This window comes from Pseudomonas sp. LAMO17WK12:I10, assembly GCF_900215185.1.
Taxonomy (GTDB): domain Bacteria; phylum Pseudomonadota; class Gammaproteobacteria; order Pseudomonadales; family Pseudomonadaceae; genus Aquipseudomonas; species Aquipseudomonas chlororaphis.
This window is the reverse complement of the sequence record NZ_OBDX01000008.1, coordinates 1-57671: the sequence shown is the minus strand read 5'-3', so window position 1 is coordinate 57671 and position 57671 is coordinate 1. Positions and strand designations below refer to the sequence as shown.

Genomic DNA, 57671 nt, shown 5'->3' with positions numbered 1-57671 from the left:
GGCTTCACTGTCGACATCTTCCAGCCAGCCGAGTTGTGCCCTTAGTGTCTCGCGTTCGGTTTGCAGTTCCTGGGTGCGCTTGAGGCGGGCCTGTCTCTTTTCCGGGGTTTCCACCGGGCGGCCGAACATCCCGGCGCTATTTCCCGCGGCATACTGGCTGGCGTTCAGGCGATCTTCCTCTTCGCCGATTTCCCGCAGGCGCTGCACATAAGGGCGCGAGATCGACGCCAGCCAGCGGATATACAGGCGCATATGGCCGAGGAAGGGCGCTTGGTCACCCAGGTTGAGGTTTTTCAGCTGGGCGATGCTGGCCTTGGCGGCCGACTGGTACTTCTTGACCAGCCCAAGGGCAGTTTTTCCGTTGATATGGTCGTTGAAGGTGAACAGCTCAGCAGTATCGGCATCCTTTTCGTATAAGTCTTCGAGATGAAGGAAAGGTACTCCTGCCTGGAACGCTGCGCGGTACATGCGGTGTAAGCTGACCAGCGCCAGCTCGGCGCTGGGTTTCTGCTCGCCGGGCAGCAGGCTGCCACCGATATCCTCGCTGACCCCGGGCATCAGTTCTTCGCGCCACTTGGCGTTGCCTTTGCCGAGCAGGCTGGCCCGCCGGTAAAAGCGTCGCTCGTGGGCGGCGACCAGATGCAGGGCCTGCCTGACCTGCTTGGGCAGGACATTGGCGTCCCCCAGCACGTTGCTGGTGGGCACGGGTATATAGTCGTCGATCAGCGGTATATCGCTACGGCTGCGGTCCACCGCGTCGAACAGGCCGGCGAACAGCACGACCAGCTGGGCGCCCTGGTACTTCACTTCCTCGCCATCGATCAGGCAGCGATCCAGCAGGCGATACAGAAAGCCTCGGGCCAGGGTGGCGCCGTAGTCGAAGCCGTATACGGACAGTTCGATACGCTTAAGGGGCGGGCCGCTCAAGGCCTTGACCTTGCTCACTTCGTCGTTCAGGAAATCGATGGCGCCATCGATACGAATATTGGCTCCAGTCTTGGCTATCTCAGCCATGATGGGGTTGTCGCGCAGGGGCGGTACGACTTCAGACACCGCGTCGACCACAGCGCCCTTCAGTACTTTAAGGCCTTTAAGGGGGGCGCTGACCAGATCCTTCAGGTCGCGTTTCAAGCGCTCCCACCAGTCATGACCTTTCAGTACATCCTTGAGGATCTTTTTCCCTTCGTCCTTCGCCACATCCTTGGGCACATCGGCTGCCTTGCTGCCAACGATATCCACTCCGGCATTGGCAGTGGTGGTCAGGTCCGCGAGGTACTCGGCGCCCATGCCCGAGATATAAACCTTGCGATAGGCAAAGTTGGGGTCAGGCTCCTTATTCGGCATATCGATAGGATGGGCCAGGAACATCTTGCCCACGTTGCTAACTCGGCCGGTTTGCATATCTTTCAGCAGATGCCGCCCAAAACCGTCGAAAAAAAATCCGATCCGTAAGGTTCGCTCACAGGTGGTGATATGAGAATTCTTGGTTGGTCCTGCACAACGGGCACTAGCAGCGGCCGCCAGATCAGCATTACGAGTGCTCATTGTGATTTTGCTTCCTGATCCTTGGCATTAGGTACTGGTGGCGCTTCCTTGAGATTTTCATAAGGCGTGTCCAGATTGGTACTCCAGGCCACACGGACTTGGTCTCCGGGAAAGAAGTGCACATGTAAATATCGGTCACTGCGTTGGCGGGGCGGATTAGGGATCTCGATTGATAGAGTTTCCTTTTTAATCCCCTGACGCACTTGTTCACCTGTGCGGCCTTTTATCCAATCCACCTTCAGTGTCTTGCCTTCAATGCGCCAACAGCAGGTTATCCCTCCGTTTCCGCCCCAATTGTCGTTGACGAAATAGCTAAAAATAGGACGATCCGTATGGTTATGGCCATAAAGCGCCGCCCCCGGCATTCGGCTGTACTGCCAGATGAAATAGGCAGCAATCAGCGCTCCCCAAACCAATAAATTGATGAGGGTTTTCTGCAAACCGGACAAAGACTTCCAGCGATTTCTGAGTGATTGAATCGATGTCACAACAAACTCCTTGTTAGTGCGAACCTGTTTCTGCGCACGGTCATGTTCTTTCGCCTGGGGGGCATTTCTGTTACCCAGCTCGCGCTGTTTGCAAGTCTTTCAATAGTGGGCGGCGAAAACCCGTGACTCATTGGAATTGGGCTTCCTGATCCTTGGCATCAGGCACTGCGGGCGCTTCCTTGAGATTTTCATAGGGGGTGTCGAGATTGGCGCTCCAGGCCAGGCGAACCTGGTCGCCGGGGAAGAAGTGCACATGCAAATAGCGGTCACTGCGTTGGCGGGGAGGGTTAGAGATCTCGACTGATAGGGTTTCTTCCCGAGCCCCCTGCTCATACTGTGTTCGGGTCATGCTCTTGATCCAATCCACCTTCAGCATCTTGCCCTCAATGCGCCAGCAACAGGTTGCTCCGCCTCCGCCGTTTGCTGTGGCATTGCCTCCCCAGTTGTCATTGACGAAGTAGCTGAAGATGGGGCGATCCGTTTGGTTATGCACATAGAGCATTGCCCCCGGCATCCGGCTGTACTGCCAGATGAAATAACCGGCGACCAGAACCAACCAGTGGATCAGGGTTTTCTGGCGGCCGGGCAGGCGCTTCCAGCGCTTTGCGAGTGACGGCAACGACATCGCCTCAGGCGCCTTCTTGTGCGGCCAGGGCGTTTTCCAGGGTGTCCCGGTCATCAGTGACCTGACGCAGGATTCCCGCCCATTCGGGGCGCTGGTGCAGTGGGTTGCGGGTGATCAGGCTGTGCAACACGAAGGTCGACTGATCCTCCTGCTGGTCCAGGCCCTGGGCCCTGGCGATCTGCAGTAAGTCTTGCACCTGTTGCAGGCGTTCGCCGTGGCAGTCGCTGGCAAAGGCCTCGGGGGCGACGTTTTCGGTCTGCACCAGCAACTGCTCGGCGTGGGCGTCATGCTGCAGGCTGTGCATCATCGGCTCATCCAGGCGGATCGGGTGGTACTCGGGCACTTCGCTGTGCGCCGGGCCGGCAAGACGCTGCCAGTCTTTTTCGGCCTTGACCCACCAGGTGTCGAGGGGGCCGAACAGCCACTGGTGCCATGGCTGGCCGACTTGCTGGTGGAGCAGGGGCAGTACTTCGGCGCTGTAGCTGCGGATCAGCAGCACCGCATCGTTGGCGTCCTGGCAGACCAGGGCGTCGCCAAGGTGGGTGGCCAGCCGATTGGCTGGCAGGGTGCTGCTCAACCAGCTGGCCAGGTTCGAGCCGAACAGTTCGTGGATCGCCACCAGCCGCTCGAACGGTTGACCGGTCATGTCCAGCAATAGCGGCCCGTCATTGCGCAACTGGGCCAGCTCGGCCTGGTACATCAGGGGCCAGCGGGCGCCTTCCAGTTCACCCAGGGCGTTGCGCTGCGGCGCGCTGAGCAGGGCCTGCTCGACGATTGCCGTGAGGCTCAAGCCCTTGGCCGCGGCGTTGACCCAATCCTGCTGGCCTTGCTGCAAATCGCTCATGGCTGTGCTCCGGACAGAATCGCCTGGCGTTGGCGGATGGCCTTGAGCAGGCACTCGACGCAGATACCCTTGGGCGGCGTCAGGCGCGGTATGGGCGAGTTCAAGCGGCCCAGCAGCAGGCCGCCGGCCTTGTCGGCGTCAGCGAGCTTCAGCAGGCCCGGCAACAGCGGCGCCGCCGGCGTCCCAACCCCCGGCGCTCCCCCGGTATTGATCTTCACTTCGGCCCCACTGATGGTCACGCCGCCAGCATCGAGCTTGACGAAGCTACCGCCGGCCTTGGCGGTCAGTTCCGCGCCGGCCTCGACCACGACCTTCCCACCGGCCTTGTAATGAATCTCCTGGCCGGCTTCGACGAATTGCGCGGTGCCGATATTGGCGTGCTGGGTGACGGCCACGGTCAGGTGGTCGTTGGCGCGGATTTCGCTCTTGCGGTCGAGGTGGGTGATGCGGTGTTCTTCGGCCTTGAGTTCGGTCAGGGTGTTGGCTTCGACTGTGTCGTGGCGTTGGTTGCCGACGCGGATCCGCTGGTCGTGCTCGACGTTCTCGTCCCAGTCGCGCTGGGCGTGCAGGTAGATCTGCTCGGCGCCTTTCTTGTCTTCGATGCGCAGTTCGTTGTAACCCTTGCCGCCCGGCGAGCTGAGGGTCTTGAAGGTGCTGCGGGTCTTGTTCGCCGGCAGGTCGTAGGGGACCACGTTTTCCTTGTGGTACAGGCAGCCGGTGACCAGGGGCTGGTCGGGGTCGCCTTCGAGGAAGGTCACCAGCACTTCCATGCCGATCCGCGGGATGGCGATGCCGCCGTAGGCCTTGCCGGCCCAGCCGCTGGCGACGCGCACCCAGCAGGAGGTGTTGTCGTCGGCCTGGCCGTCGCGGTCCCAGTGGAACTGCACCTTGATCCGACCGTATTGGTCGCAATGGATTTCTTCGCCCTTGGGCCCGGTGACCAGCGCGGTCTGGCTGCCCAGGGACCTGGGTTTCGGGTGTTCCAGCGGCGGGCGGTAGTGGGCGTCCCAGGGCGTGGCGAGGAAGCGGTTGCGGTAGCCCTGGTGGAAGTCGTCCTTGTTGCTGGTGACGTCGCTGGTGATGTTCTCGCCCAGCACCTGGGGCTGCTTGCCTTCGTGGATCACCTCCAGCAGCAGCCACAGGTCGTTCCATTCGCTGCGCGGATGGGCGGCCAGGGTCAGGAAGTGGCCGCTGACCAGGCTCGGCTCGTCGCCTTTGCCTTCGGCCAGCCGGTAGTCGCTGCGATGGCGTTCCAGGGCGCGGGTCGCCAGTTGCTTGCCGCGGGCCTGCTGGGTGAACAGGCCGGGATAGTCGTAGTCCTCCAGGTCCGGCATGAATTCGGACTTGGCCGCACCCTCGGGCAGCAGGCGCGGTTTCTCGAAGTCATAGTCGCGGCGGCTGACGCGGCTGGTGCGGGTTTCCAGGCGCAGGTTGAAGCGCTTGATCACCGGCTGTTCGGCGGCCATGCCCGAGTCCTGCTGGTAGTTCACCGCCGCCAGCTTGCGAAACACCGTCTGGTCGTCGCCGAACACCAGCTTGTGGCCGCTGGCACTGTGCTGGAAGTGGAAGTGGATGCCTTCTTCCTCGCACAAGCGCTGGATGAAGTGCAGGTCGGATTCGTCGTACTGGGTGCAGTAGACCCGCTCCGGGTAGGTGGCGCCCAGCTGGAAACTGTAGGCGTCGGCCAGGATGCCGCGGGCCTCGAGGACCTGGGCGATGATCTTCGGCACGCTGAGGTGCTGGTAGATCTTCTGGTTGAAGTTGTGGCGCAGGTAGTTGAGCTGCGGAGTCAGGCTGATGCTGTAGCGGGTCAGCTTGCGCCCGGAATCACCCTGGGCGATGCGGTACACCAGGCCGTGGATCAGGCCTTTACCGGTCGCGCCAAAGGTCAGGCAAGCCGGCTTGTGCAGGAGTTCTTCGAGCTTGAGGTCGGGACGCGCGCTGACCAGTTCGATATCGAAGCAGAAGGGCTGATTGAGGGCTTCGCGGCCAACGAAACTGAGGACCTGAAGGTCGACCGAGGCGCCTTCGATCGTCAGGGAAATATGGGTAGCGTTAGCATCCAGCATGCCGTGAAATCCATCCATTGAATAAGCAGGGGGCGGATGGTGCAGGAATAAGCCGGTCGATTCAAGCCGAGGCGGGCGCGGCTTTCCGCCCGCCGGAGCATTCAGAAATGTCCGCGATAACCATTACTTCTGCCTGACAACCCATCCGGCTAACGCCCTACGGGCATCAGCGGAGTTGGCTGTAAGGGATACGCCGATGGCCGCTCAGGGATTCCCGTGGCGACGCGGGCCGGCGACGGGCCTTCGAGCAGTGAGCCAGCGCTGCAATCGCCCTCGGCCAGCTGGCCCGCAAGGGCGACACAGGCGTCGCCGGGGCAGGTCGTTGCCGGTCAGGAACGCGGGGGCAGCGGCGGCCGGTAGTAGCTCTGGAACCAATCGACAAAGCGTCCCAGGCCCTCGGCCAGGGGGACCTGCGGGCCGAAGCCGGTGACGTTCTCCAGGGCGCTGGCATCGGCGCAGCTGTTCAGCACGGTGCCGGGCTGCAACGGCAGATACTCGACCTGTGCCTTGCGCCCGAGCAATTGCTCCAGGGTGGCGACGTAGTCCTTGAGCTCCACCGAACGTTGCCCGCCGATATTGAACAGGCGCCAGGGCGCCATGCTGGTGGCGGGGTCGGGGTGTTCGCGGTTCCACAAGGGGTTGCGCACCGGTGGCTTGCCCAGCAGGCGAACCAGGGATTCGACCAGGTCGTCGATATAGGTGAAGTCGCGCTGGTGCATGCCGTAGTTGAACAGCTTCAGCGGACGGCCTTCGCAGATGGCCCGGGCGAACAGCACCGGCGACATGTCCGGGCGTCCCCAGGGGCCATATACGGTAAAGAAGCGCAGGCCGGTGGCCGGCATGTCGAACAGATGGCTGTAGCTATGGGCCATCAGCTCGTTGGCCCTTTTGCTCGCGGCGTACAGCGACAGCGGATGGTCCGCGGTGTCGTTGGTCTTGTGCGGCAGTTGATGGTTGGCGCCGTACACCGAGCTGGACGAGGCGTAAATCAGGTGTTCGGGCGGATAGCGCCGGCACATTTCCAGCAGGTTGAGAAAGCCGCCGAGGTTGTTGTCCAGGTAAGCCTTGGGGTTTTCCTGGGAATAACGTCCCCCGGCCTGGGCCGCCAGGTTGATCACCACCTGCGGGCGAACCTGGGCGAACAGCCGGTCGAGGGCTTCGGTATCGCCGAGGTCGAGGCGGTACAGCGGGAACTGTCCCACCTGCTGCTCCATCCAGCGCACCCGGTCGTGCTTGAGTTGCGGGTCGTAGTAGTCGTTGAAATTATCCAGCCCGGTGACCTGATGCCCATCCTTGAGCAAACGCAGTGCGGTATGGGCGCCGATGAAGCCGGCGGCCCCGGTGATCAGGATATTCATGCGCAGAGCGCCCCCGGTACGCGCCAGGGCAAGCCACTGCCCGGGGGACACAGGCGAGCGATGTCCCGCGCGATGGCGAGGGCGACTGCTTGTACCAGGCCGACATGGCCGGTACCAAAAACGCTGACATCCAAGGGAGGAACCTCATCCGTGATGGGTAATGCGTGAGTTTCATGGCCCACTTTTTAAAGAACTGAATAGGTGCAAGTCCTTTTCGCGTTCTTTTTTTGACACTACCACAGCGTTGAGTCGGTTAATTGGCGTTTTATCGTGTTATATAAATGACGAAGGCATTTTGTATAACCCTATTTAAGAAATAATACCGTTTAAAATCAAATAGATAATCTGAATGAAAGGCTTATGAAAGCCTTCGGGCAATTCCTGGGTAACAAACCCGGCAGGGCAAATTAATCCGACGAGCGGTAGAGGTTTTAACGAAAAAAACGCCATTTCTATCCTGGGTGCAGGCTTTCTTGGATCCAAAACCTCTCGAAGCGCCCAATGAATCGCGCCTTGGCCAAGAGCCTGGAGAAAGGCAAAGAGTGTTGGAAATGATCGCTTTATTCCAGGCGAGAGCAGCGCGTTGAAGGAGGACGCTCAGAGCCAAAGGCTGTAGCCGCTTCAGACTAAAGTCGGGTGGTAGCCCGTCAAAGCCATCTGCCATCATTTGCGATCAACATTGATTTGATCAATTTACCTGGCCAGAAATGATTCGCCAGATGGATTGCTATTGCCTTTCTTTCATCTGCTTTACCGATGCACTGCTGGAGCTTTTCATGCCTTTCCCTTTGCTGCACTCATTCCGACCGCTGCGTTATCCAACGGTGGGCCTCGGCGCCCTGTGCCTGTGCGCGGGTTTTACCGCCCGGGCCGAGGCCGCGGGTTTCTTCGAAGACAGCAGCGCCAAGCTCGAGTCGCGCACCATCTACTTCAACCGTGACTTCCGCGACGGCCATACCGGCAATGATCAGGGTGCCTCCAAGCGCGAAGAGTCGGCGCAAGGGTTCATTCTCAACCTGCAATCGGGCTACACCGAAGGCACCGTCGGCTTTGGTATCGACGCGCTGGGCATGCTCGGTTTCAAGCTCGACTCCAGCCCCGACCGCAGCAACAGCGGCCTGCTGCCGTCCAGCGGCCAGGACCCGCGGGGCTCCAAGGACCAGTACGCCAAGCTCGGCCTGACGGCCAAGGTGCGCCTGTCGCAGAGCGTGCTCAAGTACGGCGCGCTGCTGCCGGACTTGCCGCTGCTCAAGTACAACGACGGGCGCCTGCTGCCGACTATGTTCAACGGCGCCATGCTCACGTCCAAAGAGATCAAGGACCTGACGTTCACGGCCGCGCGGCTGGACAAGTACACCGCCCGGGACTCCACGGACGCCCAGGACATCCGCGTGCACTGCAAGAACAAGCGGTATGCCTGCAACGTCACCGCCGACCATTTCGACATGTACGGCATCGATTACAAGTTCAACGACCGCCTGACCGGCCAGTATCACTACGCCGAGCTGGAGGACATCTACCGCCAGCACTTCATCGGCCTGCTGGCCAACCAGCCACTGGGCCAGGGCGTGCTCAAGGCTGACCTGCGCCTGCTCAAGAGCGCCGACAGCGGCGCTGAGCGCGCTGGCTCCATCGATAACCGCGCCCTGAGCGGCATGCTCGGTTACGCCATCGACGGTCATACCTTCAGCGCTGGCTGGCAGCGCATGAACGGCGACAACTCGATGCCTTACCTCGATGGCAGCAACCCGTACCTGGTCAACTATGTGCAGGTCAACGACTTCGCCGCTGCCCAGGAGCGCTCCTGGCAGTTGCGCTACGACTACGACTTCAAGGCCATCGGCATCAACGGCCTGAGCTTCCTGACCCGCTATGTCAGCGGCGACCATATCAAGGTCCCGGGCAGTGACCAGGAAGGCCGCGAGTGGGAACGCGACAGCGAACTCAAGTACGTGGTGCAGAGCGGCACCTTCAAGGACGTCAGCCTGCGTTTGCGTAACGCCACCTACCGCAGCAACTACGAAAAATACGCCCGGGACGTGGACGAGACGCGGCTGATCGTCAGCTACAACTTCTCGATTCTCTGACGGCGCTGCCAGAACCTGAATCCGCGATCTGTCTGGATAAACGCATTGGCTGGTTTACGACTGCTTCGCAGCCGTTCGCAGGCTGCGCCAGCGGCTACAGGGATCGCGGTGTTTGTGTAGCCGCTGCCGAGCCTGCGAGGCTGTGATCGACTACGCAGTAGTCGCGATCTGCACGCGGTCATCTCAGATAGATCGCGTTGCTGGGTTTTGCGGCTGCCTTGCAGCCGATCGCAGGCTGCGCCAGCGGCTACAGGGATCGCGGTGTTTGTGTAGCCGCTGCCGAGCCTGCGAGGCTGCGATCGACTACGCAGTAGCCGCGATCTGCACGCGGTCATTTCAGATAGATCGCGTTGCTGGGTTTTGCGGCTGCCTTGCAGCCGATCGCAGGCTGCGCCAGCGGCTACAGGGATCGCGGTGTTTGTGTAGCCGCTGCCGAGCCTGCGAGGCTGCGATCGACTACGCAGTAGCCGCGATCTGCACGCGGTCATTTCAGATAGATCGCGTTGCTGGGTTTTGCGGCTGCCTTGCAGCCGATCGCAGGCTGCGCCAGCGGCTACAGGGAGTGCGCAGGCGGGGAGATGTGCGCAAGCGCCGTTCGGGCTGTTACAGCCAATGCCAGAAGCGGCTCCAGAAGCCGCGGTCCAGCTCTTCCCGGCAACTGGCGTATTGCTGGCCGTACAGGCTGGAACGGCTTTGCACTTTCATCGCCACGGTCTGCAGCCAGGGCTTGGCCGTATAGGTCTGCCGGCGGTAGCCGCCCCAGCCTTCGTGGTAGTTCAGATACTGGCGGTAGGCGTCCTGCTTGGTCACGCCGTTGACCCGTGTGGTCTGGTCCATGTACCAGCCGATAAAGTCGGTGGCGTCAGCGAAGTTGGTGCGGCTGGCCCAGTAGTTGTCGCCCTTGCGCTGGTAGTCGCCCCAGACTTCGTCCTTGGCCTGCGGGTAGCCGGCCGCCGTGCTCACCCGGCCCCAGGGAATCACCCACAACAGGTATTTGCGTGGCGGCAAGGCGTCCTGCTTGAAGCTCGATTCCTGGTAGATGATCGACAGCGGCACCTGGATCGGCACCCCCCATTTCTCTTCGGTGGCCTTGGCGGCTTTGTACCAGTCGCTTTTCTCGCGAAAGATCTCGCAGATGTCGTTGGGGTTGGCCGGCGGCGAGGTCGCGCAGCCGGTCAGGATGAGAGGGAAGACTACGGCGGCACAGGCAAAGCGGGTCAAAGGTAAGGCTCTATTCGGGTCGATGGGGGCGCCAATGTGGTACGAATGCGGCGCCCCTGCGATCAGTTCAGTTGGTGGCGATAGGGCAGGTCCGGTCCGGTCTTGCCACAGGTCAGCGCCGCGGCGCGGATGGCGAACCTGAGCATCTGGTCGATCTGGTCCCGGCTCAAGCCCGCCACACCTTCCAACGAATCCAGCTGTCGTTCGGTCAGCCAGGCAATCAAGGCGGCCTGGAAGGTGTCGCCGGCGCCCACGGTGTCGGCCATCTTAATCGGCATGGCCGGCGCCGACCAGCGGCCATGCACCCGGCTGAACACCGTCGCGCCCTCTGCGCCGCGGGTCAGGAACACCAGCTGGCAGTGATGCTGCAGCCAGCCTTCGATCACGTGCTGTGGGTCCTGGTCGGGGTAGAGCAGGTGCAAGTCCTCGTCGCTGACCTTGATCAGGTCGGCCAGCCGGACCAGGGTGTCGATGCGCTGGCGCCACAGCTGGATGTCCGGAGCCGGGTTGAGGCGCACGTTGGGGTCGAGGCTGATCAGGCGCTGCCCGCGCTCGCGACGCACCAGCGCCAGCAGGGTGTCGCCAATCGGCTGCACCACCAGGGAAAACGAGCCGATGTGCAGGCCGCGCACCCGGCTGTCGAGCGGCGGCAGGTCGCTGAGCTGCAACTGGCGGTCGGCGCAGCCTTCGCCACGGAAGCTGTATTGCGGCGAGCCGTGGGCGCCCACCGCGACCATCGCCAGGGTGGTCGGCGCCTCGAGGTGCAGCAGGTAGCCGTCGCCCACGCCTTCGTCGCGCAGCACCTGCAACAGGCGCCGGCCGAGGTAGTCGGTGGACAGCCCGGCGAACAGCGCCGCGTCCACGCCCAGGCGGCGCAGACCGACCGCGACATTGAAGGGCGAACCGCCGGCGATGGCCTGGAAGTTGACCCGCGATGCCCGACCGCTGGCATCGTTTTCGCTGAAAAAATCGAACAGTGCTTCACCACAGACCAGATACATAGTCATTCGCTCTTCAAAAGGGTTGTCACATGCTGTTGGTAACGTTCATAGGCCTGCTGATAGGCCGCGACATTGGCCGCTATCGGCAAGGTTTCGCTGCTTGCATCGAGCCTCACGCAGCGCTGGCACAACTGCGCCAGGCTCTGCGGCCGGTCGCTGCTGCGGGAATGGCACCAGGCCGCCTGGATCGCCGCGCCCAGGGCCGCCGCTTCGCTCTGCTCGGTGCAGACCACCGGGGTGTGCATGATATCGGCGACCATCTGCCGCCACAGCGGGCTTTTCGAACCGCCGCCGATCAGGCGGATGCCCTGGCTTTGCAGGCCGTTGTGGCGCAGCAGGTCCAGACCGTAGCGCAGGCCGAAGGTGGTGCCCTCGACCACCGCGCGGCACAGGTTGGCCCGGGTCAGGTTGTCGGCGGTCAGCCCCAGCAGGCTGCCGCTGGCATGGGGCAGGGCGGGGACCCGCTCGCCGTTGAGGAACGGCAGCATGCACACGCCCTCGGCACCGATCGGCGCCTGCGCCACCAGTCGGTTGAAGGCGTCGATATCCAGCTCGAACAGTTCGCGCACCGCGCCGGTGGCATTGGTCAGGTTCATGGTGCAGATCAGCGGCAGCCAGCCGCCGCTGGAGGAACAGAAGGTCGCCACCGCGGCGTCCGCGCTGACCCGTGGTTGCTCGGCGTAGGCGTACAGGGTGCCGGAGGAACCCAGGCTCATGGTGATCGCCCCGGGCTGGATATTGCCGGTGCCGATGGCCCCGAGCATGTTGTCGCCGCCACCGCTGGACACCAGCGCCCGCGGGTTGAGGCCCAGGTGCCAGGCAAGCTCCGGCAGCAGTGTGCCCACCGGCTGGTCGGCTTCGAGCAGTTCCGGCAAGGCGGCTTCCAGGCGGCCGTCGGGGTCGATGTGCCGGAGCAGTTCCAGGTCCCACTGGCGGCTGCGCACGTTGAAATAGCCGGTACCCGAGGCATCGCCGTATTCGCTGCAGCAGCGGCCGGTCAGCCAGTAATTCAGGTAGTCGTGGGGCAGCAGCACATGGGCGATGCGCTGGAAGATCTGCGGATGCTGTTCCCGGGTCCACAGCAGTTTCGACACCGTGTAGCCGGGGGCAATCGCCACGCCGAGGCGCTCCAGGGAGCCCTGTTCGCCGCCCAGGTAATCCAGCAGGCGCTGGTTCTGCGGGGTGGATTCGGTGTCGCACCAGAGCTTGGCCGGGCGCAGCACCTGGCCCTGCTGGTCGAGCAGGACCAGGCCGTGCTGTTGGCCGGAGACGCCGAGGCCGAGGATGTCCAGGCCGCTGACCCCCGCCGTCAATAACGCGTGGCGGGTGGCCAGGGTGAACGCCTCGCGCCATTGCTCGACGTCCTGTTCACGGCGGCCGTTAGCGCCGCTGATCAGGCTGTGGGGCGCTGCGCCCAGGCCCAGTACTTCACCGCTGGTGGCGTCGAGGACGATGGCCTTGGTGCCCTGGGTGCCGCAGTCGATGCCGAGGAAAAGCTGTTGCGTCGTCATGGATGAACCTGCACAAAATTAATCAAACCCACTGTAGCCGCTGCCGAGCCTGCGAGGCTGCGACCGGTTTGGGCGGCATTCCGACGTAGCAATCGCAAAACCTGAGTCCGCGATTTGCCTGGAGAAACGCGTTGGCAGGATTTGCGTCGGCTACGCCGCCGATCGCAGCCTTCGGCAGCGGCTACAGGTGCGACGGCGGTGTAGCCGCTGCCGAGCCCGCGAGGCTGCGATCGATTGCGTAGCAATCGCAAAACCTGAGTCCGCGATCTGCCTGGATCAACGCACCCGCGACAGGCAAGCATCAGCGGTCCCGGGCCAACACCCGCTCCAGGGTGCGGGTCACGCCGTTGTCGCGCAGGCTGCTGTAGCAGCGTTCGAAGGCTTCGACAAAGGCCGGCGAGTTGGGGATGGCGCTGCCGAAGATCTCCTCGACCGCTAACAATCGCTGGCTGATCAGTGCGTCGTCCGCCACCAGCGCCTGGCAGAACGCGGCGCGCGGGTCGGGAATGCGGTAGGTGTCGCCGTTTTCGTCCACGCCCTTGAGGTACCGGGCCCAGGCGGCGACGACCAGGGCGGCGCGTTCGGTGTCGCGGCCATCGGCGATCAGGCGATTGAGGGTCGGCACGCTGAACTTGGGCAGCTTCGACGAGCCGTCGGAGCAGACCCGCTCCAGCTGGTCGGCAATCGCCCGGTTGGAGAAACGCGCCACCAGGGTGTCCTTGTAGTCGTCCAGGTCGATGCCCGGTACCGGTGCCAGTTGCGGGGTCACGTCCAGGTCCATGTAGGCGCGCATGTACGCCACGAACAGCGGGTCGGCCATAGTCTCGTGGACAAAGCGATAACCCTTGAGGAACCCCAGGTAGGTCAGGGCCAGGTGGCTGCCGTTGAGCAGCTTGATCTTCATCTCCTCATAGGGCGTGACGTCGTCGGTGAATTGCACGCCGACCTTTTCCCAGGCCGGCCGGCCGCTGACGAACTTGTCTTCCAGCACCCATTGCGCAAAGGGCTCGCAGACCACCGGCCAGGCGTCGTCGATGCCGTGCTGGTCGTGCAGTTGCAGGCGGTGGGCGGTGCTGGTCATCGGCGTGATGCGGTCGACCATGGCATTGGGGAAACTGACGTTGGCGGCGATCCAGTCGCGCAGGTCGGCGTCGCGCTGCCCGGCGAAGGCCAGCAGCGCCTTGCGGGTCACCGCGCCGTTGTGCGGCAGGTTATCGCAGGACATCAGGGTAAAGGCCGCGACCCCGGCCGCCCGGCGCTGGGCCAGGGCCGCGCAGAGAAAGCCGAACACGGTCTGCGGCTGCTGCGGGTGGGCCAGGTCGTGCTGGATCTGCGGCAGGTGGGCCATGAACTCGCCGCTGCTGTCGTCGATGCAGTAGCCACCTTCGGTGATGGTCAGCGAGACGATGCGGATCTGCGGGTCGGCCAGTTTGTCGATCAGCGCCCGGGCGCCGTCCTCGGCCAGCAGCATGTCGCTAATGGCGCCGATCACCCGCACTTCGGCGGCGTCGCTGTCGCCCAGCTCGAACAGGGTGAACAGGTAGTCCTGGCCGGCCAGGTCGTCGCGGGCGCGGCGGTCCTCGGCGCGCAGGCCGACCCCGCAGATGCTCCAGTCCAGGCCTTCGCCGGTGTTCATCAGGGCATCGGTGTAGTAGGCCTGGTGCGCCCGGTGGAAACCGCCCACGCCGATATGCACCATGCCTTGCCGGGTCTCGGCCAGGTCGTAGGCGGGCAGGCGGACTTCAGGGGCCAGGCGGTGGAGGTTGTGTCGGTTCAGTTTCATCGTTCGGTTCTCGTTCAGGCGGCGGCGCGCAGCGGCCTGGCCACGGCCACGCCGTCGGCATCGAAGAGGTGGCAGTGCTCGGCGTCCAGGTTCAGGCTCAGCTGCTGGCCATAGGCGCTGGCCAGGTCGCCGCGGATACGCATCGTCAGGGCTTCGCCGGAGGCGGTGACGACGTGGCAGAAGGTGTCGCTGCCCAGGCGTTCGCTGACGTCGGCGGTGACCTGCAGGGTGCAGTCGCCGGGCCGGGCCAGCTCCAGGTGTTCGGGACGAATGCCCAGGGTCACCGGGCTGTCGACGCTCAAGTGGGCGCCGCTCTGCGGCAGCTGGATGCGGGTGCCGGCCTCCAGCAGCACCTCGCAGCCCTGGCCATCGACCCGGCTCAGCCGGCCCTTGAGAAAGCCCATCTTCGGCGTGCCGAGGAAACCGGCGACAAACAGGTTGGCCGGGCTGTGGTACAGCTCCAGCGGCGAGCCCACCTGTTCCACGCGCCCGCCGTTGAGCACCACCACCTTGTCGGCCAGGGTCATGGCTTCGACCTGGTCGTGGGTCACGTAGATCATGGTCGCCTGCAGCTCTTTATGCAGGCGCGCCAGCTCCAGGCGCATCTGCACCCGCAGCGCCGCGTCGAGGTTGGACAGCGGCTCGTCGAACAGGAAGATCTTCGGGTTGCGCACGATGGCCCGGCCAATCGCTACGCGCTGGCGCTGGCCGCCGGACAGCTGCTTGGGCTTGCGCTCGAGCATCGGCCCCAGTTCGAGGATGCGCGCCGCTTCGTCGACCTTCTGTTGCACCTCGGCTTTCGGCACGCCGGCCAGGTCCAGGGCAAAGGACATGTTCTTGCGCACGCTCATGTGCGGGTACAGGGCGTAGGTCTGGAACACCATGGCCAGGTCGCGCTTGGCCGGGCTGACCTCGGTGATGTCGCGGCCATCGAGCTCGATGGTGCCGCCGCTGACTTCCTCCAGGCCGGCGATCAGCCGCAGCAGGGTGGATTTGCCGCAGCCCGAGGGGCCGACGAAGACCACAAACTCCTTGTCGCGCACCTCCAGGTCGATACCCTTGATGATGGAAAAACCTTCGAAGCCTTTTTGCAGGTTGTTGATTTTCAGGTTGGCCATGGAATCTCTCCGGATTTCAGAATTTCGGTGTAGCCGCTGCCGCAGGCTGCGATAAGGCTCGAAGAGCCTTCCCTCGATCTTGAAAAGCACGACCCCTTCGGGGCCGATCGCAGCCTTCGGCAGCGGCTACGGGGTTTTGATCAAGGTTTGGAGCAGCATTGATCAAGGGTGGCGTTCGGTTTATTTCACGGCGCCGAAGGACAGGCCGCGCACCAGTTGTTTCTGGCTGATCCAGCCGAAGATCAGGATCGGCGCGCAGGCCAGGGTCGAGACCGCCGAGAGCTTGGCCCAGAACAGCCCTTCGGGGCTGGAGTAGGAGGCGATCAGCGCGGTCAGCGGCGCGGCGTTGGACGAGGTCAGGTTCAGCGACCAGAACGCCTCGTTCCAGCACAGGATCAGCGACAGCAGCACGGTGGAGGCCAGCCCGCCCTTGGCGATCGGCAGCAGCACCCGGAGCATTTCCTGGCCCAGGGTCGCGCCGTCCAGCCGCGCGGCCTCGAGGATGTCCCGGGGGATGTCCTTGAAGTAGGTGTAAATCATCCAGACCACGATCGGCAGGTTGATCAGGGTGTAGATCGCGATCAGCGCGATGCGTGTGTCCAGCAGGCCAAAGCTCTTGGCCAGCAGGTAGATCGGCATCAGCACGCCCACCGGCGGCAGCATCTTGGTCGACAGCATCCACAGCAGGGTGCGCTTGGTATTGCGGGTCTCGTAAAAGGCCATGGAGTAGGCCGCCGGCACCGCGATCAGCAGGCACAGGGCGGTGGCGCTGAAGGAGATCACCACCGAGTTCCAGGCGAAAGCGAAGTAGTTGCTGCGCTCGTTGATATGCAGGTAGTTCTCCAGCGTCGGCGTGAAGATGAACTGCGGCGGCGTGGCAAAGGCGTCGATTTCGCTCTTGAAGCTGGTCAGCAGCATCCAGAAGATCGGGAAGAAGATCAGGATGGCGATGGCCCAGGCCAGGGTGCCGAGCAGCAGGCTTTGCAGGCGGCGGGATTGTTGCAGGGTCATGGCGCGCACCTCAGGGCTTGTCAGTCAGGTTTTTGCCGAGCATCCGTACCAGGACGATCGCGGCGATATTGGCGATGACCACGGCGATCAGGCCGCCGGCCGAGGCCATGCCGACGTCGAACTGCACCAGCGCCTGGTTGTAGATCAGGTAGGCGAGGTTGGTCGAGGCGTAGCCCGGGCCACCGTTGGTGGTGGTGAATATTTCGGCGAACACCGAGAGCAGGAAGATGGTCTCGATCATCACCACCACTGCGATGGGCCGCGCCAGGTGCGGCAGGGTCAGGTGCCAGAAGATCGCGACGGCCCCGGCGCCATCCAGGCGCGCGGCTTCCTTCTGTTCCTGGTCCAGCGACTGCATGGCGGTCATCAGGATCAGGATGGCGAACGGCAGCCACTGCCACGAGACAATGATGATGATCGACAGCAGCGGGTAATGGGCCAGCCAGTCCACCGGCTGGGCGCCGAACAGCTTCCACACGGCGGCGAGAATCCCCGACACCGGGTGGAAGATCAGGTTCTTCCAGATCAGCGCGCCCACCGTGGGCATGATGAAGAACGGCGAGATCAGCAGCACCCGGACAATGCCGCGGCCGAGGAACTCGCTGGCCTCCAGCAGGGCGCTGATCAGCACCCCGAACACCACGCTGATCAGCAGCACGCTGCCCACCAGCAACAGGGTGTTGGCGGCCCCGGGCAGAAAGCCCGAGTCGCTGAGGAAGTAGCTGAAGTTCTCCAGGCCGACGAACTGGTTCTCGCCGGGGTACAGCAGGTTGTAGCGGATCAGCGAGAAATACAGGGTCATGCCCAGGGGCACGATCATCCACAGCAGCAACAGCGCCACCGAGGGGCTGACCAGGAACCAGCCGGGGTTGAGCAGGCGGCGCTTGCGCGCGACCTGGGGCATTTGCAGATGAGCATTGGCAGTCGAGGTATTCATGGCGATCACAACCGTTCCGGTGCAGATGCGTTCCCTCCCGTAGGAGCGAGCTTGCTCGCGATCACGCCGAAGGCGTGGAAAGCATCGCGAGCAAGCTCGCTCCTACAGGTACAGGGATGGGGGATTACTTGGGGTAGCCGGCGCGTTTCATTTCGCGTTCGGTGGTCTGCTGGGCGGCGGCCAGGGCCTGGTCGACCGTGGTCTGGCCGATCAGCGCGGCGGAGAACAGCTTGCCGACCTGGGTGCCGATGGCCTGGAACTCGGGGATGGTCACCAGCTGGATACCGATGTAGGGCACCGGCTTGAGGGTCGGCCTGGTCGGGTCGGCGACTTTCAGCGACTCCAGGGTCACCCTGGCGAATGGCGCGGCCTGCATATAGGCCTCGCTGTAGGTGGAGGCGCGGGTGCCTGGCGGCACGTTGGCGATGCCGTCTTGCGCGGCGACCAGGGCCCCGTATTCCTTGGAGGTGGCCCAGGTGGCGAAGGTCCGCGCGGCGTCCTTGGCCTTGGAGCTGGTGGGGATCGCCAGCGCCCAGGAGTACATCCAGGCGCTGCCCTTGTCGGTCACCTGCTGCGGCGCGTAGGTAAAGCCGACGTGTTCGCTGACCTTGCTCTGCGACTTGTCGGTGACGAAGGAGCCGGCGACGCTGGCGTCGACCCAGATCGCGCACTTGCCGCTGTTGAACAGCGCCAGGTTCTCGTTGAAACCGTTGCTGGAGGCGCCGGGCGGGCCGGCCTTTTTCATGGTGTCGACGTAGAAGGCCAGGGCGTTTTTCCATTCCGGCCCGGTGAATTCCGGCTGCCACTGCTCATTGAACCAGCGCGCGCCGAAACCGTTGGCCAGGGTGGTGATCAGGGCCATGTTCTCGCCCCAGCCGGCCTTGCCGCGCAGGCAGATGCCGTACTGTTCCTGCTCGGGTTTGTTGAGCTTGCCGGCGAACTCGCCGATCTGTTCCCAGGTCGGGTGTTCGGGCATGACCAGGCCGGCGTCCTTGAACAGGTCGGTGCGGTAGTAGGTCATCGAGCTTTCGGCGTAGAACGGCAGGGCGTACAGCGTGCCCTTGGCCGACAGGCCTTCGCGGACCGAGGGGAAGATGTCCTGCAGGTCATAGGCGGCGGGCAGGTCCTGCATCGGTTGCAGCCAGCCCTTGGCGCCCCACAGCGCGGCTTCGTACATGCCGATGGTCAGCACATCGAACTGCCCGCCCTGGGTGGCGATGTCGGTGGTCAGACGCTGGCGCAGCACGTTCTCTTCGAGCACCACCCAGTTCAGCTTGATGTCCGGATGCTCGCTCTCGAAGGCCTTCGAGAGTTTCTGCATGCGGATCATGTCGCTGTTGTTGACGGTGGCGATGGTCACGGTCTGGGCGCCGAGGCTGACGCCGCTTAAGGTCATGCAGGTGGTGACGAGCAGGGCTTTGATGCAAGGTTTCATCGTGCACTCCTCTTCCGGGCCCGGTGGGCGGCAGAAGGACGGTTATTGTTGTTGTGTCTTCCGGATGCTGGGAAGAATGTGGGGCTGATTACAGCCCTCAACGACCGCGCTGACAAATCATCCCTGACACTCGAATCGATACTTTTTTGCACTGCGATGAAAGCCTTCGCCCGGCGCAAGCCGCCATGGACCAAGGATCAGCGTGTTCCGACCCGGTAAAGCCGCGGAGATTGCGTATTGGTTTTTTTGCCGAAGCGGCCGGCACCAGCGTGTGGGGAGCGCAGCGACGAAGCCCCGGGCAACGAGGCTTCGTACTGAGGGGCAGGGTCAGAACGTATAGGTGGCCGACAGGATCGCCGCGCGGGCGTCGCCGTACTCGATGGCCGAGGAGCGTGTCGTCGAGCCGCTCTGCTGGCGCACCCGTTCCACGTAGTCCTTGTCGAACAGGTTATTGACGTTCAACTGCAGGTCGAGGTTGTGGTTGACCTTGTAGCCGAGCATAGCGTTGTGCACCCAGTAGGCGTCCAGCTTGGCGCGGGTGCTGGAGCTGACGTTGCGCTCGCTGACATAGCGAGTGCCGTAACCCAGGGTCCAGCCGGCCGGCAACTCGTAGGTGGTCCACAGGTTGAGCGAGCGCGGCGGCGTGTTGCCCAGGGCCTGGCCCTTGCGCGCGATGCCCGAGGCGGTGTTCGCCGCGTTGAGGATTTCGCTGTCGAGGAAGGTGTAGTTGGCGAACACATCCCACTGCTCGCTGACATGCCCGGTGACGCCGATTTCCACGCCTTGCACCCGCTGCTTGCCGGCCAGTTGGGTCGAGCCGTCGGCCATGGTTTCCCGGGCGTTGCTCTTCTCTACGCGAAACAGCGCGGCGTCCAGCTCCAGGCGCTTGTCCAGCAGCTCCCACTTGGTGCCCAGTTCCCAGGTTTCGTTCTTCTCCGGCGCCAGGTCCTGGTTGCCCTTGCTCAAGCCGCCGCCGGTGGAGGCCAGGTTCTCGGCGGAAGGGTTGAAGGAGTTGCCCCAGGCGGCATAGATGCGCCCGTTCTCGGTCGGCTTGAACACCAGCCCGGTGCGCGCGCTGGCCTTGTTCGTGTCCGAGGCCAGGCTGTCGTTTTTCACATGGCTGGCCGAGTACTTGTCGACGTCGCCCTTGATCTTGTCGTAGCGCAGGCCGAGGTTGAGGTCCCAGCGCTCGCTCAGGGCGATGGTGTCGAACAGGTAGTACGCCTGGCCCTTGAGGGTGGTCTCGGTGTAGCCGCTGGTGGCCTTGTTGACCGGGCCGTTCCAGCGCCCGGGCGGGCTGCCCAGGGTATAGCCGTTGCGCGGATACAGGGCCGTGCTCAGGCTGTGGTTGTAGGTCTTCAGGTCGAGGGTTTCCCGCGACAGTTCCAGGCCCGCCACCAGGTCGTGGCGCATGCCGGCGAACTCGAAGTCGCCGATCAGGTTGGTCTGGTTGATCCACATTTCGGTGGTGGCGTCGCGCCCGTAGGCCTGGGGCCCGGCCGGGCGGTAGCGACCCGCCGGCACGCCGCTGGTGTTGACATGGGACGCCGAGACCACGGTGTCGCGCGCGGTGCGGCTGTAGCGCGTGAGGTTCTGCAGGCGCAACTGGTCGTTGAAGTCATGCTCGAAGTCGGCGGTGAAGGCGTTCTGTTCGATCTCTTCCTTGTCGAGGTTCTTCCAGCCGAAATAGGCATCGCGCTTGACCCCGGCCAGCTTCTTGCCGTCGAGCGCCGGTACGCCGTAGTCCGGCAGGTTGTCGTCGCTCTGGTGGAAGGCGCTGAGGGTCAGCCGGGTGGCGTCGCTGAAGCCCAGGCGCAACGAGGGCGCGAGGCCCCAGCGCTCGCGGTCGATCTTTTCGCGGCCGGGCACATCGTTCTGATGGCCCATCAGGTTGATCCGCACCGCGCTGTCCTGGCCGACGCCTTCCAGCGGCTGGTTGCTGTCCAGCGTCAGGCGGTAGTAATTGTCGCTGCCGAGGCTGCCGCCGAGGCGGGTGAAGGCCTGGTTCTTCGGTTGCTTGCTGACCACGTTGATGCTGCCGCCGGTGGTGCCGGCGCCGCCGAACACCGAGTTGGGGCCCTTGATGACCTCCACCTGCTCGACGTTGAAGGTGTCGGAACGGTTGGTCTGCGCGCTGTCGCGCAGGCCGTCGATCTGCATGTTGCTGTTGGCCGAGAAGCCGCGGATGTTGATGCTGTCCCCCGAGCCGCCACCGCCTTCGCCGGCATTGAAAGTGATGCCCGACACGTTCGACAGCACCTGGCGCAGGCTCAGCGCCTGCTGTTCCTGGATCAGCTTGGGTGGCACCACGGTGATGGTCTGCGGGGTGTCCAGCAGCGGCGCCACGTACTTGGCGGAGGCCGAGCGTTCGGTGCGGGAACCGGGTTGCTCGGCTTCGACCTTGATGTTGTCCAGTTGCAGGGATTTCTGCCGTTCGCCGGCTTCGGCCGCGCCGGCGCAGGAGGCCAGGGCAAGGCCCAGGGTAGAGGCCAGCAGGCGATGGGGTGGCAAGGCAGATGGGGCTTTCGTTTGCATAAGAAACGCTCTCTTTTTGGTGAGAGTTAATCCTATTTGAGATTGATTGCTAAGAACGGCTGCGAGGGGGCTATTGCGGCTATCCCGCGAAATTTAGGACGTTTCGCAATGGAAGCCAGTAAAAGTCACCACTGGGCATCGGACGTATGCTGCACTTTAGATAAAAGCGCTCTGGCTTTTTACCGGTCACTGCCTAAGATGACCGGCCATTTCTTCATGCAGGAAACCGTTCAGCGCGATGTCGGAAAAAGACACCATCTCCATGCAACTGGTGCGCGAAGCGCTGCTGCAAAGCTGCGCCCCGGGTGCCGCCAGCGAAGAAGTGCTGCTCAAGGCCGGTATCGACCCGGCCCAGCTGGACGTCAGCGCCGCCCGCGTGCCCGCGCTGGCCTATGCCCGGCTGTGGCGCCTGCTGGCCCGGCGCACGGACGACGAGTTTTTCGGCATGGACCCGCGCAAGCTGAAATCCGGCAGCCTGGCGTTTCTCTGTCGCACCGCCATGGCCCGGCAGAACCTGGCCGCGGGCCTGGAATCCGGGCTGGCGTTCCTGTCGCTGATGCTCGAACGGCTGCCGGCCCAACTGGTGCGCCAGCAGAGCCTGGCGGAGATCGTCCTGCTGGAGGATGAGCAGGCGCCGCGCCGCGCCTTCACCTATTTCACCTACTGGATGATCGTCCACGGTGTGGCTTGCTGGCTGGCCGGGCGGCGCATCCCGATCCTGGCCATCGAGCTGCGCTGCCCGGAACCGGATTTCTGCGACGATTACCAGGTGATGTTCTCGCAGAACCTACGCTTCGACCGGCCTCGCACGCGGATGATCATTGCCGCCGACTGCCTGGACCTGCCGATCAAGCGCAGTGACGAGGAGCTCAAGCGCTTCCTGGCCCAGGCGCCGGCCAACATCCTGGTCAAATACCGCGACCCGCAGAGCCTGGCCAGCCGCATCAAGCACGACCTGCGCCAGCTGCCCGCCGCGCAGTGGCCGGAGACCGAGAGCCTGGCCCACAGCCTGTGCATGTCGGCCTCGACCCTGCGCCGCCGCCTGGCGGAAGAAGGGCAGACCTACCAGGGCCTCAAGGACGGGGTGCGCAAGGAGCTGGCGATCGCCTGGCTGGCCGAGCCGCAGATCAGCTTCACGGAAATCGCCAGCCGCCTGGGCTTCGCCGACGCCAGCTCGTTCTACAAGGCCTTTCGCAAATGGTCCGGCTCCAACCCCGGGCACTATCGCAGCCTGATCCTCAACGACCCGACCTGAGCGCCTCCCTGCAGCCGCTGGCGCAGGCTGCGATCAACCGGAACGGTCGCAAAGGCGTGCAGCGCGGTGTCTCTGATGCACCGCGTCAAGGCTGATAGCGAGTCCTGCGGCCTCGATCGCAGCCTGCGGCAGCGGCTACGGGGAACCTGGGTAGCCGCTGCCGAGCAGCGCGAGGCTGCGACCGGCAACGCAGTTGCCGCAAAACCTGGGCCTGCCGTGCGTCAGGCAGAACGCGTCGCCCGGCTTGCGACCGCTGCGCAACCTCGCAGGCTCAGCAGCGGCCACACCGATTCCTGTAGCCGCTGCCGAGCAGCGCGAGGCTGCGATCGGCAACGCAGTTGCCGCGAAACCTGAGCTTGCGGTGCGTCAGGCAAAACGCGTCGCCCGGCTTGCGACCGCTCGCGGTCGAACGCAGCCTCGCAGGCTCGGCAGCGGCTACAGGGGGGTGGTCGCCATGGGATTCTTGGCCAAACCAGTCACGCAACTTGAAAGCTTTGACCATTGTCCCGTCCGGGCCGTGGCGCCAGTATTTGCCCGATGTCTTTGTGGTTCCCATTGGTTCCCATCCTAATAAGAACAGCGAGGGATTCTGGCAATGCGCGATTACCTGTTTGCCACGGCACACTTCAATTATCAGCACACCGTCGACGCGGCCCTGCACGGCTCCTTGTCGGCCCTCAATGCCTGCGTCGAATGCTGTGACCGGCACGCCTTGCCGGGGCGCATCGCGCTGTTCTGGGAGGGCCGCGACGGCAGTAGCGCGACCTATACCTTCAGCGAGTTGCAGGACCAGGCCGCGCGTTTCGCCAACTTCCTGCTGGCCCAGGGCGTGGGCCAGGGCGACAAGGTCGCCGGCCTGCTGCCGCGCAACGTCGAACTGTTGATCGCGGTACTCGCCACCTGGCGCATCGGCGCGGTCTACCAGCCGCTGTTCACCGCCTTCGGCCCCAAGGCCATCGAACACCGCCTGAACAGCTCCGGGGCCAAAGTGGTGGTGACCGACGCGGTCAACCGGCCAAAGCTCAATGAGGTGGCCGACTGCCCGACCATCGTCACGGTCGCGGGCGCCAAGGGCCAGGGCATCGTCCGCGGCGACTTCAGTTTCTGGGCCGAGCTGGGCAATTACCCGGCGCAGTGCGAACCCGTGCTGCTGACCGGCGAAGACCCGTTCCTGCTGATGTTCACCTCCGGCACCACCGGCCCGTCCAAAGCCCTGTACGTGCCGCTCAAGGCCATCGTCGCGTTCCAGAGCTACACCCGCGACGCCGTCGACCTGCGCCCCGAAGACGCGTTCTGGAACGTCGCCGACCCGGGCTGGGCCTATGGCATCTACTTCGGCGTCACCGGCCCGCTGGGCCTGGGCCACCCGATTACCTTCTACGATGGGCCCTTCACCCTGGAAAGCACTTGCCGGGTGATCAACAAATACGGGATCAGCAACCTCACCGGTTCACCGACTGCGTATCGCCTGCTGATCGCCGGCGGCGACGAGTTCGCCCGCTCGATCAAGGGCAAGCTGCGCATTGTCAGCAGCGCCGGCGAGCCGCTGAACCCGGAGGTGATCCGCTGGTTCGCCGACAACCTTGGCGTGGTGATCCACGACCATTACGGCCAGACCGAGCTGGGCATGGTCCTGTGCAACCACCACGGCCTGGAGCACCCGGTGCATGTCGGCGCGGCCGGTTTCGCCTCGCCCGGCCACCGCATCGTGGTGCTCGACGAGCAGCACCAGGAACTGTCGGTGGGCCAACCGGGGATCCTCGCCATCGACCGCAGCCAGTCGCCGATGTGCTGGTTCAACGGCTACCACGGCGTGGTGACCAAGGCCTTCGTCGGCAATTACTACCTCAGCGGCGACACCGTGGAGCTGAACCCGGACGGCAGCATCAGCTTCGTCGGGCGCAGCGACGACGTGATCACCACCTCCGGTTACCGGGTCGGCCCGTTCGACGTGGAAAGCGCGCTGATCGAGCACCCGGCGGTGGTCGAGGCGGCGGTGATCGGCAAGCCCGACCCGGAGCGCACCGAACTGGTCAAGGCCTTCGTCGTGCTCAGCCCGCAGTACCGCGCCGCGCCGGAGCTGGCCGAAGAACTGCGCCAGCATGTGCGCAAACGCCTGGCCGCGCACGCGTATCCCCGTGAAATCGAATTTGTCAGCGAATTGCCGAAAACCCCAAGCGGCAAGTTGCAGCGCTTCATCCTGCGCAACCAGGAAATCGCCAAGGCTCAAGAGGCCGCGGCGCACAAGGCTTCGGCCTGAATTACCCAGGAACTCATGATGCACATCGAAAACAAGGTTTTTCTCGTCAGCGGCGGCGCTTCCGGTCTCGGCGCGGCCACCGCGCAGATGCTGGTCAAGGCCGGCGCCCAGGTGATGCTGGTGGATCTCAACGCCGAGGCCGTCGCGGCCCAGGCGCGCCAGCTCGGCTGCCAGAGCACGGTCGCCGATATCACTGACGAAGCGGCCGCCGAAGCGGCGGTGCAGGCCACGCTCAAGGCGTTCGGCGGCTTGCACGGGCTGGTCAACTGCGCCGGCATCGTGCGCGGCGAGAAGATCCTCGGCAAGCACGGTCCCCATGCCCTGGCCAGCTTCAGCCAGGTGATCAACGTCAACCTGATCGGCAGCTTCAACCTGATGCGCCTGGCCGCGGCGGCGATTGCCGAAGGCGAGCCGAACGCCGACGGCGAGCGCGGGGTGATCATCAACACCGCCTCGGCGGCGGCCTTCGACGGGCAGATCGGCCAGGCCGCCTATGCCGCCTCCAAGGGCGCCATCGCCAGCCTGACCCTGCCGGCCGCCCGCGAACTGGCGCGCTTCGGCATCCGCGTGATGACCATCGCCCCGGGCATTTTCGAAACCCCGATGATGGCCGGCATGAGCGACGAAGTCCGCGCGTCCCTGGCCGCCGGCGTGCCGTTCCCGCCACGCCTGGGCAAGCCGGACGAGTACGCCGCCTTGGTCGGGCATATCATTAGCAACAGCATGCTCAATGGCGAGGTGATCCGTCTCGACGGCGCCTTGCGCATGGCAGCCAAGTAAAGAGGATTGATCATGAACCAGGATCCGATCGTTATCGTCAGCGCCGTCCGCACCCCCATGGGCGGCTTCCAGGGCGAGTTGAAAAGCCTGACCGCGCCGCAGCTCGGCGCCGCCGCTATCCGTGCCGCCGTCGAGCGTGCCGGGGTGGCCAGCGACAGCGTCGATGAAGTGCTGTTCGGCTGTGTGCTACCGGCCGGTCTCGGCCAGGCGCCGGCCCGTCAGGCGGCGCTGGGCGCCGGGCTGGACAAGGCTACCCGCTGCACCACCCTGAACAAGATGTGCGGTTCCGGCATGGCCGCGACCATCGCCGCCCACGACATGCTGCTGGCCGGCAGCGCCGACGTAGTGATCGCCGGCGGCATGGAAAGCATGTCCAACGCGCCTTACCTGCTGGATCGTGCGCGCAGCGGCTATCGCATGGGCCATGGGCGGGTGCTCGACCACATGTTCCTCGACGGCCTCGAAGACGCCTACGACAAGGGCCGCCTGATGGGCACCTTCGCCGAAGACTGCGCCGAGACCAACGGCTTCAGCCGCGAAGCCCAGGATGCCTTCGCCGTGGCCTCGCTGACCCGCGCCCAGCAGGCGATCAAGGACGGCAGCTTCAAGGCGGAAATCGTGCCGCTGCAGGTCACCGTCGGCAAGGAACAGCAGACCATCAGCGACGACGAACAGCCGCCCAAGGCCAGGCTGGACAAGATCGCCACGCTGAAACCGGCGTTCCGCGACGGCGGCACCGTCACCGCGGCCAACTCCAGCTCAATCTCCGACGGCGCCGCGGCCCTGGTGCTGATGCGCCGTTCCGAGGCCGAGCAACGGGGCCTCAAGCCGCTGGCGGTGATCCACGGTCACGCGGCGTTCGCCGACACCCCGGGGCTGTTCCCGGTGGCCCCGGTCGGGGCGATCAAGAAACTGATGAAGAAGACCGGCTGGTCGCTGGATCAGGTCGAGCTGTTCGAAATCAACGAAGCCTTTGCCGTGGTCAGCCTGGTCACCATGCAGAAGCTGGAAATCCCCCACGACAAGGTCAACGTCCACGGCGGCGCCTGTGCCCTGGGCCATCCGATCGGCGCGTCCGGCGCGCGGATCCTGGTGACCCTGCTCTCGGCCCTGCGCCAGCAAGGCCTGAAGCGCGGCGTCGCGGCCATCTGCATCGGCGGCGGCGAAGCCACGGCCATGGCCGTCGAATGCCTGTATTAAGGAATCACCATGCTGCCTAATGACGAACAACAGCAGATCAGCGACGCGGCCCGGCAGTTCGCCCAGGAACGCCTGAAGCCGTTCGCCGCCGAATGGGATCGCGAGCATCGCTTCCCCCGCGAGGCCATCGGCGAGATGGCCGGGTTGGGCTTTTTCGGCATGCTGGTGCCGGAGCAGTGGGGCGGTTGCGACACCGGTTACCTGGCCTACGCCATGGCCCTGGAAGAGATCGCCGCCGGCGACGGTGCCTGCTCAACCATCATGAGCGTGCACAACTCGGTGGGCTGCGTGCCGATCCTCAAGTTCGGCAGCGACGAACAGAAAGAGCGTTTCCTCAAGCCCCTGGCCAGCGGTGCCATGCTCGGCGCCTTCGCCCTGACCGAACCCCAGGCCGGCTCCGACGCCAGCAGCCTGAAAACCCGGGCGCGGCTGGAGGGCGAGCATTACGTGCTCAACGGCTGCAAACAGTTCATCACCTCCGGGCAGAACGCCGGGGTGGTGATCGTGTTCGCGGTGACCGACCCGGCGGCCGGCAAGCGCGGCATCAGCGCCTTTATCGTGCCCACCGACTCGCCGGGCTACAGCGTCGCGCGGGTGGAAGACAAGCTCGGCCAGCACGCCTCCGACACCTGCCAGATTCTCTTCGAGGACGTGAAGGTGCCGCTGGCCAACCGCCTGGGCGAGGAGGGCGAGGGCTACAAGATCGCCCTGGCCAACCTTGAAGGCGGTCGCGTGGGCATCGCTTCGCAATCGGTGGGCATGGCCCGCGCGGCCTTCGAGGCCGCCCGTGATTACGCCCGCGAGCGGCAGAGCTTCGGCAAGCCGATCATCGAGCATCAGGCGGTGGCCTTCCGCCTGGCGGACATGGCCACCCAGATCGCCGTGGCGCGGCAGATGGTGCACTACGCCGCGGCCCTGCGCGACAGCGGCAAGCCAGCGCTGGTGGAGGCGTCGATGGCCAAACTGTTCGCCTCGGAAATGGCCGAGAAGGTCTGTTCCGCCGCCTTGCAAACCCTGGGCGGCTATGGCTACTTGAACGACTTTCCGCTGGAGCGCATCTACCGCGACGTGCGGGTCTGCCAGATCTACGAAGGCACCAGCGACATTCAGCGCATGGTCATTTCGCGCAACCTCTGACTTTTAGCAGGAGCTGATCCATGAGTTACGAAACCATTCTGTTGGAGATCAAGGACCGCGTCGGCCTGATCACCCTCAACCGCCCGCAGGCGCTGAACGCCCTCAACGCGCAGATCGTCAGCGAGCTGAACCAGGCCCTGGACAGCCTGGAAGCCGATCCACGGATCGGCTGTATCGTCCTCACCGGCTCGAAGAAGGCCTTCGCCGCCGGCGCCGACATCAAGGAAATGGCCGAGCTGACCTACCCGCGGATCTACATGGACGACCTGTTCAGCGACAGCGACCGGGTGGCCAACCGGCGCAAGCCGATCATCGCCGCGGTCAACGGTTTTGCCCTGGGCGGCGGCTGCGAGCTGGCGCTGATGTGCGATTTTATCCTGGCCGGCGACAACGCCAAGTTCGGCCAGCCGGAAATCAACCTCGGCGTGCTGCCGGGCATGGGCGGCACCCAGCGCCTGACCCGCGCCGTGGGCAAGGCCAAGGCCATGGAAATGTGCCTGACCGGACGTTTTATCGATGCGGTGGAAGCCGAGCGTTGCGGCATCGTCGCGCGCATCGTGCCGGCCGATGAGCTGTTGGACGAGGCGTTGAAAGTCGCGGCGCTGATCGCCGGCAAATCGCTGCCGGTGAGCATGATGATCAAGGAAAGCGTGAACCGCGCCTTCGAAGTCAGCCTCTCGGAAGGCGTGCGTTTCGAGCGCCGGGTGTTCCATGCGGCCTTCGCCACCGAGGACCAGAAGGAAGGCATGGCGGCGTTTATCGCCAAGCGCGAGGCGCAGTTCAAGGACAAATAGTCCGGGCTGTCGCTACCCATAAAAAATCGCAGCCTTGGCTGCGATTTTTTTTGTGCGGTGTTTGTACGGAAGCTATCGCGGGCAACGCGTGTGCCTGTAACCATTGGCGCAGCCTGCGATCGACCGGTACGGTCGCAAGGCGGGCGACGCGGTTCAATGGATGGGCCGCGTCAGGGCTGACAGCGAGTCCTTCGGCCTCGATCGCAGGCTGCGCCAGCGGCTACATCTCGGCGTGCCCGCGATGCTTTTAGGCGGTCACAACAGATAGTGCTTCAGCTCCCGGGTGATCAGCATGCGCTGGATCTCGCTGGAGCCTTCGTAGATCTGGGTGATCCGTGCGTCCCGGTAGTAACGCTCCACCGGGTAGTCCTCGAGGTAACCGTAGCCGCCGTGGATCTGGATCGCCGAGGAGCAGACCTTCTCGGCCATTTCCGAAGCGAACAGCTTGGCCTGGGAGGCTTCCGACAGGCATGGCAGGCCGGCGCTGCGCAGGCGCGCGGCATGCAGGATCAGCAGGCGCGCGGCGTTGAGGCGAGTGTGCATGTCGGCCAGCAGGTTGGCGATGCTCTGGTGCTCGATGATCGGTTTGTCGAACTGCACCCGTTCGCGGGCGTAGGCCAGCGCCGCCTCGAACGCGGCGCGGGCAATGCCCAGGGCCTGGGCGGCGATGCCGATGCGGCCGCCTTCGAGATTGGACAGGGCGATGGCCAGGCCCTTGCCGCGTTCGCCCAGCAGGTTGGCCTCGGGGACGGTGCACTGGTTGAGGGTCACCGCGCAGGTGTCCGAAGCGCGGATGCCCATCTTGTGTTCGCTGCGATCGACGATAAAACCCGGGGTGTCGGTGGGCACCAGGAACGCCGACAGGCCTTTCTTGCCCAGCTCCGGATCGGTCACCGCGAAGACGATGGCCAGCTTGGCGCGCCGGCCGTTGCTGACGAACTGCTTGGCGCCGTTGATCACCCACTGGCCGTCCTTGAGTTCGGCGCGGGTGCGCAGGTTGTGGGCTTCGGAACCGGCCTGGGGTTCGGTCAGGCAGAAGCAGCCGATCGCCTGGCCGCTGGCCAGGTCCGCCAGCCAGGTCTGTTTCTGCTCCTCGCTGCCGTAGTTGAGGATCGGCCCGCAGCCCACCGAGTTGTGGATGCTCATCAGCGCACCGGTGGCGCCGTCGCCGGCGGAGATTTCTTCCACCGCCAGGGCGTAGGCCACGTAGTCGACGTAGGTGCCGCCCCATTCCTCGGGCACCACCATGCCCAGCAGGCCCAGCTCGCCCATCTTCGCCACCAGGGCGTCGTCGATCCAGCCGGCCTTTTCCCAGGCCTGGGCATGGGGGGCGATTTCACCGCGGGCGAAGTCCCGGGCCATGTCGCGGATCATCACCTGCTCTTCGCTCAATTCAATGTCGTGCATGGCTCAGCTCCGGCTCGGGTCGAAAGCACTGAAGAAACTCGCCACATGCGCGGCGTCCAGCGCCTGCAGGGTCGGTGGGTTCCAGCGTGGGTTCTTGTCTTTGTCGATCAGCAGGGCGCGCACGCCCTCGATCAGGTCGCCGCGCTCGAACCACTGGCGGTCCAGGTGCAGCTCCAGGGCGAAGCAGTGTTCCAGGCTCAGCTGGCGGCCGCGCCGGAGCATTTCCAGGGTCACGGCCATGGCCAGCGGCGAGCGAGTCGAGAGCAGGTCGGCGGTGCTGACAGCCCATTCATGAGTATCGCCCAGGGTCACTTCGCGCAGCTGTTGCACGATGCTCGGTACATCGGCCTGGGCAAAGAAGTGGTCGATGGCCGGGCGCAGCGCCGCCAGTGGCGCGTCCGGCAGTTGCTGCACACCGAGCCTGGCCAGCAGGCCCTGCAGGTCCTTGAGCGGGGTGTCGTGCCATTGCAGGCTGTCGAGGCGCTGGTCCAGCAGGCTCAGCTGGTCGCTCTCCAGGTACCAGTCCGCCAGCCCGCAGTACAGGGCATCGGCGGCGCGAATCTGCACACCGCTGACCCCCAGGTAGATGCCCAGCTCGCCGGGAATACGCGACAGGAAATAACTGCCGCCGACATCCGGGAAATAACCGATGGCCACTTCCGGCATCGCCAGGCGGCTGCGCTCGGTGATCAGGCGCAGGTCGGCGCCCTGGACCAGGCCCATGCCGCCGCCGAGGACAAAACCGTCCATCAGCGCCAGCACCGGCTTGCGGTAACGGTGGATCGCCAGGTCCAGCGCGTATTCCTCGACGAAGAATTCCTCGTGCAGGGTCTGGCCGTTCTGGTAGCTGTCGTACAGGGTGCGGATATCGCCACCGGCGCAGAAGGCTTTTTCGCCGGCGCCGCGCAGGACCACCGCGTGCACCTGCGGATCCTGGGCCCAGGCATCGAGCTGGCGTTGCAGGGTGCGCACCATGCCGAGGGTGATGGCATTGAGGCCGGCGGGGCGGTTGAGGGTCAGGTGACCGATGTGGTTGCGGACTTCGGCCAGTACGTCCTGTTGCGAGGCCTCGACCGACGTGGCGCCGGCGTCTCGCGTGGCCTGGGATGGAACCTGAGCAGTCATCACTAACTCCCTGCTTTTATTGTTCTTTATAGGTGTGTTCGCGCGCGAACGATGAGGGATCGTAACAGTGCAAATTTGCCATGTACAACCCGGATAACTGCAGGTTGGCTGTGCATTTTTGCATGGGGCGCAGCCGCCTTCGACGCTGCTTGTGGTGCAGCCGAAGCCTGCATGGCGGGCCCGTATTTATCCGCCGTCCAGGCGCGCCGGACGACGCGCGCCGCTACAATGGCGCTCGACTTTCGTGATCCCGAGGCAACATGGACATCGACCTGGCCCGCACCTTTTTGCAAATCGTCCGCAGCGGCAGCCTGATCGCCGCGGCCGAGCGCCTGCACCTGACCCAGACCGCGATCAGCGCCCGGGTGCAGAACCTCGAAGGCCAGCTCAACTGCAAGCTGTTCGTGCGCAACCGCGCCGGGGCCCGGCTGACCGCCGACGGCGAAGCGTTCATCGTCTACGCCAACCAGCTGGTGCAGACCTGGGAAGCCGCCCAGCGTGACCTGCCGCTGCTGGCCGGTTATCGCAACGTGCTGCACATCGGCGGTGAAGTCAGCCTGTGCAACCCGCTGATGCTCAACTGGGTAAGGCGCTTGCGCCAGGCGATTCCCAGCCACGCGGTGCGCAGCCAGATCGCCGAAGGCGCGAGCCTGCAACGCCAGCTGGAACTCGGCGTGCTGGACGCCGCGCTGGTGTTCCAGCCGGTGTACGGGCCGGGGTTGCAGGTCGAGCAGTTGCTCGAGGAAAAGCTGATCCTGGTGCGCCTGGCCGGCAACCCCGAGCCTTATGTGTACATCGATTGGGGCGAGGATTTCCGCCGCCAGCACGACGCGGCGCTGCCGGACCAGGCCAAGGCCGCGGTGGGTTTCAACCTCGGGCCGCTGGCCTTGCAGTTCATTCTCGAAGACGGTGGCAGCGGCTACTTCCGCACCCGGGTGGTGCAAAGCTATCTGGACAGCGGCGTGCTGGAACGGGTGGAAAAGGCCCCGGAATTCAATTTCCCGACCTACCTGCTGTACGCCCGCGAACGGGATTCGGCCCAGTTGCAGCAGGCCTTCGAGGTGCTGCGCGAAGTCATCGCCAGCGACACCGACTGGTCGCAGCGTTGGGATCCGATGATCTGAGTCGTAAAACGCGGCGCCTGGTTTACGACCGCTTCGCGGTCGAGCGCAGCCTGCGGCAGCGGCTACAGGGATTGTGGAGCCTGTGTAGCCGCTGCCGAGCCCGCGAGGCTGCGATCGGCAACGCAGTCGCCGTAAAACCTGAGTCCGCGATCTGTCCGGATAACCCCGATCACACCCGCGGCGCCAACACCTCGCCAATACTGCGCCGGCGCGCATGGGCCTCACTGGCGTGGATCAGTTGTTCCAGATCTTGCGGCGTGACGTCGAAGAATTCCTGCATATCATCCAGCGCCAGCTTGAGGTCGGCGGCGGTGATGGCCAGGGTATCGGTGGATAGCTGATCGGCGGGCAGTTGGGGCGCGGGTTCGCTCTGGCCCTTGGGGTAGCGGATGCGGGTCAGGTTGTTGTAGGCCAGGGCGCTGAGCAACAGGCACAGCGCCGCGAGCATCACCGGGCCAAGGGCCTGCCAGTCGAGGGCGATGGTGGCCGGGTCGGCCAGCACCATCGTCAGGGCCACTGCGCCGGCCGGCGGATGCAGGCAGTGCAGCCAGCACATCAGCACCAGGGACATGCCGGCGGCCAGGCAGGCGCTGCCCAGGGTGCGCCCGAGCACATGGGCCACCAGCAACGCCAGGACGGCGGCGCACAGGTAGCCGCCGAGGATCGACCAGGGTTGCGCCAGCGCCCCCGACGACACCGCGAACAGCAGCACCGCCGAAGCCCCCAGCGGCCCGATCAGGTGCAGCGCCACCTCCATGCCGAACACCCGGCCGCACAACCAGACACTGAACAGCGTGCCCAAGGCCATGCCGATCGCGGCGCGGCTCCATTCCGAGGGGCGGGTATTGATGGCGGCGGGTTTCCAGCGAGCGAGCATGACGAAGCGATCCAATTCCGGTTTTGCGGGCAAAAAGAAGGGCTTGTCTGGCGCACCAGAAAGCCCTGAAACGTTCCAACATTTGGGGGGAGGAACCGGCACAGTGTGCCGATCAAACCAAACGCCTACAAATTCATAATAATGCTGTTTAAGTGCATTATTTTTGTACTGTGGCGGCCAGGGCCACCCGCCGTCCGCTCATGAAACACAGCAGGCCGCCCAGGGCGGTCAAGGTGCTCAGGGCATAGAACATGGTCGGTGCCGGGGTATGCACCAGCAGGTAGCCGCAGATCACCGGGCTCAAGGCGCCGCCCAGGGCCGCGAGGTTCTGCGCGCCGTAATAGCTGCCGCGCAGGGCCTCGGGCGCCAGGGTGTCGATGAACAGGAATTCCGCCGGGTAGATGATCATCTCGCCAAGGGTGAAGACGAACATCGCCAGGCACCAGCCCAGCAGGCTGTCGGCCAGGCTGAAGCCGATCAGGCCGAGGATGAACAGGCTGGTGCCGACGGCGATCCAGTAGCGCAGCTGTTCGCGCTTGAGGAAACGACCGATCTGGTACTGCAGCAGGATCACGCTGATGGCGTTGCAGGCCAGCAGGGCGGCCATGGTATCGAGGGCGCTTTTCGTGTCTTCGGTGACCAGCAGGTACTGCGACAGGTACAGGGTGAAGCGCCCATGGACGATGGTGCTGAGCAGGCAGCCGCAGGTGAACATGATCAGCGTGCGGTCGTTTTTCAGGGTCACCAGGGTGTCGAGGAAACTCTGCGGCTTGCTCAGCGAGGGCAGGCCCGGCGTGGCTGGAATGCCGCGCATCAGCAGGGTGCTGAGAAAGGCAATGGCGCCGGCGATCAGGAACGGCGCCAGCGGCAGGTGCCCGGCGATCACCACGCCGAGCATGGGGCCGGTGGCGTAGCCGATATTGGTCAGGGTGTAGCGCAGGGAGAACACCCTGGCCCGCTGACTCACCGGCAGGTTTTCGCTGATGATCGCCTTGGAGCCGATCAGGAACAGCGCCGAGGCGGTTTCGGTGATCACCAGGATCGCGGTGGTCAGGTAGAGGTTGTGGGCGAAGGTCAGCAGCACAAAGCCGGTGCCGCTGGAGAGCATGCTCAGGATCAGCAGCCGGCGCTTGTCCAGGCGATCGAGGATGTAGCCGCCATACAGCGCGAGCAGCGTGGCGATGAACACCGCGACCCCCAGCAGCAGGCCGACGTCCTGCTGGTCGAGGCCGAGTTTTTCGCTGAGGAACAGGGTGAGCAGGGGGCTGGTGATGGCGCGACTGACGACAATGGTCAGCGAGCAGATCATCAGGCGGCGGATAACCAGCGAGTAAGTGGCCACGGTGGTGCACGAGTCCTTGTTGTCTGAGTGGGCTACGGAAGGGCTATGGTTGGAGCCAGCGGTCCAGCACGGCGACGGATTCCATATCCGCCAGCCGCCACAACTGTTGCAGCAATTCGCCGGCCCGTTCGGCTGGCAGCACCCGGGTCGCCAGGCTGAGAAACTTTTCTTGCAGCGCCTGATCGTCGAGCGGGTTGCCCGGCGCGCCCAGCGGCACGTCGACACACCGGCTGGCCTGGCGCCCGTCGCGGGTGCGCAGGGTCACCACGGGCTCACCATCCTCTGACAGTTGCGGATCCACTTCAAGGCGGATCCGTGCCATGGCACCGGCGATCCGTGCTGTTTCGCGGCACTCGCGGTCATAGGCATCCAGCCGCGCATGGCTATGCACCAGGCGCGCCGCCAGGGCGTAGGGCAGGCTCATCTGCGCGGCGGCCAGGGAGCCGAGGTCGCGGCTGCCGCACATGTCGTCGAGGAAGGCGCAGAGGGACACCTGAATGTCCTCCACCTGATCCGCCGTCACTTGCAACTGTTCGAGCAACAGGCCCAGGGCATCGATGGCCGAGTGGGTGCCACGGCAGGAGGCATAGGGCTTGATCGAGCAGCGCGCGAGCTTCCACACCTGGCCCAGCTGTTCGTCCAGGGCCTGGGGGATCGCGTCGCTGCCGGCCAGGGTCTTGAGGAAACCGCCCCAGACCTCCTCGAACAGCTGGCCCGGCCCGGTCACGCCTTGCCGGGCCAGGCGCGCGGCCAGCAGACCGCCTTCGGCCGCCCGGCCGCTGTGCAGTTTCTTGCTGTGCGAACCGTCGTGAATAAAGGCCCAGAGCCCGCCGCTGAAGCTGCCGGCCAGGCCCAGGGCCGAAGCCATCTGCCGGGCATCCAGGCCGAGCACCCGTGCGCAGGCAGCTGCCGCGCCGAACACCCCGCAGGTGGCGGTGGAATGCCAGCCGGCGCCGTTGTGGGCCGAATAACCGCCGCAGGCTTCCAGCACCCGGCGCCCGACTTCATAGCCCATGACCACCGCGGTGATCAGCTCGCGGCCGCTGAGTGGCGTGTCCCGCAGGCTGGCGGCGGCCATCACCGCCGGCAGCACCACGGCCCCGGAATGGTCGCAGCCGCCGGTGTCGTCCAGCTCCAGGGCATGGGCGGCGATGCCGTTGAGCAAGGCCGCCTGGGTGGCACTGCTGCTCAGCGCGGTGCCCCACACCCGGCTGCGGCCGCCTTCGTCGCCGAGGGCCTGGCGCGCCGCCATGGCGACTTCGCTGTGCGCCCCGGCCAGCGCGGCGCCGAAGGTATCGAGGATATGCCGGATGGCCTGGGCCACCAGGGCCGGGGGCAGGTCTTCGAAACGGCTGTCGACGCAGAATTGCGCCAGGTGTTGCAAACGATCGGTCATGGCAGGTAGGCCCGATAGTGACGTTCATAAATCGCCGCGGGGTGATCCTCCGCCAGCGGTTGCGCGCGTTCCGCCCACCACTGGGCGATCTCGCCGGCGCGGGCGATCCAGGCATCCTCGTGCCGCTGGATGCCCTGCAACAGCTCGCGCAGCAGGCCGATGCGCCCCGGGGTGGCGATGATCTCCGGGTGCAGGCGCAGCACGTAGAGCAGGCCGAAACGGTGGAAGGCGGCGAAGTCCAGCTGCAGGTTGCCCAGGGTGTGGCTGTAGGAGGCGATCCGCGATTGCCCCGGCGGCACCGCCGGGCTGAGGTTGAAGGCGAAGTAGGGTTCGTCTTCCAGTTCGTAGTGCAGCGGCAGCTCGATCACTTCCGGCCGGGTCGGATGAGGGAAGGGCAGGTCATCGCCGCGCCAGGACGAAGACCAGCGAATGCCTTGCCCGTGCAGTGCCTCGACGAACCCCGGGGCCCAGTTGCCGGCCGGAATGCGAAAGCCCCTGGGGCGCCGGCCGGTGAGGTCGGCCAGGGCCTGGCAACCGCGTTGCAGTTCCAGCTGCTGTTCGGCCAGGCTCAAGCGGTCGTAGTTGGCATGGTGATAACCGGCGCAGGCGATTTCATGCCCGGCGGCCTGGATCGCCCGCACATGCCCGGGGTTTTCCTCGGCCACAATCCCCGGAACGAACCAGGTGGCCGGCATCCGCAGTTCGTCGAGCAGCGCCAGCAGGCGTTCGACGCCACGCTGGCTGCCATAGCGCCAGACCGACAGGGTCTTGTCGCGCCCGGCCACTTGCGGGGCCTGGGTGAGGATGCCGTGGATGTCGTTGTAGTCGACGGTCACCGCCACGGCGCAGCGGTAGCCCTGGGGCCAGACCCGGTTGTCAGCCATGGTGATGCTCCTTGAGCCACCAGCGGGCGACGTCGCGGCAGGTGGCGAACCATACGTCCTGGCGCTGGCGCATATGTTCGAACAGCCGCTCCAGCAGCAGGATGCGCCCGGGTTTGCCGGTGATCTTGGGGTGGAACAGGGTGGTCAGGCACAGCCCTTCGTCCATGGCGCCGTCGTACTCGCGGCACCAGTTGTCCAGGGTCAGTTCGTAGCTGGCGGTGCGGTCCAGGCCCGCGGGGAAATCGGGGGCGCGGGTGTAGGCGAGGGAGGCGTAGTCGTCCATCTCCCAGCGCCCGGGGATCTCCACCAGCGGCGTGGCATGGCCCGGTACCTGGACCAGGTACGGACGGTCGTCGCCGCGCATGCTGCTGGAATAAGCGACGCCGGCTTCCACCAGCATCGCCGGGGTTTCGGCGCGCCAGTCGCCCGACGGGGTACGGAAACCTTCGGCGCGGATATTCAGGTGCTTCCAGAACACCTCGCGGGATCTGGTCATGACCGCCTTCTGCTGCTCCAGGGGCAGGGCATAGAAGGACTCATGCTGATAACCGTGGTACGCCACCTCGTGCCCGCGCTCGACGATCGCCTGGCATTGCCTGGGCCAGTTCTCCACCACCCAGGCGGGAACGAAGAAGGTGGTCGGGATCCGGAAGGCGTCGAGCAGGTCGAGCAAGCGCGGCAGGGCCCGATAGGGGCCGTAGCCGCCGAAGCCGAAGTATTCCGGCTTGCGCCAGATCGAGCCGTCGAGCATGGCGTCGCCGGTCGGCCCGTCGAGGTCGAAGGCCAGGGCCAGGCACGCCTGGTGCCCGTCCGGCCAGGTGGGTTGGGGTGAGGAGGACATCGATAGCGCTCCAGTCATTGGGGCGGGCCGGTTTGCCCGCCATCCGCTGAGCAACGGCCACCTCCCGCGGACACGAATGGGCTCGCGCCCGCGGGGGGGGGGCTCGGTGGTTATTTACCGGCGTTGAGGGTCACGGTCTTGATCGCGCCCAGCTCCAGGTTCCATTTTTTCAGGATGGCCTGGTAGCTGCCGTCGTCGACCATGCTTTGCAGCGCGGTCTTCAGGGCTTCGGCCAGCTCGGGCTTCTTGTTGCTCACGCCCAGGCCGGTGAACTGCTCGGAGATCGGCAGGCCCAGGGTCTTATAGGTGTCCTTTTCCTGGGTCTTGAGGTACGGCAGGGTCTCGCTGCCTTGCATGGCCGCGTCGATGCGGCTCTGGCGCAGTTGCGCGCGGGCGTCGGCCGAACCTTCGGCGCCGATCACCACCACCGCCGGCTTGCCGTGGGCTTCGCAGTTGGCCTTGCTCCAGGCAGCGATTTCCGCCGGGAAGGTGGTGCGACGGCTGGTGCCGACTTTCTTCCCGCACAGGTCGGTGGGTTCGTTGATCGCGGTGTTTTTCTGCAGGGTGTAGAACTGCGGCCCGCTGGTGAAGTAGTCGACGAAGGTCACGCTCTTCTGCCGTTCGGCGGTGTCGGTCATGCCCGACAGCACCGCATCCACGCGGTCGGTGGTCAGGGCGTTGATCATTTGCTCGAAGCCGGTTTCCTGCCAGGCGATCTTCACCCCCAGGCGCTCGGCCAGGGCGTTGCCCAGGTCGTAGTCGAGGCCGGTGAGCTGGTTGGTGGCCGGGTCCTTGAAGTCCATCGGCGGGTAGTTGGGCATGATCGCGACGACGATCTCGCCCTTGGCCTTGATGCTGGCGGGCAGCTCGGCGGCGAAGGTCAAGCTGCTGGCCATCAGGCTTGCGAGTACTGCTGGAATGACGAAATTCTTCATGGTCGTTCTCTTATGAATGTTGTGAGGTCCGCTCCGTGTTTGCGAGCTCGGGCCTAGGTTCGAACGGCAGAAATGAAGCTTTGGGTGCGCGGGTTTTGTGGGCTTATTAGTATTTCTTCGGGGCTTCCAGCCTCCACGATCTGCCCGCCGTCCATGAACACCATGCGGTTGGAAACCTCCCGGGCGAAGCCCAGTTCATGGGTGACGACGATCATGGTCATGCCGGTCTGCGCCAGGTCGCGCATCACCGACAGCACCTCACCGACCAGTTCCGGGTCGAGTGCCGAAGTGGGTTCATCGAACAGCATCAGCTTGGGCCGCATGGCCAGGGCGCGGGCGATCGCCACCCGCTGCTGCTGGCCGCCGGACAGCTCGATCGGGTAGCTGTTGCGCTTGTCGGCCAGGCCCACCCGGGCCAGCAGTTCCAGGGCTTCCTCGTGGGACTCCTTGGGCGAGCGCTTGAGCACCTGGCACGGGCCTTCGACGATGTTTTGCAGCACGGTCATGTGCGGGAACAGGTTGAAGCGCTGGAACACCATGCCGGTGGCCAGGCGCTGGCGGGCGATCTGCGATTCGTTGAGCTCGTGCAGCTTGTTGCCGACGATGCGGTAGCCCACCAGCTCGCCGTCGACCCACAGGCCGCCCTTGTCGATCTTCTCCAGCTGGTTGACGCAGCGCAGCAGGGTGCTCTTGCCCGAGCCGGACGGGCCGATGATGCACAGCACTTCGCCTTGCTCGACCTCGATGTTGATGTCCTTGAGGGCGTGGTAGTTGTCGTAGTACTTGTTCAGGCCCACAGCCTTGACGATGTTTCTCATGATCGGATTCTCCAGGGCTGCTTACGAGCGTTTGCCGGCGCCGCGGGCGAAACGGCGTTCCAGGCGGCTTTGGCCGAAGGACAGGACGGTGACGGCGGCCAGGTACCAGATGCCGGCGACGATCAGCAGCTCCATCACCCGGGCGTTGGCGTAGTAGATGTTCTGGGCGTTGTAGAGCAGTTCCGAGTACTGGATCACGCTGGCCAGGGAGGTCATCTTGACCATGCCGATGAACTCGTTGCCCACCGGCGGGATGATGATGCGCATGGCCTGGGGCAGGATGATCCGGCGCAGGGCCTGCAGGCGCGGCATACCGATCGACTTGGCGGCTTCGTACTGGCCGGTGTCCACCGACAGCAGGCCGGCGCGCACCACTTCGGCGGTGTAGGCGCCCTGGTTGATGCTCAGGCCGAGCAGGGCGGCCACGAACGGCGTCATCAGGCTCACGGTGTCCAGCTCGAACAGCCCGGGAATGCCAATGGTGGGGAAGATCAACGCCAGGTTGAACCACAGCAGCAGCTGCAGGATCAGCGGCGTGCCGCGGAACAGCCAGGTGTAGGTCACGGCCACGTAGCGCAGGATCGGATTGGCCGACATGCGCATGATCGCGGTGATGACCCCGAACACGATGCCCAGGGCCATGGCCAGGATCGCCATGACCAGGGTGTTGAGCAGGCCGAACAGGATCGCCCGGGACGTAAGGAACTGGCCGATGTACGACCATTCGATCTTGCCTTCGGCGAAGGCGCGGACCAGGCCGACGAGGGCGATGACGATCACCGTGGCGAAAAAGATTCGCCCGTAGTAGCGCCGCGGCACATGTTCGTACTGGGTGATGTCGAACTGGTTTTCGGCTTGTTTGCGCTCGGCGAGGAGGCGCTCTGCCTGGGTCTGGCTCATGCTGTTTCTCCCAACGCAGGCGGATGGCGCCTGCGGTCTGTCGGTCGTCATCCCGGCGGAGCGAGCGGGCGGCATCGATGCCGGCTCGCTCCCACGGGACTGCGTTCAAGGTTTCAGAGACGGAAACCGTCGTACTGCGCGGCCCATTGCCGCTGCGCCGCCAGGGCGGTTTTCAGCCGGGCGATCTGCGCGCGCACCTGTTCCGGCGCGGTGCCGCCCCAGCCGCTGCGGGCGGCGATGGCGGCTTCCAGGGTCAGGCTGTCGCGCACCTCCGGGGTCAGGCGCGTATCGATCTCGGCCAGCAGGGCCGGGGAGGCTTCCCAGAGTTCGAGGTCGTGTTTCTCGCAGGCCTGGACCAGCGCGCCGGTGATTTCGTGGGCTTCCTTGAACGGCACCCCGCGCACCGCCAGCCAGTCGGCGACTTCGGTGGCCAGGGTGAAACCCAGTGGCGCCTGGCGCCGCAGTTCCTCGACGTTGACGGTCATGGTCGCGACCATCCCGGCCATGGCCGGCAGCACCAGCAGCAGGGTGTCGACGCTGTCGAGCACGCCGTTCTTGTCTTCGCTCAGGTCGCGGTTGTAGGACAGCGGCAACGACTTGAGGGTCGACAGCAGCCCGGTGAGGTTGCCGATCAGCCGGCCGGCCTTGCCCCGCGCCAGTTCGGCGATATCGGGGTTTTTCTTCTGCGGCATGATCGAGCTGCCGGTGGCGTAGGCATCGTCCAGGGCCACCCAGCGGAACTGCCGCGAGGACCACAGGCAGAACTCTTCGGCCAGGCGCGAGATGTTGATCCCGAGCATGCTGGCGACGAACAGGAACTCGGCCACGTGGTCACGGCTGGCCACCGCGTCGATGGAGTTCTCGCAGACGCCGGCGTAGCCCATCTCCCTGGCCGATTGCTGCGGCTGGCGGGCGATGGCCGAGCCGGCCATCGCCGCCGCGCCCAGTGGCGACAGGGCGGTGCGGGCATCCCAGTCCACCAGCCGCTGCACGTCGCGCAGCATTGATTGGGCATGGGCCAGCAGGTGGTGGGCGAAGACGATCGGCTGGGCCTGCTGCAGGTGGGTGAAGCCCGGGCAGATGCTGTCCACATGCTGTTCGGCCTGTTCCACCAGCGCTTGCTGCAGGTCCAGTACCTGCACCGCCAGGCTGCGGACATGGTCGCGCAGGAACAGGCGCAGGTCGTTGGCGGTCTGGTCGTTGCGCGAACGGCCGGCGCGCAGCTTGCCGCCGAGGGCGCCGAGGCGCTCGGTGAGCAGGCGCTCGATGAAGGTGTGCACGTCTTCGTCGTCCAGGGTCGGGCTCACCCGGCCGGCGCGGAAGTCTTCGCCAATGCGTTCCAGGGCCTCGAGCATGGTGCGGGTTTCCGGCTCGTCCAGCAGGCCGGCGCGTTGCAGTTCCCGGGCATGGGCCTTGGAGCCGGCGAGGTCGTAAGGGGTCAGGCGAAAGTAACGCTCGGGGCAGCGCGACAGGGCGGCCAGGGCCGCGGACGGGCCGCTTTTGAAACGGGCGCCCCAGAGGCGATCGGTAGGCTGGTTCATTGTTTTTTCCTCGTCGATAACGCGAATTGAATTCGGTACGGCCGACCACGGACTTCTCCAACAGCCGCTGAAAGGGCGTCGAAGAGTCTTCGGGTCAGGCAGGTTTCAAGAGGGCAGTAGCAAGTGGCGAGAACTGATCGAAGTGTCAGTTTTTAAGGGTGTTGAATCAGCGAGTTGTCGCTGACCCAGGGAAACTTTTGATGGTTGCCAAGCCTTGTTTTCTATGTTCATTATTATTTGTCGGCTGTGTTTTTGTTGTGCAGCAAAGCCTGTTGAATATGCCGCCCGAGGTCAATAAGCATTATGGAAACCCCACTTTCCAATTCTGGAAACCCAGCGATTAAAACCGCCCACAGAGCACCGCTGGCACTCAGCGGGCTGGACTTCAAACTGCTCAAGGTATTCAAGGCAGTGGTCGAGGCGGGAGGCTTCAGCGCCGCGCAGAACGAGCTGAACGTGGGCCTGGCGGCCATCAGCAAGCAGATCTCCGACCTGGAGATCCGCATCGGCATGCGCCTGTGCACCCGGGGCCGGGAGGGTTTTTGCCTGACCGAGGAAGGCAGCCTGGTGTATCAGGCGTCGATTGACCTGTTTGCCTCGGTGGACAACTTTCGCGACCGGCTTAGTTGCGCGCAGAATGAAATAATCGGCGATCTGGGTGTGGGGGTCATTGATAATACGATCACCGATATTAGTTCGCCGTTAGTTGCTGCCCTGCGACGAATGAATATGGAGTCGCCGAAAGTAAGGTTCAGGCTCTACGCATCACAACTGGATGAAGTTGAACGGGGTGTGGTGGAGGGGCGCTTAGTTGCTGGAATTGTGCCGGTCTATCAAAAGCGTGAAGAGTTCGATTACTTCAAGTTATATGACGAAGAGTCCGCGGCTTATTGCGCCGTGGGGCACCCGTTGTTTGACGTGGCGGACAACGCGATCGACGCCGAGACCCTCAAGCAGTACGAGTTCATCAACCATCGCTATGCGATCCATCAGGCCAAGGGGCAGTTTGCCCTGTACGACAGCTTTTCGGCGGCGGCGTCCCAGGTCGAAGCGGTGGCGATACTGATCAAGACCGGGCGTTTCCTCGGTTTCCTGCCCCGGCACTATGCCGCGGCGCTGGTGGAGCGTGGCGAAATGCGCGTGCTGCTTCCGGACCGGGTGCACTACAGCACACCCTTCAGCCTGATCCTGCGTCACAACACGGTGCGCAGTCCTTTGGTCAAGGCCTTCGCCCAGGCGCTGGGGGTGGATCTCAAGAGCAATGGCTGAGCCTGGCCCGGGTAGCGTTCCAGGTTCTGCCTGCACTCATTATCTGTGCTTGGCTGCTGGTGAAAAGTACGCGCTAAAAGTGCGGGTCAAAAGTGCAAATGAAAAGTGCGCTTCAAAGTGCGCTATTCGATAAGGCGGAGCACGCCGCAGACATGGCTGGTATAGCCGGTATCATGGCACTTTCAACCTATGGTTGCAGTCCTTTAGATTCCCGCAGGGTTATCCGTACGAAGTAACCGGTGAGTACAAAACATGTCGTTTGCGGTCCACCCACTCGCCATTTTAAATAACCGGCGCGGCGCTCCTTAGATGGCTGACACCCTCCTACAGTTGAGTGGGTTAGGCAGGCAGTGTCAGGCGCATGGCGCAGCGCCGGGCCGCCGGCAGGCCGTGGCGAGCTTCCTCGGCCAGCACCTGCCGCAGGCGCGGCCCCAATTGGTCGGCGTCCAGGGTGACGAAACCGCAGCGCTGGTAGAAGGGTTCATTCCACGGCAACTGGCGAAAGGTACTCAGGGTCAGGGCGCTGAACCCCTGCAGGCGCGCCTGTTCGCCCACCGTCTGCAGCAGGCGACGGCCGATGCCGCGTCCTTGGGCGGCGCTGGCGACCGAGATCTCCCAGATATGCAGTGCGTCGACGCAGGCTTCGGCGTCGAGGAAGGCGCACACCTCCTGGTCGAGCACCGCCACCCACACCCGTTGCTCGCGGATATGTGCGCGGTGCTGCGCGGCGTCGGGCACCTCGGCGTCGGCCAGCCAGGCCAGTTCGGGGTCGCGGCGAAACAGCGCGGCGGCGCTGCGTTCGATGGCGGGGAGCAGGGTGGCATCGGCCTCTGTGGCCAGGCGGATTTGCAGAGTCATGGGGCGCGAGTGTAAGGAGCCAGGGCGCGGTGGGGCAACCTTCAGGGTTGGGGGGTGGCAGGCAGATGCAGCATGACGAAGTCGTTCTTGTCGAAGCGTCCGCTGAGTACCGGAGTCAGGCGCACCAAGGGCGTGTCCTTGAGTGTCGCCAGCTCGCCTCGATCCATCATCACCCAGGCCGGGCCCGGGATGGCGGCAAGGGCCTCGGCGCGCTCGGTGAACAGCGGTTGCAGGTCCTGGTCGAGGTGGACCATGAACTTAATGGCCTTGGCGTCCTTGCCCATGGCGTGCAGCACCAGCGGTGCCGGGTCGCTCTGGATCAACCGTTGCGCCGCGAGGCTGAAGTCGCGGGTGTCGTACAGCTGGCGTTCGACGGGCTCGAACACCCCGATGTAGGTGGTCCACACCGCCAGCACCGCGGTATAGGCCAGGCCGACGGCCCGCCAGCGCGGCCGGGCCAGCATCAGCAGCGCGGCCCCTTGCAGCAGCCCAAGGAGCGCCAGCATCGCGGTCAGGTCCGTCAGTTGCTCGGGAAACTTGCGTTGCAGCACCAGCAACCCGACGATCAACAGCCCCGGCAGCAATAGCCATATGCCTTGGATCGCAATCCGCAGCCAGGCCATGAAGCGCCCCTGGCGCGCCTGGAACGGGTAGGCCGCGACAATCGCCGCCATGGGCAGCATCGGCAGCAGATAGCGGGCTTTCTTGGCCTGGGGAATCGACAGGCCGATCATCACCAGCAGCCCCGCGGCGGTGCACAGGCGCAGCAGCTTCAGCGCCGGGTCCGGTTCGTCGCGCCGGGCCAGCAGCACGCCGATCCAGGCCAGGATTGCCAGCGGGTAGGCCAGGGCGTAGTTGCCCAGGGAACTGCTGAAGTAAAAGAACCAGCCACTGCTGCCTTCGCTGCCGTCCATGCGCCCGGTGAACTGCATGCGGATCACCTCCTGCATGAAGGCCGGGCCGCCACTCAGCCGGGCCAGCCACAGCAACAGCGCCACGCACGCCAGCAATAGCAGCAGGGCGCTGCCACCGAACACCAGCATGCGTCGCCACTGGCCTTCGAGCAGGTAATAGCTGCACAGCATGCCGCAGGGAATCACCAGGCCGATCGGCCCGCGAATGGCGAACCCTGCGACCAGCAATGCGAGGATCAGCCACAGGCGGCGCGGCGCGGCGAAGTGATCGTGGGCATACCCCAGGTAGAACACCGCCAGGGCGATGGCGGCGAGTATCTGGTCCAGGGACACGGCGCGGGTTTCGCTGATAAAGGTATTGCTGAGCAGGAGCAGGGCGACGCTGAGCAGGGCCCAGGTTCGGGAACAGGGCGCCAGCAGTCGATAGATCAGGCTGACTATGGTCGCCGAAGCCAGGGCCGTAGGCAGCCAGGCGCTCAGGCTGACGACCCGGCCGAACGGCAGCGAGAACAGATAGATCAGCAGCGTCGAGGCGCTGCTGTAGTCGGCATAGGGCTGGCCATAGGTGGTGGGGAAGAACCCGGGCCCATGGCGCAACATTTCCTTGGCGAACAGGACGAACCTTGAGTCGAAACCGGTCACCGCCTGCTGGTAGACCCCGGCACAGAACAGCAGCAGGGCCAGCAGCCCCAGCCCCAACGCTTGCCTGTGCAGTGTCTGGGCGGGGACGGCGCGCGGGATCATTCAGGCTTCAACCGGTGTGCCGGCCCATTGCTGGTAAGGAATTGGCAGCTGGCGCGACTCGCCGCGGCCGATCGGGAAGTAGGTGAAGCCGCTGCGGGCCAGGCGCTCGGCGTCGTACAGGTTGCGCCCGTCGAAGATCACCGGGGCCTTGAGGCGCTGTTGCAGCAGCTGGAAATCCGGTGCCTTGAACTGCTGCCACTCGGTGCAGATGATCAGCGCGTCGGCGTCGTTGAGCACCGATTCCGGGGTGCCCATCAGCATCAGCTTCGGTTCGTCGGGGTACAGGCGCTGGGTTTCCTGCATGGCTTCCGGGTCGAAGGCGCGCACGTTGGCGCCGGCGGCCCACAGGGATTCGAGCAGCACTCGGCTTGGGGCATCGCGCATGTCGTCGGTGTTGGGCTTGAAGGCCAGGCCCCAGAGGGCGAAGGTCTTGCCTTTCAGGTCGCCCTTGTAGAAGGCGTTGATACGCTCGAACAGCTTGTGTTTCTGCCGTTCGTTGATGGCTTCCACCGCTTGCAAAAGGTCGCTGGAGCAATGGGCCTGCTCGGCGCTGTGGATCAACGCGCGCATGTCCTTGGGGAAGCACGAGCCGCCGTAGCCGCAGCCCGGGTAGATGAAGTGATAGCCGATGCGCGAGTCGGCGCCGATCCCCAGGCGCACCGACTCGATATCGGCCCCCAGGTGTTCGGCCAGCTCGGCGATCTGGTTGATGAAGCTGATCTTGGTCGCCAGCATGCAGTTGGCGGCGTACTTGGTCAGCTCGGCGCTGCGCAGGTCCATGAACATGATGCGGTCATGGTTGCGGTTGAACGGTGCGTACAGGTCGCGCATCACGTCGCGGACTTCTTCGCGCTCGCAACCGACGATGATCCGGTCCGGCCGGCGGCAGTCGGACACCGCCGAGCCTTCCTTGAGGAATTCCGGGTTGGAGACGATATCGAACTGCAGGGCGCGCCCGTCCAGGGCTTTTTCGATGTGCGCTTTCAAGGTGTCGCCAGTGCCCACCGGCACCGTGGATTTCTCCACCAGGATCACCGGCTGCTCGCGGTGCCGGGCCACGGCGTCGCCCACCGATAGCACGTAGCGCAGGTCGGCCGAGCCGTCCTCGCTGGACGGCGTGCCGACCGCAATAAACAGCACCTGGCCATGTTGCACCGCGAGCTTTTCGTCGCAGGTGAAACTCAGGCGTTTGCCTTCCAGGTTGTCGCGCACCAGGCTCGACAGCCCGGGTTCGAAGATACTGACGTGCCCCTGTTGCAGCTGCTGGACCTTGTGTTCGTCAATGTCCATGCAGATGACATCGTGGCCGACCTCGGCCAGCACGGCGGCCTGCACGAGGCCGACATAACCACTTCCAAATACGCTGATTTTCATGGGGTATTCCTGGGACTTGTCGCGGGAGCAGGTCGTGAGTTGATGGTAATGACGCCGAGGATGACCAGCGCCACCCCCAGGGTTTTCGAGAGACTGAACGGTTCGTTGAACAGTGGCAGGCTGGCGGCCAGCAGATAGACCAGGGCGTAGCTGATGCTGAGCAGGGAATAGGCCCGACCCAACGGCAGGTCGCGCAGGGCCAGCAGCCAGCAGAGCATCGACAGGGCATAGGCGAGGATCGCCGCCAGCACCACGCCCAGCGCCAGCAGGTCGACCTGGCCGCCGGACAGCGCCGCCAGCCAGTCCGCGGGTACCGGCAGGCGGGTCATGCTCCAGCGCATGCCCAACTGCGCGGCGCTGACCAGCAGCACGCTGCCCATGGCGAAGGTGAAGCCCAGAGCCCGGCTCATGCGTGGCGACTCAACAGCAGCACGCCAGCCAGTACCAGCGCCACGCCCAGCCAATGACGGCGGTCGATGGTTTCATGGAAGACGAAGCGGGCGATCAGGGTGATCAGCACGAAGTTCAGGCTGAGCATCGGGTAGGCGATGCCGACCTCGACCCGCTGCAGCACCAGCAACCACACCAGCAAGCCCAGGCCGAGGCTGGCGAGGGCCAGCCACAGCCAGGGCGAGCGCAGTTTGTCGAGTGCGCCGGAGGGCTGGCCACGCCAGCTTTCCACGGCGAACTTCTGCGCGATCTGGCCCAGGCAGGTCAGCAGGCAGGCGGCGAGCAGCAGCAACAGGCTCATGGCTGGCTCTGAGGGAAGATCAGGATCACGAGATTGCCCTGGTCATAACGTTTGAAATCCTGCGGCAACAGATCGATTTCGTAGTGTTCGTCGCCACTGACCCGCATCACCACGCCCACCTGGCCTTGCTTGCGGGCCTCGGGCATCCATTCGCCGACCTTGCGCAGGTCGATATAGCGATGCTGGGTGTCAGGATAGGCCAGGCCATATTTCACTTCGCCTGTCGTGTTGTACAAGGCAATATCCGGGCGCTTGAGACGCCAGGCCAGGGCCGAGGCGGCGCCCAGGTCGTTGCTCACCAGGGTGTGGCTCTTCGCGAGTTCCTCGGCGTGATCGATGATGAATTGATCCGGCATCTTGTTGTAGACCACCGAGTTCGGCAGGCCGGCGGGCAGCAGGGCGATGAACAGCCAGCTGCCGAGCGCCGGCGCGGCCCACAGTTGCAGCGGGCGGAAGGCCGGCAGCAGGTTGCTCATGTTCCAGCCAAGCAGGGCCAGGAACACCAGCACCAGGTGCCCGGGCTCGTTGCTGTACAGCGGCTTCTTCAGCTGGAAATACACCAGCGCCAACAGCAGCAACAGGCCCAGCACCAGGTTGAGCACCGCGTTGAGGCGGATGATCCGGCTCTGCCCGGCGTGCAGCCGGTCGCTCAGGCTATTGCCCATCAACAGCGCCAGCGGCAGCAGGCACGGCAGGATATAGGCCGGCAGCTTGCCCTTGCTCAGGCTGAAGAACGCCAGCGGCAGGATCAGCCACAGCAGCAGGAAACCGATGCTCGCCTGGCGCCGGGTCTGCCAGGCCTGCTTCAAGGCACCGGGCAGCACCAGGACCCAGGGCATGCTGAACGCCACCAGCAACGGCAGGTAGTACCACCATGGCGAGGCGTGCTGGGCGTCGTCACCGGCAAAACGGCGGATGTGTTCATGCCAGAAGAAGAACCGCCAGTAATCCGCTTCCTGGGCATGCACCGCCAGGGCCCACGGCAGGCTCACGACAATCGCCACCAGCACCGCGACGCCGCCATGGATGAACAGTTCGCGCAGGCGTTTTTGCCAGAACATGTAGGGCAGGGCGATCAGCACCGGCAGCAGCCAGGCGAGGAAACCCTTGGTCATGAAGCCCATGCCGCAGGCGAAACCCAGGCCGGCCCAGGCCAGCAGGCGGTTGCGTGGGGTGCTGTTGTCCAGGGCGAACCACAGGGCCACCAGGCTCAGGTTGACCCAGAAGGTGAACTGCGGGTCGAGGTTGGCATAACCGCCGGCGCCGACCACCACGCAGAAACTCATGTACAGCAGGGCGCAGACCAGGCGCTTGCGCGGGTCGTTCCACAGCCGCCCGGCCATCAAATAGGCCAGCAGCACGCTCAGGCCCATGCTCAGGGCCGAAGCCACCCGCACGCCGAATAGGTTCTGGCCGAACAGTGCCTGGCTGAGGGCGATCATCCAGTAGCCGGCGGCCGGCTTCTCGAAATAACGGATGCCCATGAAATGCGGCGATGCCCAGTGGCCGGTCAGGAGCATTTCCTGGCTGATCTGCGCATAGCGGGTTTCATCGGGAATCCACAAACCGTGGGTGGCCATCGGCAACAGGAAGAACAGGCCGAAGGCAAGCAGTAAAAGAGGCAGGGCCCAGCGTCTGGTCATGCGCCTTGCACCCCCAGCCAGCCTTCGCGGCCTTCGAGGGCGCCACGAATGACCTGCCCCTGGGGCAGGCTCTGCAAGGAGGCGGGCAACAGGTTGCCCAGGGGAGTGAAATGAATGTCGCGCTGGCGGGCTTGCGCCAGTAGCTGACGAAAATCGTTGGCCATCAGAATCCCTTCGACCTCGGCGTGAATGGTGTAGACGTTGAGCTTTTCAGGGCTGAACCGGTCCAGGATGAATGCGTTGAAGTCGTGGGCCGCGACGGCTGGCCCGACCACTTCGTCGAAGGTCGGCAGGTCGACCGGAATCTGCGGGGCGCCCAGGCTGCCATCCGCCAGCCGGGGCTGGAAGATCGACGTGCCGCGGCAATCGCTGTTGTAGCGAAAGCCGAAGCCCTGCTTGGCCTCGATCACACGCTCGTCGGCGCGCCAGCCGGCGGCGGCCGAGCAGTCGACGCGCTGGCCGAGAATGTCATTGAGGGTGTCGACGCCCTGGCGGATCTGCTCGATCAGCTGCGCCTGGTTCCAGCGCCCGGCATTGGCCTGCCAGCCGTGGTGATCCCAGGCGTGCAGGCCGACTTCATGGCCGGCATCCCGGGCCTGGCGCATCAGGTGCCCGAGGTCGCGACCGATCGGCTTGCCCGGCCAGGCGGTGCCGGCCAGCAGGATGTCCCAGCCATAAAGACCGGCGGCGTTGGAGCGCAGCATCTTCCACAAAAACTGCGGGCGGATCAGGCGCCACAGGTGGCGCCCCATGTTGTCCGGGCCGACGCTGAAGAAGAAGGTGGCCTTGATCCCGGCCTCGTCGAGCAGCTCCAGCAACCGCGGCACTCCCTCACGGGTGCCGCGATAGGTGTCGACATCGATTCGCAGACCTGCCTGCATCAACATGCTTCTTCTTTAGAGTGCTCCGCGATTTCGAGCATGGCTTCGCGCAGGAAGAAGTCCAGCGTGTTGCCGATGGTTTCCTTCATCTCGACGGTCGGCTCCCAGTTCAGCAGGCGCTTGGCGTTGGCGATGCTCGGCTTGCGGTGTTCCACGTCCTGGTAACCGGCACCGTAGAAGGACTTGCTCTCGACCTCGCGGAAACCGGCGAACGGCGGGAAGTTGCCACGCAGCGGATGGGCCTCGAACTGACGCAGCAGCTCTTCGCCCAGCTGGCGGATGCTGGCTTCGTTGTCCGGGTTGCCGATGTTGATGATCTGGCCGTTGCACACATCGTTTTCGTTGTCGACGATGCGCGCCAGGGCTTCAATGCCGTCGGCGATGTCGGTGAAGCAGCGTTTCTGCTCGCCGCCGTCGAACAGGCGGATCGGCGTGCCTTCCACCAGATTGAGGATCAGCTGGGTGATGGCCCGGGAACTGCCGATGCGCGCCGAGTCCAGGCGATCCAGGCGCGGGCCCATCCAGTTGAACGGGCGGAACAGGGTGAAGTTCAGGCCCTTGCTGCCGTAGGCCCAGATCACCCGGTCCAGCAGTTGCTTGGACACCGAGTAGATCCAGCGCTGCTTGTTGATCGGGCCGACGATCAGGTTGGAGCTGTCTTCGTCGAAGTTCTGGTCCTGGCACATGCCGTAGACCTCGGAGGTCGACGGGAAGATCACGCGTTTGTTGTATTTGACGCAGTAGCGGACCAGCTTGAGGTTCTCTTCGAAGTCCAGTTCGAACACACGCAGCGGGTTGCGGGTGTATTCGATCGGGGTGGCGATGGCCACCAGCGGCAGGACCACGTCGCACTTCTTAATGTGGTACTCGATCCACTCGGAGTGAATGCTGATGTCGCCTTCGACGAAGTGGAAATGCGGATGGTTGCGCAGGCGCTCGATGGCGTCGCAGCCGATATCCAGGCCGTAGACCTCGTACTTGTCGTCACGCAGCAGGCGCTCGGACAGGTGATTGCCGATGAAACCGTTGACGCCGAGGATCAGCACCCGGGTGCGCCGCGGGGCACGGCCGGATTCGGCACCGCGCAGCAGCGAGCCGTCCACCAGGCCCAGTTCGTTGGCCAGTTGCGGGCCGCTGAGGTACAGGCCGTTGTCGTTGCGCTGGCCGGCGTTGATCAGCAGTGAGTCCTGGCCGCAGGCGATGCGCAGCGGGTCGACGCTGATCACCCGGCCCGGGGCCTGGCCTTCGTTGCCCTTGATCACCTCGGCGCTCCAGACGATCAGCTTGTGCTCGCCCACGGCGCAGAACGCGCCCGGGTAAGGCTTGGTCACGGCCCGCACCAGGTTGAACAGTTGCTCGGCCGGCTGGCTCCACAGCAGCTTGCCATCAGCCGCGGTACGGCGACCGAAGTAGCTGGCCCTGGATTCGTCCTGGGCGGTTTCGCTGACCTTGCCTTGCGCCAGGGCGGGCAGGGTGTCGCGCAGCAGGCTGGTGGCGGCATCGCGCAGCTTGCCGTGCAGGCTCAGCGCGGTATCGCTGCGCTCGATGGCCACCCGCTGCTGGGCAACGATCGCCCCGGCATCTGGGCGCTTGACCATGCGGTGCAGGGTCACGCCGGTTTCGCTTTCGCCGTTGACCAGCACCCAGTTGGCCGGCGCGCGGCCACGGTAGCTTGGCAGCAGCGAACCGTGCAGGTTGAAGGCGCCCCTGCTGGCGGTGGCCAACAGCGCTTCGCTCAACAGGTTGCGATAGTAGAAGGAGAAGATGTAGTCGGGGTTGAGTTTGGCGATGCGCTCGACCCACAGCGGGTGGTTGGCGTCGTCCGGGGCATGCACCGGGATGCCCTTGAGCGAGCACAGTTGGGCCACGGAGCCGTAGAAGGTGTTTTCCTTGGGGTCATCGGCATGGGTGAAGACCGCGCCGATTTCATAACCCGCGTTGAGCAGGGCTTCGATGCCCGCGCAGCCGATATCGTGGTAGGCGAAGACAACAGCTTTATGACTCATGGCGAGACCTGATCGGAGAGAGTGGAAGTTAGACCGTCGACGGTGACAGCGGGAGCAGGAGCGGCAGGCTGGCTGCGCAAGACTTTTTCAATGAAGAAGCGTGGGCGGGCACGCACATCGCTGTACATGCGGCCCAGGTATTCGCCCAACAGGCCCATGCCGATGAACTGGCCACCGGTGAACACGAACAGGATGGCGAACAGCACGAACATACCGTCGCCGGCCCATTGGGAACCGAACACCAGGCGCAGGAAAACCAGCAGCAGGGCGAACAGCACGCCGAGGCCGGCCATGCTGAAACCGATGATGCTCAACAGGCGCAGCGGCGTGGTGGTCATGCAGGTGATCAGGTCGAACATCAGGTTGATCAGGCGCATCGGGCTGTACTTGGAGTCGCCGTGTTCACGCTCGGCGTGGTTCACCAGCACTTCGGTGGTATGGCGGGCGAAGCTGTTGGCCAGGATCGGGATGAAGGTGCTGCGTTCGCGGCAGGCGAGCATGGCGTCGACCACGCTGCGGCGGTAGGCGCGCAGCATGCAGCCGTAGTCGTTCATGGCCACGCCGGTAGAGCGCTGCACGGCGAGGTTGATCAGCTTCGACGGCCAGCGGCGCCAGGCGGAGTCCTGGCGGTTGTTGCGCACCGTGCCGACCACGTCGTAGCCCAGCTCGGCCTGGGCCACCAGGCGCGGGATTTCTTCCGGCGGGTTCTGCAGGTCGGCGTCCAGGGTGATGATCACGTCGCCACGGCATTGCTCGAAACCGGCCATGATCGCCGCATGCTGGCCGTAGTTGCGGTTGAGGATCACCGCCACCACCGGGCTGCCTTCGCGGCCGGCCGCTTGCTCGAGGATCTGTGCCGATTCGTCGCGGCTGCCATCGTCCACCAGGACGATCTCGAAGTCGTGCTTGAGCTGGCGGCAGGCCGCTTCAGTGCGGCGCAGCAGTTCGGGCAGGCTTTCTTCTTCGTTGTAGACCGGAATGACGATCGACACGAACTGGATTGGATAAGGTTTCAAGGTTTCAGTCCAGACAGGTTTTGATGGCGCCGACGACCCGCTCGACGTCGTCGAGGGTCATGTCGGGGAACAGCGGAATCGAGCACAGGCGTGCCGAGTTCCATTCGGTGTTGGGTAAATGCACATCCGGGAAGCGCTGGCGGTAATAGCTGTGCAGGTGAGTGGCGACGAAGTGGATGCCACTGCCGATGTTCTGCTCCTGCAGGGCCTTCATGAAGCCGTCGCGATCGATGCCGCAACGCTCGGCGTCGATGCGCAAGATGAACAGGTGCCAGGCATGTTGCTGCGGATACTGCGGCAGGTGCAGCGGTTGCACTGGCAGGTCGCGCAGCTGCTCCAGGTAGGCATTGGCCAGGATCTCGCGCTGGCGATTGATCGCGTCCAGGCGCTGCAACTGCACCAGGGCGATGGCGGCATTGATATCCGCCAGGTTGTATTTGAAGCCGGGTTCGATCACCTCGGCCTGGGGCTTGCGCCCGTGGGTCAGGCGGTCATAGGCGTCGACGCCCAGGCCGTGGAACTTGAGCATGCGCACCCGGTTGGCCAGGGCCTCGTCGTCGCTGACGAACATCGCGCCTTCGGCGCAGGTCATGTTCTTGATCGCATGGAAGGAAAAGATCGCCGTGCCCCGGGCGCCGACGGGCCGACCGCGATAGGTGGTGCCGGCGGCGTGGGCGGCATCCTCGATCACTGCGATGCCGTGTTTGTCGGCCAGGGCGTACAGCGGATCGAGGTCGAAGGCGGCACCGGCGTAATGCACCGGGATGATCGCCTTGGTCCGCGGTGTGATCGCCGCTTCAATCGTGGCGGCATCGGTCATCAGGGTGTGCGGATCGACATCGACGAAGACCGGCGTCGCCCCCAGCAGGCAGATCATGTTGGCCGTGGAAACCCAGGTCTGCGAGGGGGTGATCACCTCATCGCCAGGGCCGATGCCCAGCGCCAGCAGGGTAATGTGCATGCCGCCGGTGGCTGACGATAAGGCCACCGCGTGCTGGCAGCCGACCCGCGCGGCGAATTGCTGCTCGAGCTCCTGGTTTTTCGGTCCGGTGGTGATCCAGCCAGAGCGTAGAACCTGCTCGACCGCAGCGATCTCTTCATCGCCAATACTCGGACGCGAGAAAGGAAGGAAAGCCTGGTTCATTGAGACCTCGGGTGAAGAAAAACGTCAGAGAACGAAGGGTTCAAGCGGTGTGTGAGACGTGCGGATGGTTCTTGTTTTTATTGATGTCGGGTAACGAAGTGCATGCAGTCATTGGTGCTTATCCATGGTTGAGCCGTTGGGGCGTTCCTTGCCGTGCTTGAGTAAAGACTATGTTGAGAAAAAGTAAATACGGATCAAGGTGTTATAGGTGAAATAAGATCAATCTCAACCCGCGCTCAGGATCTTCGTCGTGGTGGATCCAGGTTTCGAGGGCCCGAGATTAAGCGGAAAAATGTGAAACGAATATGAAAAATAGGGCAAGACTCCGTTTATCTTCGAAGCAGACAGCCAGGGTTCAGTTTTTCCGCCTGCAGAGCGTGCCAGGCGGTTGCGAGGGCGACTTTTTAGAACCTTTCGAAGGCTTTTTGAAGACACAGATGGCGCTGTTTTTTGTCCTTTTGAGTCATACACCTGGAATGCAGCCGGCGAGAGTGTCGGCGGCTGCATTGTGAGTCGAAGAGGCTCAAGATTCGATCCGGGGAAAGATCAGGATGGTCATATTGCCGCGCTCATAACGCTTGCCGCCCAGGGGCAGCAACTCGACCTCACGCACCTCGTCGGCGTTGTTGACCCGCATCACCACGCCCACCGAGCCTTGCTTGCGGGCCTCGGCCATCCATTGCTGGACCTGGTCGAGGCCCACCGCGCGGGGCGCTGAGTCGGGATAGGCGATGCCGTACTTCAGTTCGCCGACGGTGTTGTACAGGTCCACCTGCGGGCGTTGCAGGCGCCAGGCCAGTGCCGAAGCGGCGCCCAGGTCGTTGCTCAGCAAGCGGCTGACCTGGCTCAGCTCCTGCTGGTGCTCGGCAATGAACTGGTCCGGCATCTTGCTAGCGACGATATGGGCCGGCATCGCCGCGGGCAGCAGGGCCACCAGCAGGCCGATACCCAATGCGGGCGCCGCCCACAGCGTCAGCGGCCGCAGCGCCTGCAGGGCGTTGGTGATGATCCAGCCCATCAGCACCAGGTAGCCAAGGGACAGGCTGAACATCTCCATATGCCCGTATACCGGCCGGGTGACCTGCAGGTAGATCAGCGCCGCCAGCGCGGCCAGGGCGAGGCCGACATTGAGCAGGCCGTTGATGCGTATGACGCGCCCGCGCGCCTGGTTCAACCGTTCGACCAGGGTATGCCCCATCAACAAGGCCAGAGGCAGCAGGCACGGCATGATGTAGGTGGGCAGCTTGCCCCGGCACAGGCTGAAAAACGCCAGCGGCAGTACCAGCCAGCACAGCAGGAAGCCGATACCGGGATCACGCTTCTGTTTCCAGGCCTGGCCCAGGGTGGACGGCAGCAAGGCCGCCCACGGCAGGCTGGAGACCACCAGCATCGGCAGGTAGAACCACCAGGGGCGGGTGTGCTGGGCATCCTCGGCGGCGAACCGGCGAATGTGCTCGTGCCAGAAAAAGAAACGCCAGAAGTCCGGTTCCTGCCCATGGATCATCCATACCCAGGGCAGGCTGACCAGCACGGCCACCAGCACCGCCAGCGGGCCGTAGCGCAACAGTTCGCCCAGGCGCCGTTGCCAGGTCATGTAGGGCAGGGCGATCAATGCCGGCAATAACCAGGCGAGAAAGCCCTTGGTCATGAAGCCGATACCGCAGGCCACGCCCAACATCGCCCAGGCCAGGATGCGCTGACGCGGGGTGGGGCCGTCGATGGCAAACCATAGCGCCACCAGGCTGAGGTTGACCCACAGGGTGAATTGCGGATCGAGGTTGGCGTAGCCCGCCTGCCCGGCGATCAGGCCGAAGCTCATATAAAGCAGGGCCGCGGCAAAGGACTTGCGCGGATCCTTCCACAAGCGTCGGGCGATCAGATACGCCAGTACCACACTCAAGCCGGTACTGAACACCGAGGCAATCCGCACCCCAAACAGGTTGTCGCCGAAGATCGCCTGGCCGATGGCGATCATCCAGTAACCGGCAATCGGTTTCTCGAAATAACGAATGCCCATGAAGTGCGGAGACACCCAGTTGCCGCTCTGCAGCATTTCCTGGCTGATCTGCGCGTAGCGGGTTTCATCGGGAATCCACAGGCCGTGGAAGGTGAGGGACAACAGGTAAAACAAAGCGAACGCCAGAAACATCAACAGCAGTGTCGAGCGTCGGGTCATGGACGAACACTCCCCCGGTGAGGTTGTTCATGACAGGCGGGCGGCGGACAGTCGATTGACTGGCCGGATAGACAGCGGAAATGGGCGCGTAACATCCCTCGGCTCCTGACAGCAGGGTTAAGTTTCTGTTGGTCGTTAAATGTGCCCGGCAAGGCGTTCAACATTAATCGACGCCGGGCTGATGCCTATTCAAGCTCGAAAAACGCTGGCGTCCAGTTATCCACTGAAAAACAAGTAACTTATTGATTCAAGGCGCGCCGCTAGTTGGTTTCTTTGAACTTGGCAAACTTAAATGCATGTAAGAGAACTCCTACAGCCTCCCGCTCAACAGAGACGGCCAGTTCTGTTCATTGATCACGCCCAGCACCTTCACTTGTCCCATATCACCCACGGATACGAGCAGCGCGCTGCCGTATTCGCTGGCTAACACATGCAGCCGCAATGGCGCGATAAGCAAGAGCAACTCAAGGGAAAGCCATGCAGTTCCAGGGTTACTGGAAATCTAGGGCGGGGCAGATGAAATGGATGTGAGAATTTCAACAAGTATTTCTTTAGAACGGCATTGTTGTTTGTGGAGTTTTAGTTAGCCGGCTTGCTATTTTTCAGAAAGTTCTTAGAAGGTGTAGACAAAATAAACTAAAGTTACCATTTCTTCTGCCTGGACAGCCTCGAAGTCATGCCTAGAATCGGACGCCCGCCCGCGATTACCGC

Annotated in this window: 46 protein-coding genes (1 of these 46 running past the window's edge); 9 read left to right on the top strand and 37 right to left on the bottom strand. The window is 64.2% G+C overall.

All coding sequences use genetic code 11. The features are described from left to right. The 6 genes from CRO75_RS11320 to CRO75_RS11295 all read right to left on the bottom strand — a co-directional run. Positions 1–1368 carry the 5' portion of a DUF2235 domain-containing protein gene (locus tag CRO75_RS11320; RefSeq protein ID WP_239990573.1) on the bottom strand. Its footprint begins 285 nt before the window's first position, so 1368 of the gene's 1653 nt are visible here — the first part of the coding sequence; it begins with the start codon at positions 1366–1368; the stop codon falls past the left edge of the window. A 173-nt stretch (positions 1369–1541) separates the two neighbouring features. Next, a complete protein-coding gene (locus tag CRO75_RS11315; RefSeq protein WP_097135320.1) occupies positions 1542–2033 on the bottom strand; it encodes a DUF3304 domain-containing protein in 492 nt (163 codons plus the stop codon). Between the two features lie 127 nt (positions 2034–2160). After that, positions 2161–2658, bottom strand: a complete 498-nt coding sequence (locus CRO75_RS11310; protein WP_097135318.1) for a DUF3304 domain-containing protein — start codon at positions 2656–2658, stop codon at positions 2161–2163. A gap of 4 nt (positions 2659–2662) precedes the next feature. After that, on the bottom strand, positions 2663–3502 hold the full coding sequence (locus tag CRO75_RS11305; RefSeq protein WP_097135316.1) for a DUF4123 domain-containing protein: 840 nt from the start codon (positions 3500–3502) through the stop codon (positions 2663–2665). Further along, on the bottom strand, positions 3499–5571 hold the full coding sequence (locus CRO75_RS11300; RefSeq protein WP_097135315.1) for a type VI secretion system tip protein VgrG: 2073 nt from the start codon (positions 5569–5571) through the stop codon (positions 3499–3501). Before CRO75_RS11300 ends, CRO75_RS11305 begins: the two co-directional genes overlap by 4 nt. 329 nt (positions 5572–5900) lie before the next feature. Continuing rightward, complete coding sequence (locus CRO75_RS11295) at positions 5901–6929, bottom strand: NAD-dependent epimerase/dehydratase family protein (RefSeq protein ID WP_097135313.1); 1029 nt, start codon at positions 6927–6929, stop codon at positions 5901–5903. 776 nt (positions 6930–7705) lie between these two features. Between CRO75_RS11295 and CRO75_RS11290 the strand changes: the two genes are divergently transcribed. Continuing rightward, on the top strand, positions 7706–9016 hold the full coding sequence (locus tag CRO75_RS11290; RefSeq protein WP_097135508.1) for an OprD family porin: 1311 nt from the start codon (positions 7706–7708) through the stop codon (positions 9014–9016). 603 nt (positions 9017–9619) lie between these two features. Here CRO75_RS11290 and CRO75_RS11285 read toward each other — a convergent pair. The 9 genes from CRO75_RS11285 to CRO75_RS11245 form a co-directional block, all read right to left on the bottom strand. Further along, positions 9620–10237 (bottom strand): hypothetical protein, encoded by a 618-nt coding sequence (locus CRO75_RS11285; protein ID WP_009043799.1) that lies wholly within the window; start codon positions 10235–10237, stop codon positions 9620–9622. A gap of 62 nt (positions 10238–10299) precedes the next feature. Beyond that, complete coding sequence (locus CRO75_RS11280) at positions 10300–11238, bottom strand: carbohydrate kinase (RefSeq protein ID WP_097135312.1); 939 nt, start codon at positions 11236–11238, stop codon at positions 10300–10302. Between the two features lie 2 nt (positions 11239–11240). Further along, entirely contained in the window at positions 11241–12749 is a 1509-nt protein-coding gene (gene xylB / locus CRO75_RS11275) for a xylulokinase (protein WP_097135310.1), read from the bottom strand. Positions 12750–13050: 301 nt separating this feature from the next. Beyond that, positions 13051–14532 carry a mannitol dehydrogenase family protein gene (locus CRO75_RS11270; protein WP_097135308.1) on the bottom strand — a complete coding sequence of 494 codons (1482 nt, stop codon included), beginning with the start codon at positions 14530–14532 and terminating at the stop codon, positions 13051–13053. 14 nt (positions 14533–14546) lie between these two features. Next, positions 14547–15650, bottom strand: a complete 1104-nt coding sequence (gene ugpC / locus CRO75_RS11265; protein WP_097135306.1) for a sn-glycerol-3-phosphate ABC transporter ATP-binding protein UgpC — start codon at positions 15648–15650, stop codon at positions 14547–14549. Between the two features lie 180 nt (positions 15651–15830). Continuing rightward, a complete protein-coding gene (locus CRO75_RS11260; RefSeq protein WP_009043804.1) occupies positions 15831–16661 on the bottom strand; it encodes a carbohydrate ABC transporter permease in 831 nt (276 codons plus the stop codon). Positions 16662–16671: 10 nt separating this feature from the next. After that, positions 16672–17565 carry a sugar ABC transporter permease gene (locus CRO75_RS11255; protein ID WP_239990572.1) on the bottom strand — a complete coding sequence of 298 codons (894 nt, stop codon included), beginning with the start codon at positions 17563–17565 and terminating at the stop codon, positions 16672–16674. A gap of 157 nt (positions 17566–17722) precedes the next feature. Further along, on the bottom strand, positions 17723–19033 hold the full coding sequence (locus tag CRO75_RS11250; RefSeq protein ID WP_097135304.1) for a sugar ABC transporter substrate-binding protein: 1311 nt from the start codon (positions 19031–19033) through the stop codon (positions 17723–17725). A 327-nt stretch (positions 19034–19360) separates the two neighbouring features. Further along, a complete protein-coding gene (locus CRO75_RS11245; protein ID WP_097135302.1) occupies positions 19361–21568 on the bottom strand; it encodes a TonB-dependent siderophore receptor in 2208 nt (735 codons plus the stop codon). Between the two features lie 238 nt (positions 21569–21806). On the opposite strand from CRO75_RS11245, the gene CRO75_RS11240 reads away from it, so the two are divergent. The 6 genes from CRO75_RS11240 (at position 21807) to CRO75_RS11215 (ending at position 28994) form a co-directional block, all read left to right on the top strand. Next, positions 21807–22823 (top strand): AraC family transcriptional regulator, encoded by a 1017-nt coding sequence (locus tag CRO75_RS11240; RefSeq protein WP_009043808.1) that lies wholly within the window; start codon positions 21807–21809, stop codon positions 22821–22823. Positions 22824–23418: 595 nt separating this feature from the next. Beyond that, the gene (locus CRO75_RS11235) at positions 23419–25083 is read left to right on the top strand and encodes an AMP-binding protein (RefSeq protein ID WP_097135300.1); all 1665 of its coding nucleotides are present in this window, start codon (positions 23419–23421) and stop codon (positions 25081–25083) included. An 18-nt stretch (positions 25084–25101) separates the two neighbouring features. After that, positions 25102–25863, top strand: a complete 762-nt coding sequence (locus tag CRO75_RS11230; RefSeq protein WP_007925739.1) for an SDR family NAD(P)-dependent oxidoreductase — start codon at positions 25102–25104, stop codon at positions 25861–25863. Positions 25864–25872: 9 nt separating this feature from the next. Then, positions 25873–27063 carry an acetyl-CoA C-acyltransferase gene (locus CRO75_RS11225; protein WP_177409743.1) on the top strand — a complete coding sequence of 397 codons (1191 nt, stop codon included), beginning with the start codon at positions 25873–25875 and terminating at the stop codon, positions 27061–27063. A 9-nt stretch (positions 27064–27072) separates the two neighbouring features. Beyond that, positions 27073–28200: an acyl-CoA dehydrogenase gene (locus tag CRO75_RS11220; protein ID WP_097135298.1), complete on the top strand. Its 1128-nt coding sequence runs from the start codon at positions 27073–27075 to the stop codon at positions 28198–28200. 20 nt (positions 28201–28220) lie between these two features. Then, entirely contained in the window at positions 28221–28994 is a 774-nt protein-coding gene (locus CRO75_RS11215; RefSeq protein WP_097135296.1) for an enoyl-CoA hydratase, read from the top strand. A 255-nt stretch (positions 28995–29249) separates the two neighbouring features. On the opposite strand, the gene CRO75_RS11210 is transcribed toward CRO75_RS11215, so the two are convergent. Continuing rightward, on the bottom strand, positions 29250–30401 hold the full coding sequence (locus CRO75_RS11210) for an acyl-CoA dehydrogenase family protein (protein ID WP_097135294.1): 1152 nt from the start codon (positions 30399–30401) through the stop codon (positions 29250–29252). A 3-nt stretch (positions 30402–30404) separates the two neighbouring features. Further along, positions 30405–31526 carry an enoyl-CoA hydratase/isomerase family protein gene (locus tag CRO75_RS11205; RefSeq protein WP_097135292.1) on the bottom strand — a complete coding sequence of 374 codons (1122 nt, stop codon included), beginning with the start codon at positions 31524–31526 and terminating at the stop codon, positions 30405–30407. A 260-nt stretch (positions 31527–31786) separates the two neighbouring features. Here CRO75_RS11205 and CRO75_RS11200 point away from each other — a divergent pair, with 260 nt between their 5' ends. Further along, positions 31787–32650, top strand: coding sequence for a LysR family transcriptional regulator (locus CRO75_RS11200; protein ID WP_097135290.1), 864 nt, complete (start codon positions 31787–31789; stop codon positions 32648–32650). Positions 32651–32819: 169 nt separating this feature from the next. Here CRO75_RS11200 and CRO75_RS11195 read toward each other — a convergent pair whose 3' ends face one another. The 9 genes from CRO75_RS11195 to argH form a co-directional block, all read right to left on the bottom strand. Further along, positions 32820–33527, bottom strand: a complete 708-nt coding sequence (locus CRO75_RS11195) for an HPP family protein (protein WP_097135288.1) — start codon at positions 33525–33527, stop codon at positions 32820–32822. A gap of 157 nt (positions 33528–33684) precedes the next feature. Beyond that, a complete protein-coding gene (locus CRO75_RS11190; RefSeq protein ID WP_097135286.1) occupies positions 33685–34869 on the bottom strand; it encodes an MFS transporter in 1185 nt (394 codons plus the stop codon). A 43-nt stretch (positions 34870–34912) separates the two neighbouring features. Further along, positions 34913–36265, bottom strand: a complete 1353-nt coding sequence (locus CRO75_RS11185; protein WP_097135284.1) for an MmgE/PrpD family protein — start codon at positions 36263–36265, stop codon at positions 34913–34915. Further along, positions 36262–37149, bottom strand: coding sequence for a polysaccharide deacetylase (locus CRO75_RS11180; protein ID WP_097135282.1), 888 nt, complete (start codon positions 37147–37149; stop codon positions 36262–36264). The genes CRO75_RS11185 and CRO75_RS11180 overlap by 4 nt, the downstream gene beginning before the upstream one ends. Next, a complete protein-coding gene (locus CRO75_RS11175) occupies positions 37142–37990 on the bottom strand; it encodes a polysaccharide deacetylase (protein WP_097135280.1) in 849 nt (282 codons plus the stop codon). The genes CRO75_RS11180 and CRO75_RS11175 overlap by 8 nt, the downstream gene beginning before the upstream one ends. Positions 37991–38100: 110 nt before the next feature. Beyond that, the gene (locus tag CRO75_RS11170) at positions 38101–38925 is read right to left on the bottom strand and encodes an ABC transporter substrate-binding protein (protein ID WP_097135278.1); all 825 of its coding nucleotides are present in this window, start codon (positions 38923–38925) and stop codon (positions 38101–38103) included. A 53-nt stretch (positions 38926–38978) separates the two neighbouring features. After that, the gene (locus tag CRO75_RS11165) at positions 38979–39743 is read right to left on the bottom strand and encodes an amino acid ABC transporter ATP-binding protein (protein WP_097135276.1); all 765 of its coding nucleotides are present in this window, start codon (positions 39741–39743) and stop codon (positions 38979–38981) included. Positions 39744–39764: 21 nt separating this feature from the next. Then, entirely contained in the window at positions 39765–40643 is an 879-nt protein-coding gene (locus CRO75_RS11160; RefSeq protein ID WP_009043824.1) for an amino acid ABC transporter permease, read from the bottom strand. 113 nt (positions 40644–40756) lie between these two features. Beyond that, positions 40757–42184, bottom strand: a complete 1428-nt coding sequence (gene argH / locus CRO75_RS11155; RefSeq protein ID WP_009043825.1) for an argininosuccinate lyase — start codon at positions 42182–42184, stop codon at positions 40757–40759. A 303-nt stretch (positions 42185–42487) separates the two neighbouring features. Between argH and CRO75_RS11150 the strand changes: the two genes are divergently transcribed. Further along, a complete protein-coding gene (locus CRO75_RS11150; RefSeq protein ID WP_097135274.1) occupies positions 42488–43453 on the top strand; it encodes a LysR family transcriptional regulator in 966 nt (321 codons plus the stop codon). Between the two features lie 339 nt (positions 43454–43792). Here CRO75_RS11150 and CRO75_RS11145 read toward each other — a convergent pair whose 3' ends face one another. The 11 genes from CRO75_RS11145 to arnT (CRO75_RS11095) all read right to left on the bottom strand — a co-directional run bounded on the left by CRO75_RS11145 (position 43793) and on the right by arnT (CRO75_RS11095) (position 56960). After that, positions 43793–44311, bottom strand: coding sequence for a GNAT family N-acetyltransferase (locus tag CRO75_RS11145; RefSeq protein WP_097135272.1), 519 nt, complete (start codon positions 44309–44311; stop codon positions 43793–43795). A gap of 41 nt (positions 44312–44352) precedes the next feature. Next, positions 44353–45969 (bottom strand): phospholipid carrier-dependent glycosyltransferase, encoded by a 1617-nt coding sequence (locus CRO75_RS11140; RefSeq protein WP_097135270.1) that lies wholly within the window; start codon positions 45967–45969, stop codon positions 44353–44355. Continuing rightward, complete coding sequence (locus CRO75_RS11135) at positions 45970–47343, bottom strand: UDP-glucose/GDP-mannose dehydrogenase family protein (protein WP_097135268.1); 1374 nt, start codon at positions 47341–47343, stop codon at positions 45970–45972. Further along, positions 47340–47753 (bottom strand): 4-amino-4-deoxy-L-arabinose-phosphoundecaprenol flippase subunit ArnF, encoded by a 414-nt coding sequence (gene arnF, locus CRO75_RS11130; protein WP_097135266.1) that lies wholly within the window; start codon positions 47751–47753, stop codon positions 47340–47342. The genes CRO75_RS11135 and arnF overlap by 4 nt, the downstream gene beginning before the upstream one ends. Continuing rightward, positions 47750–48094 carry a 4-amino-4-deoxy-L-arabinose-phosphoundecaprenol flippase subunit ArnE gene (arnE, locus tag CRO75_RS11125; protein WP_092418773.1) on the bottom strand — a complete coding sequence of 115 codons (345 nt, stop codon included), beginning with the start codon at positions 48092–48094 and terminating at the stop codon, positions 47750–47752. The genes arnF and arnE overlap by 4 nt, the downstream gene beginning before the upstream one ends. Then, positions 48091–49737 carry a lipid IV(A) 4-amino-4-deoxy-L-arabinosyltransferase gene (arnT, locus tag CRO75_RS11120; protein WP_097135264.1) on the bottom strand — a complete coding sequence of 549 codons (1647 nt, stop codon included), beginning with the start codon at positions 49735–49737 and terminating at the stop codon, positions 48091–48093. Before arnT (CRO75_RS11120) ends, arnE begins: the two co-directional genes overlap by 4 nt. Further along, entirely contained in the window at positions 49734–50618 is an 885-nt protein-coding gene (gene arnD / locus CRO75_RS11115) for a 4-deoxy-4-formamido-L-arabinose-phosphoundecaprenol deformylase (RefSeq protein ID WP_097135504.1), read from the bottom strand. The genes arnT (CRO75_RS11120) and arnD overlap by 4 nt, the downstream gene beginning before the upstream one ends. Next, complete coding sequence (arnA, locus tag CRO75_RS11110; RefSeq protein WP_097135262.1) at positions 50618–52624, bottom strand: bifunctional UDP-4-amino-4-deoxy-L-arabinose formyltransferase/UDP-glucuronic acid oxidase ArnA; 2007 nt, start codon at positions 52622–52624, stop codon at positions 50618–50620. The genes arnD and arnA overlap by 1 nt, the downstream gene beginning before the upstream one ends. Then, positions 52621–53640 carry an undecaprenyl-phosphate 4-deoxy-4-formamido-L-arabinose transferase gene (gene arnC, locus CRO75_RS11105; protein WP_097135260.1) on the bottom strand — a complete coding sequence of 340 codons (1020 nt, stop codon included), beginning with the start codon at positions 53638–53640 and terminating at the stop codon, positions 52621–52623. Before arnC ends, arnA begins: the two co-directional genes overlap by 4 nt. Positions 53641–53644: 4 nt before the next feature. Then, positions 53645–54784, bottom strand: coding sequence for a UDP-4-amino-4-deoxy-L-arabinose aminotransferase (gene arnB / locus CRO75_RS11100; protein WP_097135258.1), 1140 nt, complete (start codon positions 54782–54784; stop codon positions 53645–53647). A gap of 523 nt (positions 54785–55307) precedes the next feature. Beyond that, the gene (gene arnT / locus CRO75_RS11095; RefSeq protein ID WP_097135256.1) at positions 55308–56960 is read right to left on the bottom strand and encodes a lipid IV(A) 4-amino-4-deoxy-L-arabinosyltransferase; all 1653 of its coding nucleotides are present in this window, start codon (positions 56958–56960) and stop codon (positions 55308–55310) included. Positions 56961–57671 lie beyond the last annotated feature (711 nt).

Excerpts from the sequence above, each read along its gene's own strand:
- CRO75_RS11310 (WP_097135318.1), bottom strand. The coding sequence starts at position 2,658 with ATGTCGTTGCCGTCACTCGCAAAGCGCTGGAAGCGCCTGCCCGGCCGC.
- CRO75_RS11305 (WP_097135316.1), bottom strand. The coding sequence starts at position 3,502 with ATGAGCGATTTGCAGCAAGGCCAGCAGGATTGGGTCAACGCCGCGGCC.
- CRO75_RS11300 (WP_097135315.1), bottom strand. The coding sequence starts at position 5,571 with ATGCTGGATGCTAACGCTACCCATATTTCCCTGACGATCGAAGGCGCC.
- CRO75_RS11295 (WP_097135313.1), bottom strand. The coding sequence starts at position 6,929 with ATGAATATCCTGATCACCGGGGCCGCCGGCTTCATCGGCGCCCATACC.
- CRO75_RS11290 (WP_097135508.1), top strand. The coding sequence starts at position 7,706 with ATGCCTTTCCCTTTGCTGCACTCATTCCGACCGCTGCGTTATCCAACG.
- CRO75_RS11280 (WP_097135312.1), bottom strand. The coding sequence starts at position 11,238 with ATGTATCTGGTCTGTGGTGAAGCACTGTTCGATTTTTTCAGCGAAAAC.
- xylB (WP_097135310.1), bottom strand. The coding sequence starts at position 12,749 with ATGACGACGCAACAGCTTTTCCTCGGCATCGACTGCGGCACCCAGGGC.
- CRO75_RS11270 (WP_097135308.1), bottom strand. The coding sequence starts at position 14,532 with ATGAAACTGAACCGACACAACCTCCACCGCCTGGCCCCTGAAGTCCGC.
- ugpC (WP_097135306.1), bottom strand. The coding sequence starts at position 15,650 with ATGGCCAACCTGAAAATCAACAACCTGCAAAAAGGCTTCGAAGGTTTT.
- CRO75_RS11260 (WP_009043804.1), bottom strand. The coding sequence starts at position 16,661 with ATGACCCTGCAACAATCCCGCCGCCTGCAAAGCCTGCTGCTCGGCACC.
- CRO75_RS11255 (WP_239990572.1), bottom strand. The coding sequence starts at position 17,565 with ATGCCCCAGGTCGCGCGCAAGCGCCGCCTGCTCAACCCCGGCTGGTTC.
- CRO75_RS11250 (WP_097135304.1), bottom strand. The coding sequence starts at position 19,033 with ATGAAACCTTGCATCAAAGCCCTGCTCGTCACCACCTGCATGACCTTA.
- CRO75_RS11245 (WP_097135302.1), bottom strand. The coding sequence starts at position 21,568 with ATGCAAACGAAAGCCCCATCTGCCTTGCCACCCCATCGCCTGCTGGCC.
- CRO75_RS11240 (WP_009043808.1), top strand. The coding sequence starts at position 21,807 with ATGTCGGAAAAAGACACCATCTCCATGCAACTGGTGCGCGAAGCGCTG.
- CRO75_RS11235 (WP_097135300.1), top strand. The coding sequence starts at position 23,419 with ATGCGCGATTACCTGTTTGCCACGGCACACTTCAATTATCAGCACACC.
- CRO75_RS11230 (WP_007925739.1), top strand. The coding sequence starts at position 25,102 with ATGCACATCGAAAACAAGGTTTTTCTCGTCAGCGGCGGCGCTTCCGGT.
- CRO75_RS11220 (WP_097135298.1), top strand. The coding sequence starts at position 27,073 with ATGCTGCCTAATGACGAACAACAGCAGATCAGCGACGCGGCCCGGCAG.
- CRO75_RS11215 (WP_097135296.1), top strand. The coding sequence starts at position 28,221 with ATGAGTTACGAAACCATTCTGTTGGAGATCAAGGACCGCGTCGGCCTG.
- CRO75_RS11210 (WP_097135294.1), bottom strand. The coding sequence starts at position 30,401 with ATGCACGACATTGAATTGAGCGAAGAGCAGGTGATGATCCGCGACATG.
- CRO75_RS11205 (WP_097135292.1), bottom strand. The coding sequence starts at position 31,526 with ATGACTGCTCAGGTTCCATCCCAGGCCACGCGAGACGCCGGCGCCACG.
- CRO75_RS11200 (WP_097135290.1), top strand. The coding sequence starts at position 31,787 with ATGGACATCGACCTGGCCCGCACCTTTTTGCAAATCGTCCGCAGCGGC.
- CRO75_RS11195 (WP_097135288.1), bottom strand. The coding sequence starts at position 33,527 with ATGCTCGCTCGCTGGAAACCCGCCGCCATCAATACCCGCCCCTCGGAA.
- CRO75_RS11185 (WP_097135284.1), bottom strand. The coding sequence starts at position 36,265 with ATGACCGATCGTTTGCAACACCTGGCGCAATTCTGCGTCGACAGCCGT.
- CRO75_RS11180 (WP_097135282.1), bottom strand. The coding sequence starts at position 37,149 with ATGGCTGACAACCGGGTCTGGCCCCAGGGCTACCGCTGCGCCGTGGCG.
- CRO75_RS11175 (WP_097135280.1), bottom strand. The coding sequence starts at position 37,990 with ATGTCCTCCTCACCCCAACCCACCTGGCCGGACGGGCACCAGGCGTGC.
- CRO75_RS11170 (WP_097135278.1), bottom strand. The coding sequence starts at position 38,925 with ATGAAGAATTTCGTCATTCCAGCAGTACTCGCAAGCCTGATGGCCAGC.
- CRO75_RS11165 (WP_097135276.1), bottom strand. The coding sequence starts at position 39,743 with ATGAGAAACATCGTCAAGGCTGTGGGCCTGAACAAGTACTACGACAAC.
- CRO75_RS11160 (WP_009043824.1), bottom strand. The coding sequence starts at position 40,643 with ATGAGCCAGACCCAGGCAGAGCGCCTCCTCGCCGAGCGCAAACAAGCC.
- argH (WP_009043825.1), bottom strand. The coding sequence starts at position 42,184 with ATGAACCAGCCTACCGATCGCCTCTGGGGCGCCCGTTTCAAAAGCGGC.
- CRO75_RS11150 (WP_097135274.1), top strand. The coding sequence starts at position 42,488 with ATGGAAACCCCACTTTCCAATTCTGGAAACCCAGCGATTAAAACCGCC.
- CRO75_RS11145 (WP_097135272.1), bottom strand. The coding sequence starts at position 44,311 with ATGACTCTGCAAATCCGCCTGGCCACAGAGGCCGATGCCACCCTGCTC.
- CRO75_RS11140 (WP_097135270.1), bottom strand. The coding sequence starts at position 45,969 with ATGATCCCGCGCGCCGTCCCCGCCCAGACACTGCACAGGCAAGCGTTG.
- CRO75_RS11135 (WP_097135268.1), bottom strand. The coding sequence starts at position 47,343 with ATGAAAATCAGCGTATTTGGAAGTGGTTATGTCGGCCTCGTGCAGGCC.
- arnF (WP_097135266.1), bottom strand. The coding sequence starts at position 47,753 with ATGAGCCGGGCTCTGGGCTTCACCTTCGCCATGGGCAGCGTGCTGCTG.
- arnE (WP_092418773.1), bottom strand. The coding sequence starts at position 48,094 with ATGAGCCTGTTGCTGCTGCTCGCCGCCTGCCTGCTGACCTGCCTGGGC.
- arnT (WP_097135264.1), bottom strand. The coding sequence starts at position 49,737 with ATGACCAGACGCTGGGCCCTGCCTCTTTTACTGCTTGCCTTCGGCCTG.
- arnD (WP_097135504.1), bottom strand. The coding sequence starts at position 50,618 with ATGCAGGCAGGTCTGCGAATCGATGTCGACACCTATCGCGGCACCCGT.
- arnA (WP_097135262.1), bottom strand. The coding sequence starts at position 52,624 with ATGAGTCATAAAGCTGTTGTCTTCGCCTACCACGATATCGGCTGCGCG.
- arnB (WP_097135258.1), bottom strand. The coding sequence starts at position 54,784 with ATGAACCAGGCTTTCCTTCCTTTCTCGCGTCCGAGTATTGGCGATGAA.
- arnT (WP_097135256.1), bottom strand. The coding sequence starts at position 56,960 with ATGACCCGACGCTCGACACTGCTGTTGATGTTTCTGGCGTTCGCTTTG.